Consider the following 57,671-nt stretch of genomic DNA (forward strand, 5'->3'; position numbering starts at 1 on the left):
CCTGCTCCAGGTCGACGGCGCCCCGAGCACGGGCGTCGAGATCCGGCCCATCTCGGGCGGTCTGCTCATGCAGCAGGTCGACCGCATCGACGCCGCGTCCGAGACCGGCGGCGACAGCCCCGCGTCGTGGACGCTCGCGACGGGCGAGGCCGCGGACGCCGAGACGCTCGCAGACCTCGAGTTCGCCTGGCGGGCCGTGCGCGCCGCGAAGTCGAACGCGATCCTGCTCGCCAAGGGCGGGGCTGCGGTCGGCATCGGGATGGGGCAGGTCAACCGCGTCGACTCGTGCCGCCTGTCGGTCGAGCGCGCCAACACGCTCGGCGCCGAGGGCGAGGAGCGTGCGCGCGGCTCGGTCGCCGCGTCCGACGCGTTCTTCCCCTTCGCGGACGGTCTGCAGGTCCTGCTCGACGCGGGCGTCAAGGCCGTCGTGCAGCCTGGTGGGTCGGTCCGTGACGACGAGGTCATCGCGGCGGCGCAGGCGGCCGGCGTCACCCTGTACCTGACGGGAACGCGCCACTTCGCGCACTGACCCGTCCGCAGGGCCGGTCCGTCCGTAGGGCGGGTCGGCGCCTGGCTGGGGCCGAGCATGCGGTTGCCGTCGCTCTACCATGCGGTTGTCGTCCGGATCCACGCGGATCCGGACGACAACCGCATGCTCGGCAGCGGGGCTGGGAGCGGGAATCAGCAGCGGGGGGCGGGGGCCTCAGACGACCGCGTCGCGCAGCCTGTGGCCGGGGTCCGTCGCGACCTCGACGTCCACGTGCAGCGCCACGTCACGGTTCATGAGCTTGCGCACCTGACCCACCTCGCGCGGCGCGTCGACCACGAGGATCGCGCGCACGGTCGCGAGCCGGTGCCCCTCGGCGTTCGTGCGGTGCGCCCCCGCCACGGTCTCGAGGTAGAGCGCGGTCCAGCCCTCGTGGCCCGTGGCGCCGCCGTTCGGGTCGCCGTGGTAGACGACCTCGTGGAACGGCGAGGGCGTGCCGAACAGTGCGATGTCGTGCCCGAGCTGCTGCGAGAACACGTACGGCGCGTGCTGGGGGACCGGTGCCAGCCCCAGCAGCTCGCGGACGGGCTGCGGCTCGGCGGGCATCTCGTCGATGCCGAGGATGGCCCGCACGGTCGGCTCGGGGTCGTGCAGGGCCGCCGACCAGTGCCCGCCGGGCACGGGCCCGAACACCGCGTTGTCGCGCGTGGCGCAGTCGCCCACGGCGTACAGCCGGCGGAGCGCCTTGAGGGGCAGGTGCCCCGAGGTGCCCGACGGCGCCGCGACGGTCGGGGGAGCCACGCGCCCTGCGCCGTTGACCCGGATCGAGCCGCGCGGGTCGAGCGGGAGCGTGCCCTTGAGCCACGCGGTCGCGGGCTTGGCGCCGACCGCGGCCAGGACCAGGTCGCCCTCGATGGTCCGCCCGTCCGCGAGCACCACGGACCGCGGGCCCACCTCGGTGACCTGGGCCCCGGTGAGCAGGCGAGCGCCGGCGTCGGCGTACCAGCGGACGAGGTGTCCACCGACCTCGGCGCCGAGCTGACGCTCGAGCGGGGTCTGCGCGGCCTCGAGCACCGTGACGTCGCACCCGGCCTTCGACGCGACCCCGGCGATCTCCGCGCCGATCCAGCCCGCGCCGATCGAGACCAGGCGCGTGCCGGGGGTGAGGCGTTCGCGCAGGTGAGCAGCGTCGTCGGCGGTGTGCAGGGTCAGGGCGGCCTCCCAGCCGGGCGGGCGCACGGGTTCGGAGCCCAGGGCGAGGACCGCGACGTCGGCCGTGACGCGTCGGCCGGAGCGGGTCGTGACCGTGACGGACTCGGTGCCGGGCTCGAGGTCGACCGCCGGGTCGTCGAGCAGCGCCTCGTCGGCCAGGACGCTGACGTCGACCCCGATCTCCTCGGTCAGCCAGGCCGGGCCCGGCCGGGTGAGGAGCTCCTTGGACAGCGGCGGGCGGTCGTAGGGCGGCACCCCCTCCGACCCGAGGATCGTCACGCGACCCGTGAACCCGTGCGCCCGCAGGGCCGCGACGGTCTGAGCGCCGGCGAGACCTGCGCCCACGACGACGACCGACCCGGCCGCAGGGCGCCGCGAGTGCGGCAGGACAGCAGTGGTGACTGGTGAGGGCACGATCCCTACGGTAGTCGGCGGTAGGCTCGGACTCGTGAACTGGTGGGAAGCGTGAGCGACGTCACCGCGCCCGGGCGCGGACCGCACAACGGCACCCCGACGCAGCATCGACCGCCGGCGGCACCCGCCTGGCACCGGCTCGGCGGCGCGTCGGAGACCGCGGGCGCCGCAGAGGGACAGGCAGCGCCCGGGGACCCGCTCGCACCTGTCGCCCCGCCCTCCGGGATCCCCCGGGTCTCCGGCGGCGACGGGGGTACCAAGCCTCTCGACCGGCCGTCGACGCTCGTCGTGCCCGCCCCCCAGAGCAACCTCGCGATGTGGCTCGTCCTCGCCGGGGTGCTGCTCGCGGTCGCGGTGACGCTGGTCGTCGGGGCGCGCGCGGGAGTGCTGGTCCTCGTGGGGATCCTCGTCGCCGGGGCGGGAGTCCGGGCCTTCCTGCCAGGTCCGGGACCCGTGGGGCTCACGGTCCGCACCCGCTGGACCGACGTCATCATGTACCTCTTCATGGCTGGCGCCATGGGCACGCTCGCCGTCACCGTCCCCAACGTCTGACGGCCGCTGCGCCCGGGACCGCCCGGGACGGCACGAGGCCCGGCCCGCAGCAGCGGACCGGGCCTCGTCGCGTCGGCAGAGCCGCGGTGTCAGGCCTTGGGGGCCGAGCCGCCGGTCGGCTCGTCGCCCGAGGAGTCGGTGCTCGTGCCCGTCTCCGGGGTCTCGGCGACCTCGACGGTCTCGGTCACCTCGACCGTCTCGACCGTCTCGACAGCGGCCGGAGCCGCTGCGGCGGGAGACGTCGCTCCCTCGGCGACCGCGGCAGCGGTCGCGGTGCCGGCGGTGCCTGCGGACTTCTCGGCCACGACCGCGGCCTCGTCGACCACGAAGACCTCGTCCTCGGCCAGGAGGTCGTCCTGGACGGGGGCGAAGGCGAACGCACGGTAGAACAGGGCGGCGATCGCCGCGCCCGCGAGCGGGGCGACGATGAAGAGCCAGAGCTGGCCCCAGGTCCACCCGCCGGCGAAGACGGCGGCGGCGAACGAGCGGGCGGGGTTGAGCCCTGCGTTCGTGAACGGCGCGACGACGATCAGCAGCACCGTGAGGGTCAGGCCGATCGCGACCGGCGCGAGCTTGGAGTTCGAGCGCTTGTCCGTGACGCCGAGGATCACGCCGACGAAGATGGCGGCCGCGACGATCTCGATGATGAGGGCGGACCAGACGCTGAACGAGAAGGCGCCGTTCGTCGCGGTCGCGAGCGGGGAGTGCTCTCCGAAGCCGTTGGCGGTCGCGGAGAGGAAGGCCTGCTGCGTCGCGTCGGCGATCAGGCCGCTCTGCTGGAGCACGGGGAGCGCGGAGGCGGGGATGGTCGCGAAGAGCACGGCGGAGGCGATGACGCCACCGACGAGCTGGGCGAGCCAGTAGGGGAGGACGTCGGCCCAGGCGGTGCGGCCGCCGATGGCCGCGCCGAGCGTCACGGCCGGGTTGAAGTGTCCGCCGGACACGTGCCCGACCGCGGCGATCCCTCCGAGCAGCGCGATGCCACCGGCGAGAGCGACGCCGATCGTGCCCGTGCCGAGGCCGCCGACGCTGTAGAGCGCTGCGCCGAGGATCGCGAGGACGAGGAAGAACGTGCCGAAGGCTTCGGCGCCGAGCCGGGCGAGCAGGCTCGGCCCGACCACGACGGTCGTCTCGTCGACGACGACTGCGTCAGGTGCTGAAGTGTCCTGGGACATGGTGTTCCTGTCTGGTGTCTGTGAGGGGTCCGGGAAGGCCGGACGTTCGGGATGAACATGCGAGGTCGGTGCAGAACCGGCATCTCGGAGGCATCCTGCCACCGATGTCTGGGAGTTCGCTGATCAGTTCGTGACCAGTCTCACTCCGCGAGCGCGACCGCGCCAGAGGGGCGGGCCGGGGCCCGGCGGTGGGCGGCGCCGTCGGGGCGGGCCGTGCTCTGCCGCGCGCACCGGACGGAAAGTATCTTGATGTCGAGAAGTCGAGTACCCTGGGCGGCGGTCAGCATCAACGGTTCGCGCGCGCGAGTTCCGGCACTCGCCGGTAGCCCCCGGGCGGCCGCAGGTTCCCCTCGCAGAGTTGGAGTTACCCCCGCATGGGCAAGATCAAGGTCGTCAATCCGGTCGTCGAGCTCGACGGTGACGAGATGACGCGCATCATCTGGCAGTTCATCAAGGACCGCCTCATCTACCCCTACCTCGACATCGACCTCAAGTACTACGACCTGTCGATCGAGAACCGCGACGCCACCGACGACCAGGTGACGATCGACGCGGCGAACGCCATCAAGCAGTACAACGTGGGCGTCAAGTGCGCGACCATCACCCCCGACGAGGCACGCGTCGAGGAGTTCGGCCTGAAGAAGATGTGGGTCTCCCCGAACGGGACCATCCGCAACATCCTCGGTGGCGTCGTCTTCCGCGAGCCCATCATCATCTCCAACATCCCGCGCCTGGTGCCGGGCTGGAACAAGCCGATCATCATCGGCCGTCACGCGCACGGCGACCAGTACAAGGCGACCAACTTCAAGGTCCCCGGCGCCGGCACCCTGACGCTCACCTACACGCCTGCCGACGGCTCCGAGGAGATCAAGCAGACCGTCGTCACCTACGGCGACGACGGTGGCGTGGCCATGGGCATGTACAACTTCAACGAGTCCATCAAGGACTTCGCGCGCGCCTCGTTCGCGTACGGCCTGCAGCGCAACTACCCGGTGTACCTGTCGACCAAGAACACGATCCTCAAGGCCTACGACGGCCAGTTCAAGGACCTGTTCCAGGAGGTCTTCGACGCCGAGTTCAAGGACCAGTTCGAGGCCGCAGGCCTCACCTACGAGCACCGCCTCATCGACGACATGGTCGCCTCGGCCATGAAGTGGGAGGGCGGCTACGTCTGGGCCTGCAAGAACTACGACGGCGACGTCCAGTCCGACACCGTCGCGCAGGGCTTCGGCTCGCTCGGCCTCATGACGTCGGTCCTCATGACCCCGGACGGCAAGACCGTCGAGGCCGAGGCCGCGCACGGCACCGTGACGCGTCACTACCGCCAGCACCAGCAGGGCAAGCCGACGTCGACCAACCCGATCGCGTCGATCTTCGCCTGGACCCGTGGCCTCATGCACCGCGGCAAGATCGACGGCACCCCCGAGGTCACGGCGTTCGCCGAGACGCTCGAGGACGTCGTCATCAAGACGGTCGAGTCCGGCAAGATGACCAAGGACCTCGCGCTCCTGGTCGGCCCGGAGCAGGAGTGGCTCACGACCGAGGACTTCCTCGCGGCGCTCGACGAGAACCTGGCCGCCCGCCTGGCCTGATCCTCGTCCCCGCACGCCCGACGGCGCCGCTCACCTCCTCCGGTGAGCGGCGCCGTCGGGCGTTCTCGGGGGTGGGGGACGGGGCCGCGCACGGCCCGACGCGGCCCCGCGCGTGCGGCGCGGGCACCGTCCGCGGGTGTGACGGACGCCCCACGGACGAGGTTCGCGAGTACCCCTGGGGAGCGCGGGGGCGTTGTGACAGAGTGTGGCCATGACAACTCCCGTGAACGTGACCGTGACCGGAGCCGCCGGTCAGATCGGTTACGCCCTGCTGTTCCGCATCGCCGCAGGTCAGCTCCTCGGACCGGACGTGCCCGTCCGCCTGCGACTGCTCGAGATCCCCCAGGGGGTGAAGGCGGCGGAAGGCACCGCGATGGAGCTCGACGACTGCGCCTTCCCGCTGCTGGCGGGCATCGACATCTTCGACGACCCGCGCGCCGGGTTCGAGGGGGCCAACGTCGGCCTGCTCGTCGGAGCGCGTCCCCGCGGCCCGGGCATGGAGCGCGGCGACCTCCTCGAGGCCAACGGTGGCATCTTCAAGCCGCAGGGCGAGGCGATCAACGCCGGCGCGGCCGACGACGTCCGCGTGCTCGTCGTCGGGAACCCGGCGAACACCAACGCGCTCATCGCCGCGTCGAACGCCCCTGACGTGCCGAAGGACCGCTTCACGGCCATGACGCGCCTCGACCACAACCGCGCGCTGACGCAGGTCGCCAAGCGTGCGGGCGTACCCGTGTCCGAGGTCCGCAAGGTCAGCATCTGGGGCAACCACTCGGCCACGCAGTACCCGGACATCTTCCACGCCGACGTCGCAGGGCGCCCGGGCGCCGAGCTCGCCGCCGACTCGGCCTGGCTCACGGGCGAGTTCATCCCGACCGTCGCCAAGCGCGGGGCCGCGATCATCGACGCGCGCGGCGCCTCGTCAGCCGCCTCGGCCGCGAACGCCGCGATCGACCACGTGTTCGACTGGGTCAACGGCACGCCCGAGGGCGACTGGACGAGCGCGGGCATCGTGTCCGACGGGTCGTACGGCGTCCCCGAGGGCCTCATGGCCTCGTTCCCCGTGGTCTCGCGCGGCGGGAGCTGGGAGATCGTCCAGGGCCTGGAGATTTCGGACTTCTCGCGCGAGCGCATCGACGCCTCCGTCGCCGAGCTCGTCGAGGAGCGCGACGCGGTGCGCGGGCTCGGCCTGATCTGACCTCGTCCCGGGAGCCGGACCCGAGGGTGGCCACGCAGCCCGTCGTGGTCGTCTGACCACCCTCGGCGTCGGAAAATCCCTGCGTGCGCGTCGGACCCCCGCCATAGGATCGACGCGCCATGACCGATGCACCCACCGGCACTCCGACCGGCCCAGACCATGTCGTCCCTTCCCCGTCCGTCACCTCGACGGACCCCGCGCGCCGCCTCGACTGGCGGCGCCTGCGCGGGCCCCAGGCCGTCGTCGCGCTCGTCGCGCTCACGATCGGTGCGATCGGTGCCGCGTACGGCACGGTCGTCGCGGGCTGGCTCGCCGCGGACCCGACGACGGCGACGCTCCAGCTCCTCGCCGCGTGCGTCGTGGGCGCAGCCCTGCTCGATACCGTCGGACAGGTGGTCTGGGCCGGGGTCGTCGACCGGGCCGAGGGGCGCCTGCGCGGAGACCTGCTCTCCGCGGCCCTGCACCAGCCGCTGGACACCCTCACCGAGCAGGCCGTGGGCGAGGTGCTGGACCGCGTCGACGACGACACCCATGCCGTCGGCACGCTCGTGCGTCGTCAGGCGTGGGGTGCAGGACGCACGCTCGTCGGCGTGGTCCCCATGTGGGTCGTGGCCGGGCTGACGTGGTGGCCCGCGTGGATCCTGTTCCCCGTGCTCGGCCTGGTCGCCGGGCTCATCGTGCGCCCCATGCTCGGGGAGATCGCTCGCCGGAAGGTGATCGAGGAGGCGGCGTGGACGGACCATGCGGCCGCGTTCGAGGAGGCCGTGGCCGCGCGCGACGACCTGCGCACGAGCCTGGGCCAGTCGTTCGCCGTGCGCAGGCTCGCCGAACGGTCGGCGCAGGTCCACCGACGCTTCGAGTCCGTTCTCTTGGTCGAGTCGAGCATGCTCCGGCGTGCCGGGCTCGTGCTCGCCTCGCTGCTCGCAGGTGTGGCGGTCTCGGGTGCGGCGCTCGCCGCGGACGGCCAGCTGGGCGTCGACCGTCTCGTCACGCTGTTCCTGGTCACGTCGATGTTCGTGGGGCAGACCGACAACCTCGTCCACCACCTGCCCGACATCCAGGAGGGGCTCGGGGCGCTCACGCGCATCCGGCAGATGCTCTCGGTCGCCCCCGAGCCGGTGGGTGGGCGCCCCGTCCCGGAGGGCCCGGTGGGCATCGAGCTCCGGGACGTCCACTTCTCCTACGCCGAGGGCACGTTCGCCCTCGACGGCGTGAGCCTGGACGTGCCGGCCGGCGCGACGATCGGGCTCGTCGGTCGGACGGGCTCGGGCAAGTCGACCCTCGCGTCGCTGCTGTCCCGGGCGGTCGAGCCGCCCCGCGACGCGGTGTTCGTGGGCGGCGTCGACGTGCGCGACCTCGACCTGCAGGCGCTGCGCGCCGCGGTGGGCGTCGTGACCCAGCGGACCGAGATCCTCGCGGGCACGCTCGCGGAGAACGTCGCGCTGTTCGCCGACGTCCCGCGCTCGTCGATCGAGGACGCGGTGCGCGAGCTGCGCCTCGACGACTGGGTGGCCGGGCTGCCCGACGGGCTCGACACGCTGCTCGGACCCGGCGGGACGTCCCTGTCGGCGGGGGAGGAGCAGCTCGTCGCGTTCGCCCGCCTCCTGGTGCGCGACGTCCAGGTCGTCGTCCTGGACGAGGCCACGGCGCGCATGGACCCGTTGACCGAGGCACGGGTCGTGGCCGCCTCGGAGCGGCTGCTCGCGGGCCGCACGGGCGTGCTCGTCGCGCACCGGCTCACGACGATCGAACGCGCCCGCCTGATCGCGGTGCTCGACCGGGGGAGCGTCGTCCAGCAGGGTGACCGGGCCGCGCTCGCGCGGCTCGCGGGTCCCTACCGTGACCTGCTCGAGGCGAGCGTCGCGCAGGACGGGCTCGCGTCGCCGGCACCGGTCGAGGGTGCAGGCAGTCTCGAGCGCGGGGCCCGCCCGGACCACGGGCTCGACGACGCCGGTTCGAGCGGTGAGCGTCAGGCTGCGGCTCCGGGGCAGGCGGACGAGGCCGTCGGCGGTCGGCGTCGACTGGGCGCACCCCCGGTCCTCGCCGACCCGGGCGACGGCCCCAGCCTCGCGCGCGGCGTGCTGCACGCGCTGTTCGTGCGCCCGGCGTGGGGCGTCGTGGGGGCCGGGCTGTTCCTCGTGGCGAGCCTCGTCTCGGCGCAGGGAGCGGTCACCGGGTTCCTCTGGGGGCGCGCCGTCCAGGGGCTCGACGAGGGCTTCCCGGCGGGGCTGCTCGTCCCGTTCGCGGTCCTCCTCGTGATCGCGCCGCTGTGCCTCGCGCGCGCCCTGTACGTCTACCCGCGCTGGTGGATCGAGGTCCTGCTGCGCGTGCGCATGTCGGTCATGACGGGCCAGACGCGCCAGCACCGGCTCACGGCGACGCCGCCGGGCGAGGTCGTGGCGCGAGCCATGGACGCCGACCGCTTCGTGCGCTACGCGGACCGCTGGGTCGACCTCGTCAACGGGCTCGTCATCGCGGGCGTCACGGCGCTGCTCAGCCGGTCGTGGCTCGCGGGGGCCGTGCTGCTCGCGGTCATGGTCGTGTCGGCCGCTGCGTCGGCGCTCGGCCGACCGATCGCGGGTCGGTCGGCCACGCGCTCCTCGGCCGCGCGTGCCCGGTTCGGGCGGTCGCTGGTCTCGGCGCTCGACTCGGCGCGTACCGTCAAGCTCGCGGCCCGGACCCCGCAGGTGCACGCGCACCTGCACGAGGTCGACGCGGGCCGGGTGCGGGCCGCGATCTTCGAGCACCGGGTGCAGGCCGCGCTCGACGGCGTGCCGCTCGTCATGATCCAGCTCGGCGTCGTCGCGGCGTGGGCGGGTCTCCTGACGGGTACGTGGGACCTCGCGACGGCGCTCCTGGTCGCGAACGCGGTCAACGGCTTCGGGTGGTTCGGCGTCGTGGCGGGGGCGGTCGTGACCGAGGCGCCCGGCACCCGGTCCTGGCAGCGGGCGACGAGCCGCCTCGCCGCGGGGGCGGACCTCATGGACGTGCCGCCCGGCGTCGACCTGCTCACCGGTGCGGCGCCTACGCCGGCGCCCAGCCCCCGGCAGGCGCTCGAGCTCCTGGAGCTGGCGGGCGTGAGCGCGCTGCACGACGACGGCACGATCGGTGTGCAGGGCGTCGACCTGACGATCGAGCGCGGCGAGCTCGTGCTGCTGCTCGGCCAGGTGGGTGCGGGCAAGTCGAGCCTCCTCGCGGCCCTCGCCGGGCTCATGGAGCACACGGGCCACATCCGGTGGAACGGGACCGACGTCGAGGACGCGCAGACGTTCCTGCGTCCGGGGCAGGTCGCGCACGTCGCGCAGGTCCCGCGCGTGCTGTCGGGAACGTTCGCCGACAACGTGCGGCTCGGTCACGAGCGTGAGGTCCAGGGACCTGTCGCGGCCGCGCGCATGGAGCGGGACGTGGTCGAGGCGGGCGGGCACGGGGCGCTCGTGGGGCATCGCGGTGTGCGGCTCTCGGGCGGTCAGGTGCAGCGGCTCGCGCTCGCCCGGGCGCTCGCGACCGACGCCGAGCTCCTCCTGGCCGACGACGTGTCGAGCGCCCTGGACGCCGCGACGGAGATCGAGCTGTGGTCGTCGCTGCGCGAGCGCGGGACCACCGTGATCGGTTCGACCTCGAAGCGCGCGGCTCTCGCGCGGGCAGACCGGGTCGTCGTCCTGCACGAGGGTGCGGTCGCGGAGGTCGGGCCGTGGCGCGACCTGGCGCCGAGGTGGGGGCATCTCGCGGGCTGACCCGCAGCGTCGATTCGTCCCGTTCCGAACCTCGAGGCCGGTCGGGCAGCTCAGCCGAGCTGTCCGACCGGCCTCGTTCGGCGTTCCCCGACAACAAACTCTTGCTGCAACTTTCTGCAAGGGCTACAGTCTGGGTCAGCCGGCGGCGGGGAGCGCCCGGCTCGGGAGACCACGCGGAGCGCAGAGGCTCGGTCGCCCGGCGGTGCGTTCGCACGTCCGACTCCCCGGTGACAAGGGAGTCCTCATGCCAGCACCTGCCCCCAGGCGGTCCTCCAGACCGCGCCGCACCACAGCCTCCCTCGCGGCCATTTCGGTCGCGCTGACCGGGCTGACCGGCTTCACGGCCGTCGCCAACGCGGCGACCGCCCCCGCGGCGACCGCGAACGATGCGGCCCGCACCTTCGCGCTCGTCGGCAGCCTCCAGGACGAGGCGGGCTGTGCGGCGGACTGGGACCCGGCCTGCGCCGCGACCGAGCTCGTGCCGACCGGCACCGACGGCGTCTTCTCGGCCGACTTCCAGGTGCCGGCGGGCACCTACGAGTACAAGGTCGCCGTGAACGACTCGTGGGACGAGGCGTACGGCCTGAACGGCGGTGCGGACAACATCCCGCTGGTCGTCGGTGGCCCCACGACCCTGCGCTTCACGTTCGACGACGTCGCCAAGCGCGTCTCGCTCGCGCCCGTCGGGCTCGGGGGAGCCTACGACGAGGCGACCGACGCGCCGATCGTGACCCCGCCCGTGCGCCAGCCGGGCTCGGACGAGCAGTTCTACTTCGTCATGACGGACCGCTTCGCGGACGGCGACCCGACCAACAACGAGGCCGGCATCGAGGGCGGTGCGCTGCGCTCGGGCTACGACCCCACGAACAAGGGCTTCTACCAGGGTGGCGACATCCAGGGCCTGCGCGACCAGCTCGACTACATCGAAGGACTCGGGACCACCGCGATCTGGCTCACGCCGTCGTTCAAGAACAACCCGGTCCAGGGCGAGGGCGAGAACGCCTCGGCGGGCTACCACGGCTACTGGGTCACGGACTTCACGCAGATCGACCCGCACCTGGGGACCAACGCCGAGCTCGAGGCGCTCATCGACGAGGCGCACGCCAAGGGCATCAAGGTCTACTTCGACATCATCACCAACCACACGGCCGACCTGATCGACAACGAGCAGAAGCAGTACTCGTACGTCGACCAGGCGACCGCACCGTACAAGGACGCAGCGGGCGACGTGTTCGACCCGGCCGACCACGCGGGCAAGGACACGTTCCCCGCGATGGACCCCACGACGTCGTTCCCCTACACGCCCGTGGTCGCCGACGACGCGAAGGACGCCAAGGTCCCCGCGTGGCTCAACGACACGACGCTCTACCACAACCGCGGCAACTCGACGTGGTCCGGCGAGTCGGTGACCTACGGCGACTTCGACGGCCTGGACGACCTCATGACCGAGAACCCGCGCGTCGTCGACGGGTTCGTCGACGTCTACCAGGGCTGGGTCGACCTCGGCATCGACGGCTTCCGCATCGACACGGTCAAGCACGTCAACTTCGAGTTCTGGGAGACCTGGACCACCGAGGTCCTCGACTACGCCCACTCGAAGGGCAAGGACGACTTCTTCATGTTCGGCGAGATCTACGACGCCGACGCCGCCAAGCTCTCGCCCTACGTGCGCAAGACGGACATGAGCTCAGTGCTCGACTTCGCGTTCCAGTCCTCGGCCGCGAGCTTCGCGAGCGGCAACAGCGCCAAGGGCCTGTCCCAGCTCTTCGCGAGCGACGACATGTACACGACGCCCGACTCGTCGGCCTCGGCGCTGCCCACCTTCCTCGGCAACCACGACATGGGCCGGATCGGGTACCTGCTGCAGACCACGGGCGACGCGCAGCGTCGCGACGAGCTCGCGCACGACCTCATGTACCTCACTCGCGGCCAGCCCGTCGTCTACTACGGCGACGAGCAGGGCTTCGCGGGCGTGGGCGACGGCAAGGACAAGAACGCTCGTCAGTCGCTGTTCGCGACCCAGGTCGGCGAGTACGCGGACCAGCCGCTCGTCACGGGCGAGACCGCCGGCAGCCAGGACCGCTACGACACCACGTCGCCGCTCTACACCCACATCGCGGAGCTCTCCGCGCTGCGTGCGGACAACCCGGCGCTCGCCACCGGGGCTCAGATCGAGCGCTACACGGACTCGGGTGCGGGTGTCTACGCCTTCTCGCGCGTGGACCGCACCGAGAAGGTCGAGCATCTCGTGGGGCTCAACAACTCGACCGCGGCCAAGACGGTCAGCTTCACGACGCTCACGCCGGGAGCGACGTACACGCCGCTCCTCGGGGGCGACCCCGTCACGGCAGGTGCCGACGGCACGGTCTCGCTCACGGTCCCGGCCCTGGGCTCGGTCGTCCTGAAGGCCGACCGCACGGTGGGCGTCGAGTCGACGGGCGACGTGTCGGTCACGGTCCCGGCCGCGGGAGCGGGACTCACCGGGATCGCCCCGGTCAGCGCGGACGTCGACGACGCCGCGTGGTCCGAGACCAGCTTCGCGTGGCGCGTCGTCGGGACGGACGAGTGGCAGGGCCTCGGCACGGCCGAGGACACCTCGCCGCGCGTCTTCCACGACGTGAGCGACCTGGCGAAGGGCACGCTCGTCGAGTACCGCGCCGTGACGGTCGATGCCGACGGCGACCGGGCCGCGTCCTCGACGTTCGCGAGCGTGGGGAACGCGGTGAGCGGTGACGAGGAGGTCGAGCCCCCGACGGACATCGACCTGGTCACCGTCCCCGGCAGCCACAACTCCGAGATGGGCTGCGCGGGCGACTGGGCTCCCGGCTGCGAGGCCGCGAAGCTCACGAAGCGCGCCGACGGCGTCTACGCGGGCACGTTCGACGTCCCGGCCGGGACGTACGAGTACAAGGTCGCGATCAACGGCTCGTGGGACCTCAACTACGGCGTGGGCGGCGCGAAGGACGGCTCCAACGCGACGTACACGACTGCGGGCGGCCCGGTGACGTTCTACTGGGACCCGGTCTCGCACGACTTCTCGAGCACGGCCCAGGGCCCGATCGTCACGGTCGCGGGCTCGTTCCAGGACCAGCTCGGCTGCTCGGCAGCCTGGTCTCCGGACTGCCTGGGGTCGTGGTTGCGCGACCCGGACGGTGACGGCGTCTACACGTTCACGACGTCGGCGCTCGCCACGGGCGCCTACGAGGGCAAGGTCACGCACGGCATGAGCTGGGCCGAGAACTACGGCGTCGGCGGCGTCAAGGACGGCCAGAACTACTCGTTCAGCGCGACCGAGGGCAAGGCCGTGACGTTCTCCTACGTGCTGGCGACGCACGTCCTGACGATCGAGGTGGCGGACCCGCCGCTGCCCGGCACGGGCCAGCAGGCGGCGCACTGGGTGAGCAAGGACCTGGTCGCGTGGCCGCGCGAGCTCCTCGCCGGGGCGGACCCGGCGATGCTGGGCTGGACGCTCTACACGGCGCCGACGGGCGGCCTGAGCGTTGCGGACGGCGCGGTCGTCGCCCCGGAGGGGTCGTCGACCCTGGGGCTGGCCTACGACCCGGCGGGCCTGCCCGACGACGTCGTAGCCGACTTCCCGGCCCTCGCCGACGCGGTGGCCCTGCGGGTCACGGGCACCGACGGCGAGCCGATCTCCGTGGACGCGGCGACCGCCGCGCTCACGGGTCAGCTCCTGGTCGCCCAGCGCGGCGGACCCGCGGCCGACGCACCGCTCACCGCGACGACCGGGGTGCAGCTTCCGGGCGTCCTGGACGACCTGTTCGCCGAGGGCGCCGCGGACCGCACGCTCGGCGCGAGCATCTACACCAACGGCAAGTGGGCCTCGTTCGCCCTGTGGGCTCCCACCGCCAAGAAGGTCACTCTCCTCGCGTGGCCCGGCACGGGCGACGCCGCGGACCTGACGACCGAGGACGCGCGGCGGTTCCCCGCCGAGCGTCAGTCGGACGGGACGTGGACGGTCGACGGGAAGGACGCCGACAAGAAGTTCGGCTGGGTCGGGGCCCGGTACCTCTACGAGGTCGAGGTCTTCGTCCCGTCGACCGGCAAGGTCGAGACGAACGTCGTGACCGACCCGTACTCGCTCGGGCTCACGCTCAACTCGACGCACTCGGTCGTGGTGGACCTCGACGCGAAGACCACGCAGCCCAAGGTCTGGAAGGACACCAAGGCTCCCGTCGTGGAGCGAGCCGTCGACCAGACGATCTACGAGCTGCACGTGCGGGACTTCTCGATCGCCGACACCACCGTGCCGGCCCCCAAGCGCGGCACGTACCTCGCGTTCGGCGAGAAGAAGTCGGCCGGCATGAAGCACCTCGCCGAGCTCGCCGACGCGGGCCTGACGACGGTGCACCTGCTGCCGACGTTCGACATCGCGACCATTGAGGAGGACCGGGCCGAGCAGTCGGTCACCGGTGACCTGAGCGGCTTCGCGCCCGACGGCACCGAGCAGCAGGCGGCCGTGTCCGCGATCCAGGGCACGGACGGCTTCAACTGGGGCTACGACCCGCTGCACTTCTCCACGCCCGAGGGCTCGTACGCCGTCGACGCGGAGGGGGCCGCGCGCGTCGCCGAGTTCCGCACCATGGTCGGGTCGCTGCACCAGACCGGGCTCCAGGTCGTGCTCGACCAGGTGTTCAACCACACCGCGGCCAGCGGCCAGGACGCCAAGAGCGTGCTGGACAAGGTCGTGCCCGGCTACTACCACCGCCAGAACACGACGACCGGCGCGGTCGAGACCAGCACGTGCTGCCAGAACCTCGCGACCGAGCACGCCATGACGGGCAAGCTCATGGTCGACTCGGTCGTCACGTGGGCCCGCGACTACAAGGTCGACGGCTTCCGCTTCGACCTCATGGGACACCACTCGAAGCAGAACATGCTCGACGTCCGGGCCGCGCTCGACGAGCTCACACCGAAGAAGGACGGCGTCGACGGCAAGGCCGTGTACCTGTACGGCGAGGGCTGGAACTTCGGCGAGGTCGCGGACAACGCGCTGTTCGAGCAGGCCACGCAGGGCCAGCTCAGTGGCACGGGTATCGGCACGTTCTCCGACCGTCTGCGCGACGCGGTCCACGGCGGGTCCCCCGTCGACGGGGCCTCGACGTTCACGCAGGGCTTCGGCACGGGCCTCGCGACCGACCCGAACGGGCAGCCCGCCCGGGCGGGGGAGCCGGGCACGGTGAACGACGGGTCTCCCGACGAGCTCGCAGCGCTGGGGCACGAGACGGACCTGGTCCGGCTGGGGCTCGCGGGCAACCTGCGCAGCTTCACGTTCACGACCTCGACGGGCGAGACCCGGCGCGGCGACGAGATCGACTACCGGGGCGCGCCCGCGGGCTACGCGGACTCGCCCGAGGAGATCATCAGCTACGTCGACGCGCACGACAACGAGACGCTGTTCGACCTGCTGACCCTCAAGCTGCCGGCGGACACGTCGATGGCCGACCGGGTGCGCATGAACAACGTCTCGCTCGCCACGACGGCCCTGTCGCAGACGCCCTCGCTGTGGCACGCGGGCACCGACCTGCTGCGCTCCAAGTCGCTCGACCGCAACAGCTACGACTCGGGCGACTGGTACAACGCGATCGACTGGACCGGGACGGACAACGGGTTCGGCAAGGGCCTGCCGCTCGAGGCCGACAACGGCGAGAAGTGGCCGCTCATGGCGCCGTTGCTGGCGAACCCGGCCCTCAAGCCGGTCGCGCAGGACATCGAGGCGGCGTCCGACAACGCGGCCGACCTGCTGCGGCTGCGTTCCTCGACGGACCTGTTCCGCCTGGGCAGCGCGGACCTGATCAACCAGAAGGTCACGTTCCCCGACGCGGGGACCGGCCAGACGCCCGGCGTGATCGTCATGAGCATCGACGACACGGTCGGGGCGGACGTGGACAAGGAGCTCGACGGCGCGCTCGTCGTCTTCAACGCCTCGCCCGACGCGGTCACGCAGACGGTCGACGGTCTGGCGGGGCGCCAGTACGCGCTCTCGCCGATCCAGGCCGACGGTCACGACGACGTCGTCAAGGCGACCACGTGGGACGCGGCGACCGGCACGGTCACCGTCCCGGCCCGCTCGGTCGCGGTGCTCGTCGAGCCGCGTGCCACGAAGGTCGAGCTGACCGCCTCGGCGCGCACCCAGTGCGTCGCGGGCCGGGTGACGGTCACGGTCAGCGCGGTCAACGCCGGGAAGGTCCCGGCGACGGTCAAGGTCGAGACGCCGATCGGTGCCAAGACCTTCACCGGGGTGCTGCCGGGCAAGTCCGCCCAGCAGACCTTCGCGACCCGCCAGGCGCAGGTCCCCGCCGCGACCGCCACGGTCACGGGCACGGCGACGATCGGCGGCACGGAGGTCCGGACGGGCTACGACGTGTCGTACGCCGCGCGTGAGTGTGGCTAGCGCCTCCGGGTGAACGAGCGAGAGCGGAGCTCGTGCGCGACGTGCCGGACACGTCGCGCACGGGCTCCGCTCTCGGTGCGTGCGGGGACTAGACCGCGTCGAGCCGGGCCCGCACCTCCGGGTCGAGGTCCAGGTCCGCCGCCCCGAGCAGCTCGTCGAGCTGCGCGACGCTGCTCGGACCGATCACCGGGACGACCGGCACCGGGCCGCCGAGCAGCCACGCGAGCGCGACCTGGTTGGGCGTCGCGCCGATCTGCCGCGCGACGTCGTGCAGCACGCGGCGCCGCTCGAGCGAGGTCGGGTGCCCGTAGCCCTCCCACAGCTCCTTGTCGTCGCGCACCATGGCGCCCTGCAGCAGCGGGGAGTAGGCCGTGACCGCGAGCGGGGGGCGCTCGTCGGTCCCCGTCGAGCGCGCGTAGTCGAGCAGCTCGGGCGAGGCCCAGTTGTGCCGGTCGGGGTCCGGCGTCGGGTAGAGGTAGCTGAGCTGCTCCTGGACCACCCCGTACGGCGCGACGCCCTGTCGCAGCGCCTCCTCGCGCGCCTCGACCACGCGCCACAGCGCGACGTTCGAGATGCCCGAGATCCCGACGGCGCCCTCGGCCTGGAGCTTGCCGAACGCCCCGACGGTCTCCGCGAGCGGGGTGTCGAGGTCGTCGACGTGCCCGTAGAGGACGTCGAGCCGGTCGACGCCCAGGTGCCGCAGGCTCTCGTACGCCTCCCAGGCCACCGTCTCGGCCGCGAGCCCCTGGAAGTTGGTCGGGGGAGTGTTGGACAGAGGCAGGGCGGGGTCCTTCTTGGCCGCGCCGAGCTTGGTCGCGATGCGGACGTGCCCTCGCGCCCCGCGGCTCGTGAGCCAGCGGTTGAGCAGGTCCTCGCTGTCGCGGCCCAGGCCGCCCGCCCAGTAGCTGTAGTTGTTGGCCGTGTCGAGGAACGTGCCTCCGGCCTCGACGTAGCGGTCGAGGATCGCGAACGACGTCTCCTCGTCCGTCAGCGTGCCCATGTTCATGGTGCCGAGGCACAGCGTGCTGACGTCGAACGACGTCCGGCCGTCGCCGAGGGTGCGGTAGCGCATGGTGGTCTCCTGCTCAGAGTGCTGCTGGTTGACGGTCTCCACGCTAGGAGTCGAGCGGCCTGGGTGTACGGTCCATTGACATGGCATCTGACCAGACCAATGTGCGGCGCGAACACGAGACGAGCGTGCCGCTCCGCTCGCCTCGTGCGTCCGGTCTGCCCAGCCCCGGCCCGACGACGGCGCTCGCCTGGGAGACCGTCCTCGACCTGGGCACGGGCCCCGGCCCGCTCCACCGGCGGCTCGAGGACTCGGTGCGCGAGGCCGTCCACCTCGGACGCGTCCCACCCGGGGCCGCCCTGCCCCCGAGCCGCGTGCTCGCCGACACCCTGGGCGTCTCGCGCTGGGTCGTGACCGAGGCCTACGGTCAGCTCGTCGCCGAAGGGGCGCTCGAGTCCCGGACAGGGTCGGGGACCAGGGTCCCGCTCACGGCCCGGACCGGCACCCGGGCGACCGGCCCCGAGGCCCGGGCGACGCCGTCGGGCACGGGAAGGCTGCCCACCACCCGGGCCCGACTCGACCTGGGGCCCGGCGTGCCCGACCTGCGGCACGTACCGCGCGCCGCCTGGGTCCGCGCGCTGCGCGAGGCCCTCGCCGAGGCGCCCGACGCTTACCTCGCGGCCCCCGACCCCACGGGCCATCCCGCGACGCGGGCGGCGCTCGCGGAATACCTCGCCCGCGCCCGGCACGTGCGCGCGGGCGGGGGCGACGTCGTCGTGACGCACGGCGCCGACGACGCCATGCGGCGCGTCGCGGCGGCGCTCCACGGGGCCGGGCACCGGGCCCTGCTCGTCGAGGACCCGAGCTGGTCGCGCCTGCGCGAGACCGCGGCCGCCGCGGGGCTCACGCCCGTGCCGGTCCCGGTCGACGCCGACGGGATCGACGTCGATGCGCTCCTCGCCGCGGCGGGCCGGACCGGCGCGCGCGCCGTGCTCGTGACCCCCGCCCACCAGTTCCCCACGGGCGCGGCCCTCTCGCCCGCGCGGCGCGAGGCGCTCGTGGGGTGGGCGCGCGACGTCGACGGGCTGGTCGTCGAGGACGACTACGACGCCGAGTTCCGCTACGACCGTCGGCCCGTGGCGGCGATGCAAGGGCTCGCGCCCGACCGCGTGGTGCTGCTGGGCTCGCTGAGCAAGACGCTCTCGCCCGCGTTCGGGCTCGGGTGGGCGGTGCTGCCGCCGGGGTGGCGGGACCCGGTGGTCGACCGGGGCGGGGCCGGTCCGTCGACGATCGACCAGCTCGCGCTCGCCCGGTTCGTGACGTCGGGGGCGTACGAGCGGCACCTGCGCGCTGCGCGGGGACGGTTCCGACGGCGCCGGCAGGTGCTCGTCGAGGCGCTCGGGAAGGCGCTGCCCGGGACGCTCGTCACGGGGATCGCCGCGGGCATGCACGCCGTGGTCGAGCTGCCGGACGGCGTCGTGGCCACGGACGTGGTGCGCGAGGCGGCGCTGCGCGAGGTCAACGTCGCGGCGATCGAGCGGTACCGGGCGACGGCCGGCGGTCGCGACGCCGGGAGAGACCGGCTCGTCGTCGGGTACGGCAACCTCGCGGACGCGCGCGTCGAGGAGGCCGTGGCGCGGCTCGCGGCGGCGGTGCGGGCCGCGGGGAGGTAGGGCCGCGCGGCGCTGGCGCTGGCGTGGGCGGGTCGCAGGGAGGCAGGCGATCGGTCCGTATGCTCGGGCCATGGTTCGCGCGGGGGAGAACACGTCAGAGGTCAGCAGGTCGGGGACGTCGGCGTTCGCCAGCGACGACGCCGAGGCGCGAGGACCGGCCGAGCGGCGTCGCACGGTCCTCGCCCTGGTCGTCAGCGTGGTCCTCGTCGGGGTCCTGATCGGTGTCGCGGCCGTCGTCATCGGCCTGGTCGTCCCGGATGCGCCCGACCGCACGGCCGACGTCGAGGCCACCGCGCGCCGGGACGCGTTCCTCGACACCTTGGTACCTCTGCCGGGAGTGGTGGACCTCGTCGAGCCTGCCAGCATGGTGCAGACCGGCTACGACGCACGCTCCGAGACGATCGACGTCACGGTCTCCGGCATACCCGCCGAGCTCGAGGAGGTGTTTGCCGCACTGTGCGAGCACGGGGGCCGAGAAGGGGACCACGGCGCCGACTACCTCTTCGCCGTCACGACCGACGCGGCGCCCATGACCCTGCAGTGCGAGGACCCTGCCCTGGCGGGCCGCCTGGCCGCGCTCGTCGACCTTGCCCGCGACGTACCGCCGGCGACGGTCGAGGGCGTCAGGATCGCCGTCTCAGGCGCTGACGTGTCGGTCTGGGTGCGACCCGCCCCGGAGGCGCTGCCCGAGGCCTGGCGATGGGTGTCCCCGTGGACCACGGGCGTCCTCGACCTGGGGCTCACCCCGGTCGAGGTCCGGTTGGCGCCGGAGCCGTGACTGCGTCGAGCGTGCAGCAGTGTCGCGCAGGTCAGCGGAAGACGATCGTCCGGTGCCCGTCGAGCAGCACGCGGTGCTCGGCGTGCCAGCGAACGGCCCGCGCGAGCGTGCGGCGCTCGACGTCCTCGCCCAGCGCGACCAGGTCCTCGACGGCGCGCGAGTGGTCGACGCGCTCGACGTCCTGCTCGATGATCGGTCCCTCGTCGAGGTCGCCCGTCACGTAGTGCGACGTCGCGCCGATGAGCTTGACGCCGCGGTCGTGCGCCTGCGCGTAGGGGCGGGCGCCCTTGAAGCTCGGCAGGAACGAGTGGTGGATGTTGATGACCTGGCCCGACAGGTCGCGGCACAGGTCGTCGGACAGGATCTGCATGTAGCGCGCGAGGACGACGAGCTCGACGTCGAGCTCGGCCACGAGCTCGCGCAGGCGGTCCTCGGCGGCGGCCTTGGTGTCGCGTGTGACGGGCACGTGGTGGAACGGCTTGCCGTAGAACGCGGCGATGTCCTCGAGGTCGCGGTGGTTGCCCACGACGCCCACGACCTCGATCGGCATGCCCTGCGAGCGCTCGCGGTAGAGCAGGTCGACGAGGCAGTGCGCGGCCTTGGAGACCATGACGAGCGTGCGCACGCGGCGCCCGACCACGTCGAGGTTCCACGTCATGTCGAACGCCTCGATCACGGGCGCGAGCGCGGTCTCGAGCTCGTCGCGCGACGCGGTCGACTCGACCTGGACGCGCATGAAGAACAGCCCGGACAGCGGGTCGCCGAACTGCTGCGACTCGGTGATGTTGCCACCGTGCTCGGCGAGCGTCCCCGTGACGGCGTGCACGATCCCCGGACCGTCCGGGCAGGACAGCGTGAGGACCCAGTGGGTCGGCGTGGACGCGTCGGGCGCGCCGGAGGCAGGAACGTTCGACAGAGAGGTGCTGGACACGGTCCCAGGGTAGCCGCGCCGTCGCGCGTCCACCGGCTCCGTCCGGGCCGCGCGCGGCCGACCGCCCAATAGGCAACAAAGTTGTCTTCCATTGTGCAGTGCGCAACGGAGGGTGCCATGACGTGGACCGCGCCGCGAACAGGTGCATAACCTCCCGGAACCGGCGCCACCGACGACGCCGGCCCCCGAGTCGATGACGGAGTCGATATGAAGAAGTCCCGCCTGGCGGCGTTCGGCGTCGCCGCCGTGCTGGCCCTGACGGCCTGCGCCCCCACCCAGTCCACGATCACCGAGGCCGAGAACGACGAGAGCACGGGCACGCTGCGCGTCTGGCTCTTCGCCGAGGTCAACCAGGACCCCAAGGCCGCGGTGGTCGACGAGGCCGTCGCGGAGTTCGAGGCCGAGCACGACGGCGTCGAGGTCGACGTCCAGTACATCCCCGTCGACACCCGCGCCGAGCGTTTCAACGCCGCGTTCAACGACCCTGCCTCGGCCCCCGACGTCGCCGAGTTCGGCAACACCGACATCGCGGCCTACGTCGCCGCGGGCGGTCTCGCGGACGTGACCAAGGAGGTCGCGGCCTGGGACGAGTCGGGCGACCTGACCCCCTCGATCGCCGCCACGACCGAGATCGACGGGGCGACCTACGGGGTCCCGTGGTTCATCGGCGTCCGCGCGCTCTACTACCGCACGGACGTCTTCTCCGAGCTGGGCCTGTCCGTGCCCGCGACGCTCGCCGAGATCGAGACCGCGGCGCGCGCGATCCGGGCCGCCAAGCCCGAGATGGTCGGTATCGCGGCGGGCGGCGCGTACCAGTACGCGGCCATGCCGTTCCTGTGGGCGGGCGGAGGAGCGCTCGCGACCCAGGGCTCCGACGGCGCGTACACCTCGGCGCTCACCACGCCCGAGTCCCGCGCGGGCGTCACGGCGTACACGAACCTCCTCGCCGACGACATCTGCCCCTCGGCCCTGTGCGCCGAGTGGACCGGCAGCGCGAGCGTCCAGCAGTTCGTCGCGGGCACGGCGGGAATGGTCGTGGGCGGCGACTTCAACCGCAAGGCCGTCGACGAGTCGGCCGTGGGCGCCACGTACGCGATCGTCCCGCTCCCGGGCGAGAAGGCCGGCGAGATCGCCCCGGCGTTCGCGGGCGGCAACAACCTCGGCGTCTTCAAGAGCAGCGAGCGCAAGTCCCTCGCGGTCGACTTCATGACGCTCCTGGGCGGGAAGAAGTACCAGGAGAAGATGTTCGACGCGATGGGCAACCTGCCCACGTTCACCGACGTCCAGGAGAAGGTCGCGGCGGCGACGCCCGCGATCGAGCCCTTCACCGAGACCCTCGCGGCGGGCACCGAGTTCGTCCCCTCGACCCCGGCGTGGACCCAGATCGACGCCCAGGGCGACATCAAGACCATGCTCCAGACCGTCGCGACGAAGCAGGCCACGGTCGAGCAGGCCACGCAGACCGCGGCCGCCGCGATGGACAAGGCGTTCTCCGAGGCCCCCTGATGACCTCGCTCACCGCACCGGGGGCGGGCAGCACGTCCGCCCGCCCCCCGCGTCCCGCGCGTCGCTCCCGGACCGGGACCTCCCGGCTCGAACCGTGGGTCTACCTGCTGCCGGCCGCCGCGATCCTCGTCGGCCTGCTCGGGTACCCGCTCTACCAGCTCGTCGTCACGTCGTTCTACGACTACCGCCAGGCCAACGTCACGGGTGGGGCGCCGCTCGAGTTCCTGGGTCTGGGCAACTACACCCAGCTCTTCGGGGACGCGAAGTTCTGGACGGTCCTGCTCAACACGACGGTCTTCGCGGCCGGCTGCGTCGTCGCGACCCTCGCGCTCGGCTCGGCGCTCGCGGTCCTCGCGACCCGGGTCAGCCGATGGGTGCGCTCGGTCCTGTTCCTCGCGGCGCTCGGCGCGTGGGCCACGCCCGCGATGACGGGCTCCGCGGTCTGGCTCTTCCTGTTCGACCCGACGCTCGGGCTCGTCAACAAGACGTTGGTCGACGTCGGCCTGTCGGGCTTCGCGGGGCACTCGTGGACGGCCGAGAAGTGGCCGGCGTTCGCGCTCGTGGGCGCCGAGGTCGTGTGGTGCTCGTTCCCGTTCGTGCTGGTCACGGTCTATGCGGGCATCCTCGCGATCCCGAGCGAGCTGCTCGAGGCCGCTCGCCTCGACGGTGCGTCGATGCCGCGCATCGCGCGCTCCATCATGGTCCCGATGCTGCGCCCGATCATCATCATCGTGACGATCCAGTCGATCATCTGGGACTTCAAGGTGTTCACGCAGATCTACGTCATGACGAACGGCGGCGGGATCGGCGGGCAGAACCTCGTCCTCAACGTGTACTCCTACCAGCAGGCGTTCGCGTCCAACCTGTACGGGCTCGGGTCGGCGATCGGCGTCGTCATGACGCTCCTGCTGCTCGGGGTCACGCTCGTCTACCTGCGCCTGCTGCGCCGATCAGGAGAGGTCCTGTGAGCACCAGCGTCACCGCCGGCATGCCCGACGCCGGAGCGTCCGTCGGGCGCGGCACCTCACCGTCCGCGGTGCGGGGCACGGGCTCCCCGGACGCCGGGGCGACCACCGCGCGGGGCGGGGCGGGCGCGGGCGGTGCGCGGCGCCGTCGGGCGTGGAAGAACCCCGGCTCGAACGCCGCGGCGCTCCTGGTCGCGCTCGTCGTCGCGTTCCCGCTCTACTGGATGGTCCTGTCGGCCCTGCGACCCAAGGCCGCGATCGACGCGGGCGACGCGTCGCTGTTCACGACGGACCTCACGCTCGACTCGTTCGTGCGGGTCCTGACGGTCAACGACTTCGGGCGGTTCTTCCTCAACTCGCTCGTCGTGGCCCTGGCCGTGGTGGTCCTCTCGACGATCTGCGCGTTCCTCGCGTCGGTCGCGCTCACGCGCTACCGGTTCCGCAGTCGCACGACGCTGCTCGTGATCGTGCTGATCGCGCAGATGGTGCCCATCGAGGCCCTGACGATCCCGCTGTTCTTCCTGTTCCGGAACATGGGGGCGTCCGTCCCCGCGCTCGGCCTCAACCAGCTCGGCTCGCTCGTGCTGGTGCACCTCGCGTTCTCGATCCCGTTCGCGATCTGGATGCTGCGCGGCTTCGTCGCGGCCGTCCCGGTCGAGCTCGAGGAGGCCGCGCGGATCGACGGGGCCAAGAGCTTCCGGTTCGTGCGCTCGATCCTGTTCCCGCTCGTGTTCCCGGGCGTGGTCGCAGTCAGCGTGTTCTCGTTCATCTCGACGTGGAACGACTTCCTGTTCGCCAAGACCTTCATCATCTCGGCGCAGGAGAACCAGACGCTGCCCCTCGCGATCCTCACGTTCTTCAAGGACGACCAGAACGACTGGGGCGCGATCATGGCGGGCTCGGTCATCATGACGGTGCCCGTGCTGGTCTTCTTCGTGCTCGTGCAGCGTCACCTGGTGTCCGGGCTGGCGGGGGCGGTGAAGGGCTAGGTGAGACGGTCACCATTCCACCCGCGGACGCGCACCGCGGGGTCGCCCGTTTCTGACACGATGGGACCATGACCGACACGCCGATGACCATGGACCTCGTCACGGACGAGCACGCGGGGGAGCTCCTCACGCTCCGCCGGGCAGCGTTCGTCACCGAGGCGCAGCTCTACGGGGACCCGAACATCCCGCCGCTCACGCAGACGCTCGCCGAGCTCAAGGCGGACCTGGCGACCCAGGGCGTCATCACGCTCGGGGCGTGGCAGGGGCCGCGCCTGGTCGGGTCGGTGCGCGTGGAGATCGAGGGCGGCAAGGCCACGCTCGGGCGGCTCGCGGTGGCCCCGGACCTCCAGGGCCGCGGCATCGGCACGCAGATGCTGTTCGCGGTCCTGCCGCACCTTCCTGAGGAGACCACGGAGATCTGGGTCTTCACGGGCAAGGACTCCAAGCAGAACCTGGAGCTGTACGCGCGCCACGGCTACGAGGAGCAGTACGACAAGGCCGCGGGCGACCTCACGTACACGTACCTGCGCCGCATCCTGGGCGAGGCCGAGGCGCGTAACGCGAGCGACGCCCAGGGCTGAGCCCGTCCGCCCGCGAGCGAGGCGCGTCCCCCGTGCGGGGGTGCGCCTCGCCCGCGTCTACGGCTCGTCCCACGCGTAGGCCCGGACGTGGTCGACGAGCATCCGCGCAGGTAGCGGGGTGCCCTCGTCGGGCGGGCCGGGCCAGTCGCCGCCGACCGCGAGGTTGAGCAGCAGGAAGAACGGGTCGTCGAAGACCCACGGGTCACCACCGGTGTCGGCGGGGGTCCTGCGCGAGTACTCGACGCCGTCGACGTACCAGGCGATCGCACCCGGGGTCCAGTCGACCGTGAAGGTGTGGAAGTCGTCGGCGAACCGCTCGCCGTCCGGGAGCGTGGTCGACGCGTGGATCGCGTCCGCGCCCGAGTACCCGGGGCCGTGCAGGCTGCCCCACACCGTGCCCGGCTCCGCGCCGACGTTCTCCATGACGTCGAGCTCGCCGCTCGCGGGCCACGGCTCGGTGGTGAAGATGTCCTGGCCCAGCATCCAGAACGCCGGCCAGGTGCCCTGCCCGCCCGGGATCTTGATGCGCGCCTCGAAGCGCCCGTACTGCTGGGCGAAGCGGTCCGCGGTGATGAGCCGTGCGGACGTGTACTCGCAGCGACCGTAGTGGCACCAGAGGTCGCCGGGGTTCTCCCGACGGGCCGTGATGACGAGGTGGCCCTCGCCGTCGGTCGAGGCGTTGCCCGGGCTGTCGGTGTAGTACTGCAGCTCGCCGTTGCCCCACCCGCTGCCGCCCGTCTCGAGACGCCAGCGCGAGGGGTCGGGCGGGGCGCCGGCCGCGCCGTCGAACTCGTCGGCCCAGGTCAGGGGCCCGGGCGGGGCCCCCATCCGGGGCGCCCCGGGCCCGGACGCAGGCGGCCCGACGGCGGCGGCCGCCAGGGTGGCGAGGCCCACCACGACGATCACGGCGGCGACGAGGACGCCCGGGCGAGGTGCGCGACGCGGTGCCTTGCGCGGGGTCGGTCGCATGTCACTCCTCGCAGGTCGAGACGTCCTCGGCGTAGCGCAGCCACGCCGGGAGGTCGGCGACGAACGCGTCGCGGACGTCGGCGGCGCCCGCTGCCCGCCAGTCGACGTCGTCGTCGATCTCGATCTCGTACTTGTCCCACTCGAACCAGTTGACCATCTTGAGCTGCGGGAACCGCTCGTGCGTCTCGGGCGAGAACACCTGCCGCCACCAGGCCCGCTTGATGTCGAGCTCGGCGGCCCCGCCGCGCGAGGGCGTGTAGATCGCGGCGGTCTCCGGCACCGCCACGGGGTGGCCGTGCTCGACGCCGTAGACCGTGTAGAAGTCCGGCACCGCGGCGTCGTCCCCGGCCGTGCCCACGTACGTGCCCGTGAGCATCGCGAGGAACTTGCCGTCCTCGGGGACCTCGTTGTTGCCCCACGGGCGCTGGTTGCCCCAGTGGTAGAGCGAGACCCCGACCCAGTCCACGGCGTCGTCCCCCGGAAAGTACGGCAGGTAGCTGTCGTCGGTCATGGTGAGCGTACCGTCGCCGTCGGTGTCGAGAGCCGCGTAGTCGGCCGACCCCGGCAGCGCCGCGAACTGGCCGCCCGTGAACGGGTACCCGCCGCCGTAGTTGGGCGCCCACATCATGGCCGTGCCCGGCGCCTCGGCATGGACCGCGGCCGCGACCCGACGGAACGTCTCGACGTACGCCGTCGGCTGCTGGCCCCACGCGTACCAGGAGCCGTTCATCTCGTGCGCGAACCGCAGCACGACCGCGACCCCCTGCTCGTTGACGTCCCGCAGGTCGTCGGCGAGCGTCGCGACCACCTCGTCCGACATGGCCGCGAGCCCCGCGTGCGGTTCGAGCGTCAGGAGCAGCACGCCCCCGTTGGCCTTCATCTGGGTGACCGCGCTGACCGTGTGCTCCCACGTCTCGCGGTCGTAGGGGACGTCGGAGAACTGGACCGCGACCGCCGGGGCGTGGTCGAGGTAGGTCCGGTGCTCCTCGAGGGTCTCCGACGCCCAGTCGAGGTTGACGCCGAGCAGCGTGCCGTCGTCGGGCACGATGCTCGCCGCGTCCGCGGTGCACGCCTGCGCCACAGGCACCTGCGGGGCGGCGGGCGGACCGGCCACGGCGAACCCCGCTCCCACCGCGCCGACCCCCAGCAGCATGACCACGAGCGGCGTCACGAGGCCGGGCCGGCGGCGACGGCCGCCCGGGAGGTAGAACGCCATCAGGAGGCCCGGGACGCGAGGAGACCGCGCGCCTCGTCGTGGCCGCCGTAGATGCGCGTGACCGTGTCGAGCCGCAGCGCCGTGAACGCGTGCTGCAGCGCGGCCGAGGCGCCGAAGATCCGCAGGTCCCCGCCGCGCGACCGGACCACGCGCAGCAGGTCGAGCAGGCCCGCCACGCCCGAGGGCGACACGCCGTCGACCCCCGAGACGTCGAGCAGGACGAGCACCGGACCGTCGGCCGCGGCCGACGACACGGGCTCACGCAGGGACAGGACGGCGGCGGCGTCGAGCCGCCCGCCGGTGGGGAGGTCGATGCTCGTGACGGGGTGGGTCAGGGTGAGGTCGGGTGCGCTGACGAAGGCGGCCATGGCGAGCTCCTGGGGACGTGGCGGACGGTGAGGTCGAGCGGGACTTCCGTCGGGTCGAACGTGGTCGGGAGTGCGTCGCCGTCGAGCACGTCGCCCACGGCCTGGGCCGCGAGCAGTGCGACGGACGGGGGGACCGGGTCCACGACGGTGTCGCCGGGCCCCGTGTACCGCGCAGCGCGCAGCGCGGCGGACAGGAGGGCCAGGTCGACAGCGACCCAGCCCAGGGTCAGGGTCGTGGCGGGCGCCGAGGCCTCGCCTGCGAGCATCCGGGTCACCCCGACCGCCGAGGCCACGAGCAGGACCACGGTCACGACGACCTGCGGCAGGACGTGCCGGTAGCCCGTGCCCGTGGCCTGCTTGGTCTTGGACGTGACCGAGAACGCGACGTGCCGGCCGAGGAACACCGCGGAGGCTCCCGAGAGCGTCGCAGCGATCCACGTGGGGAACAGTGCGAACGACATCTGCTGACCCCGCCACAGCCCCCGGCTGCCCTTGCCGGACACCTGGAAGAGGAGCTGGCAGGCCACGAAGAACGGCAGGAAGTGCAGGAAGAACAGCGCCGGGTCCGCATGCAGGGGGAAGACGCCGAGCGTCAGGAAGAGGACGGGCGCGGCGAGGTAGACCAGAGCGGCGAACCCGCTCAGGTAGCTCGTCATGGTGCCCAGGTACATGAGCCGCTGGGCCAGCGAGAGCCCGCGAACCAGGAGCGGGTTGTCCCGGAAGAAGACCTGCATCGACCCCGTGGCCCAGCGCAGGCGTTGCGACAGGGCCGTGCCGACGTCCTCGGGCGCGAGCCCGTGCACGAGCACCTCGTGGTGGTAGACGCTCGTCCACCCCATCGCGTGCAGGTGCATGGCCGTGGCCATGTCCTCGGTGATCGTGGTCGTGTCGAGCGGGTTGATCGTCAGGGCCTGGTCCGTGCGGGCCACGTCGACGCGCTCGAGCACCCCGTCGAGCTCGGCGAGCATCTCGCCCGCCACGTCCTCGGGCAGGGACGGGGTCTCTTGGATCTCCGGCGGCTCCACGGTCCCGGTCGCCGCGGTCGCCACAGGCGCGACAGGCGCCGCATGCGCGACAGGTGCGACAGGCGCGACAGGCGCCTGGACCAGGGCCGCGGTGAAGGCCGATCGCAGCTCCGAGGTGATCTCGGCGAGCACGTCGCCGCGCCGGAACTGCCCCTCGGCCCGGCGCACCGCGGCCAGGGCCTGCTCGGCGACGGGCATCGCCGAGGGCTCGCGCACCGCGAGCTGGCTCAGGAGGTCCTGGAGCCGCGACCGGCCTGCCCGGAGCGCGGCGCGCATCGCACCGCGCGCGTCCCGCGAGAACCGGGTCAGCCCCAGCGCCATGAGCGCCTCACGCCGCAGCACCGCGTTCGACCCGCAGAAGAAGGCCGCGCCCCAGCCGTCCTTGCCCTGCTGGATGGGACCGTAGAACAGCTCGGCCTGCGTACCCAGCGGGTCGCTCGGCGGCACGTTCCAGAAGTGCTGCGGCGTCTGGACGAACGCGACCTCCTCGTCCTCGAAGTAGCCCAGGACCCGGTCCAGGAAGCGCGGCTCCGGGACCTGGTCGGCGTCGAGGATCGCGACGAGGTCGCCGCTCGTGCGGAACAGCGCGTTGTTGACGTTGCCCGCCTTCGCGAAGCGGGGCCGCCCCTCCCACTCGGGACCGCGCGTGATGTAGCCGACACCCACGCGGGACGCCGCGACCTCGAGCTCGGGCCGGTTGCCGTCGTCGAGGACCCACGTCGCGTGCGGGTACGTCATGTCGCGCGCCGCGATCGCGGTCCGCAGGACCAGGTCCACGGGCTCGTTGTACGTCGTGACGAACACGTCGACGCTCAGGCCCTCGGGGGCCGGGGGAGCCGGGGGCCGGCGCCTCGCGTTCCACATGGTCAGCGAGTACAGGACGGTCTCGCCCAGGCTGTACGTCTCCGCCACGACCAGGGGGACCGCGATCCACCAGGCGTCCCACGCCACGGTCCCCGTCCAGCGCCACCCGATGTACACGAGCCCGAAGGCCACCGCGACCACGGCCAGGAGCCGCACCGCGGCCAGTCTGCTGCTACCCATGCGTTCTCCTCCGTCGGACGACGAGAGACGACAAGCGGGACCGGGACGTCGGGCGACGAGAAGGTCGGCGCGCGGCGGCTCGAGAGCGGCGGCGGCGATGACGTCGGGACGGGCAGCGACACCCCTGCGTGCCGGTCACGACGACGGGCGGTCCGGTCGAGCGGACCCCCGGTGGTGTCGTGCCTCGAATGTAGAGCGGGTGAAGTTCGCAGGGGAAGCGGTGCGCGGGCGGTCTGCGCCGTTCGTCCGGTCTGCGCCCGGATCTCCACAGGCCGGCAACCCGGCGGTAACGCCAGGGCGCGCCGGTCCCCGTCCCGTTCACCGCGACGACACGTCGGGGCGCTCGCGGACGGGCGCCTTCCCGCGCTGGTGCGGCCCGCTGGTGCGGCCCGCCGGGACCGTCGACGTGTCAGGCCTTCCCGCCGCGCGGAGGCAGGTCGGATCCTGCGTCAGGCCAGGCGGGCTGCCCGACGCGGAGCGGCGACAGCGCCCGTGATCGCCGCGATGATCTCCTCGTAGCTCGTGCCGGGCCCGGAGAACGAGCCGTTGTTGCGCCCGTGGCGCAGGACCTCGATCCGGTCCGCGACGGCGCGCACATCGGTCATGTTGTGGCTGATGAGGATGACCGCGTGCCCCAGGTCGCGCAGGCGCTCGATGTGCGTCAGGACCTCCGCCGTCTGTGACACGGACAACGAGGCGGTGGGCTCGTCGAGCACGACGATGCGCGGGTCGCCGAGCAGCGTGCGCGCGATCGCGACGCTCTGGCGCTGGCCGCCCGACAGGTCGGAGACGAGCGTGCGGACCGAGGGGATGCGCGACGTGAGGTCGCGCAGGATCCGGCGCGCGTTGTCCTCCATCGCGGCCTCGTCGAGCCGCGGTCCGTGGCGCAGCTCGCGCCCGAGGTAGAGGTTGGACACGACGTCGAGGTTGTCGCACAGCGCGAGGTCCTGGAAGACCGTCGCGATCCCGAGCGCGTGCGCGGCCGCCGGGTTGGGGATGGTGACGGGGACGCCGTCGGACTCGATGATGCCCGCGTCCGGGACGAGGACGCCCGCGATGACCTTGGCGAGCGTCGACTTGCCCGCGGCGTTGTCGCCGACGAGCGCGACGACCTCGCCGCGGTGCACCTCGAGGTCGATGCCCTCGAGCGCACGGACCGCGCCGAAGGACTTGTCGATGCCGTGCAACGACAGGGCGGGGAGGGCGGAGCTGCTCACGTTCTGTCACCTGTTCGTGCTCGGGCGCCCTGGGGCGCCGTCGTGCCCGCCACGTCGTCGTGGCGAGACGGTCGTGCGGTCGCGGTCATGGTCGGTCTCCCGAAGACGGGGGGCCGGAGTCTCCTGCGGCGACGAGGCCCACGGGGCCGGGTGCCCCCGGGGCGAGGCGGACGTCGCTCGTGACGTCGGTCGACTGGAGGGCGAGCGCGAGCGCGCCCATGACCTCGGCGCGCGCGCCGAGCTCGCCCAGCACGACCTCGACCGGGGCGATCGTGTTGGGCACGAGGTGGCGCCGGACCGCGTCGCGCAGGGGGCCGGCGAGGATCTCGCCGGTCTCCGCGAGCTCACCTCCGACGACGATGACCTGAGGGTTCATGGCGCTCGCGAGCGTCGCGACCGCGATGCCGATGCGGTCGCCCGCGTCGGCCACGACGCGTCGGCAGCCAGGGTCTCCGTCGACCGCGCGGGAGATGACGTCGCGCAGGGTCATGTCCCCGTGGCTCGTGCGCAGCAGGTCGAGCAGCGCGCCCGACCCCACGACGGTCTCGAGGCAGCCACGGTTGCCGCAGCGGCAGATGGGTCCGGCAGGGTCGACCTGGACGTGGCCGATCTCGCCGGCAGTCCCCGCGTACCCCCGGTGGACGTGCCCGCCGACGACGACGCCCGCCCCGGTCCCGTACGAGACCCGGACGAACACCGAGTCGCGATACGCGCGGGCGGCCCCGAGCTCGGCCTCGGCGAGCGCGGCGAGGTTCGCGTCGTTGTCGACGACGACGGGGCGCGCGAGGCGCTTGGACATGACCTGTCCGACGTGCAGGTCGTCCCAGCCGCGCATGATGCCGCGCACCGAGATCATCCCGGTCGAGATGTCGACCGGGGCGGGCAGGGCCATGCCGACCGTCAGGAGCTCGTCGGTCGAGGCGCCGATGCGTTCGAGGAGGTCCATGACGAGCAGGGCCGCGCGGTCCAGCCCCGTGTCGACGCGGTGGTCCACGGGCAGGGGCATCTGCTGCTCGGCGACGATCGTGCGGCCGAAGTCGCCGAGCGCGACCTTGAGGTGGCGGTGGCCGAACTGGATGCCCGCGACGAGGCCGAGCTGGCGCGCGAGCGTGACCTTGAGCGCGCGGCGTCCGGAGCGCGAGGTGGGTCGGGTGTCGACGACCCCTGCCTGGGTCAGCTCCTTGACGATGGTCGAGACCGTCGCCGTGGACAGCCCCGTGGCCTCGGCGAGCTCGACCTGGGTGAGGCCGCCGTAGCGCTTCACCGCATCCACGATGCGTGTTCGGTTCGCTTCTCGGAGTGAGGTCTGCGAGCCGGGTGTGGACCGGTCGTTGTTCACAGGCAGCAGCGTACACGCTGGTGAGGGCCGGAGAACCGAGGCGACACGGGCCTTTTCCGGGGGTGGAGCGGTGGTACCGCTTCCACTCTGAGTTTGAGTCTCGAACACAATTAGGTCACGAACTGGTTACTGCGCTTGACGCTCTAACTCAAGCCTGGCTAGTTTCGCTCCAGTGCCGACCGAGGCAACGCGGACCCCCTCCGCGGCTCGGAGGCGACGCGGGCCTCACAGCCGAGGCCCGCCCCCTGGTTCGACGACGAAAGGGAATGACGATGACGTCAATGCGCAAGGCGGTCGCGGCCGCTGCTGGGATGACGCTCCTGTTCGGTGCCCTCACGGCATGCAGCTCCGAGCGTGCGGGCAGCGAGTCGGGCGGCGGCGAGACCGGCGGTGGCGACACGCCCCTGATCGGCATCGCGATGCCGACCCGCAGCCTCGAGCGCTGGAACAACGACGGCGCACACCTCGAGGAGCTCCTCGGCGACGCCGGCTACGAGACCACGCTCCAGTACGCGGACAACAAGGTCGACCAGCAGATCACCCAGCTCCAGAACATGATCAACCAGGGCGCCGACGTCCTGGTCATCGCCTCGATCGACGGCACGGCCCTCGGCCCGGTCCTCGACGCGGCCGCCAAGGAGGAGATCCCGGTCATCGCGTACGACCGCCTCATCAACGACTCGGAGCACGTCGACTACTACGCGACGTTCGACAACGAGAAGGTCGGCACGCTCCAGGGCGAGTTCATCGCCGAGCAGCTCGGCCTCGAGGGCGGCGCCGGACCGTTCAACCTCGAGCCCTTCGCCGGGTCGCCCGACGACAACAACGCCCGCTTCTTCTTCAAGGGCGCCTGGGACGTCCTGACCCCCTACGTCGAGTCGGGCCAGCTCGTCGTGCCCTCGGGCAAGGCGCCCGCCACGGTCGACGACTGGACCACGATCGGCATCCAGGGCTGGGAGTCCGCCAAGGCCCAGTCCGAGATGGAGAACCGCCTCAACTCGTTCTACACGGACAAGAAGGTGAACGTCGTCCTCTCGCCCAACGACTCGCTCGCGCTCGGCATCGAGCAGGCGCTCGAGGGCAGCGGCTACTCCGCCGGAGAGGGCTGGCCGCTCGTCACGGGCCAGGACGCCGACGAGGCCAACGTGAAGAACATGCTCGCCGGCAAGCAGGCCATGACGGTCTGGAAGGACACCCGCACGCTCGGCGACCAGGTCGCCAAGATGGTCCAGCAGATCGTCGACGGCGAGGAGGTCGAGGTCAACGACACCGAGACCTACGACAACGGCGTGAAGGTCGTGCCCTCGTTCCTCCTCGACCCGCAGGTCGTGACCGCCGACACCGTCCAGACGACGCTCGTCGACTCCGGCTTCTACACGGCCGACAAGCTCGGCCTCTGACCGGACGCACCGTGCCCGGCCCCGGGGCAGCAGCCCCCGGGCCGGGCACGGTCCGCGCAGCACGACGGGCGAGACGGTCGCCCGACCCGCGGCACCGCCGCGGCGACGGGCCACCACGGAACGGACGAGTGAGGAGCTGACCCATGGCCAGCGAGAGCAACATCCTCGAGATGCGGGGGATCACCAAGGAGTTCCCCGGCGTCAAGGCCCTGCAGGACGTCACGCTGGACGTGCGCCGGGGCGAGGTCCACGCGATCTGCGGGGAGAACGGGGCCGGGAAGTCGACCCTGATGAAGGTGCTGTCGGGCGTCTACCCGCACGGCACCTACGACGGCACGATCGTCATGGACGGCGAGACGTGCGAGTTCAGGACCATCCGCGACAGCGAGGCGCGCGGGATCGTCATCATCCACCAGGAGCTGGCGCTCGTCCCGCACCTGTCGATCGCGGAGAACATCTTCCTCGGCAACGAGAAGGCCTCCGCGGGGATCGTCGACTGGCACCGCACCACGAGCGAGGCCGCGGCCCTGCTCGAGCGCGTCGGCCTGTCCGAGAACCCCGCGACCAAGTCGATGGACATCGGCGTCGGCAAGCAGCAGCTCGTCGAGATCGCCAAGGCGCTGTCCAAGCGCGTGGACCTGCTCATCCTCGACGAGCCCACCGCGGCGCTCAACGACGAGGACAGCGCCCACCTGCTCAAGCTCATCGACGAGTTCCGCAGCCACGGGATCACCTGCATCATCATCAGCCACAAGCTCAACGAGATCGCCGCGATCGCCGACCGTGTGACGATCATCCGCGACGGCGCGACGATCGAGACGCTCGACCTGCACGGCGCCGAGCCCGTGACCGAGGACCGCATCATCCGCAGCATGGTCGGGCGCTCGCTCGACAGCCGCTTCCCGGACCACGAGCCGACCATCGGCGAGGAGGTGCTGCGCATCGAGGACTGGACCGTGCACCACCCGATCGACACCGAGCGCGTCGTGGTCGACCACGCGAACCTGTCCGTGCGCGCCGGAGAGATCGTCGGCATGGCCGGGCTCATGGGTGCAGGTCGCACCGAGCTCGCGATGAGCGTGTTCGGACACTCCTACGGGGCGAAGATCTCCGGGACCGTCTACAAGAACGGCACGCCCATCAGGACGCGCAGCGTCTCCGAGGCCATCGGGCACGGGCTCGCGTACGCGACCGAGGACCGCAAGCGGTACGGCCTCAACCTCATCCAGACCATCCGGGAGAACATCTCGGCCTCCGCGCTCGGCAAGGTGTCCCGCTGGGGCGTCGTCGACTCGCAGGCCGAGACCCAGGTCGCCGAGCGCTACCGCACGGACTTCCGGATCAAGGCGCCCACCGTCGAGGCGATCGCCGGCAAGCTCTCGGGCGGGAACCAGCAGAAGGTCGTCCTGTCGAAGTGGGTCTACTCCGACCCGGACGTCCTCATCCTCGACGAGCCCACGCGCGGCATCGACGTGGGCGCGAAGTACGAGATCTACGCGATCATCAACGCCCTCGCCGACGCGGGCAAGGCCGTCGTCGTCATCTCGTCCGAGCTCCCCGAGCTCATCGGCCTGTGCGACCGCGTCTACGCGATGAGCCAGGGCCGGATCACCGGAGAGGTGGCGCGAGCCGACGCCACCCAAGAAGCACTGATGCACTACATGACCATGGACAAGGGAGTCGACGTCCGATGAACGCCGTCAGGGAATACCTCGGCCGCAACGTCCGCCAGTACGGCATCGTCGCGGCACTGCTCGTGATCGTCCTGCTCTTCCAGGTCCTCACCGACGGGCGCCTGCTCTACCCGAACAACGTCGCGAGCCTCATCCAGCAGAACGCCTACGTGATGATCCTCGCGATCGGCATGGTCATGGTGATCGTCGCCGGGCACATCGACCTGTCGGTCGGTTCGGTCGTCGCTTTCGTCGGCGGGCTGTGCGCCATCATGATGAGCCAGTGGGAGCTGCCGTGGCTGCTCGCCGTGGTCCTGTCCCTCGGGGTCGGGGCGCTCGTCGGGATGTGGCAGGGCTTCTGGGTCGCCTACGTCGGGATACCGGCGTTCATCGTGACGCTCGCGGGCATGCTCATCTTCCGCGGCCTCGCGATCGTCCTGGTCGGCACCACCGTCGCGGGCCTGCCCAGCGGGTTCATCGCGATCAGCAACGGCTCGGTGCCCAACTGGTTCGGGTTCGTCGGCAACCTCGACGTCGTGACCCTCGTGATCGGCGGGATCGGCATCGTGGCGTTCGCCGTGGCGCAGTGGCGCTCGCGGATGTCGCTGCGTCGCCACGAGCTCGCGGTCGAGCCGCTGCCCGCGTTCGTCGTCAAGATCGTCCTGGCCGCGGTGCTGATCGGGGTCGTGACGTACTGGCTGTCGCTCAGCTCGGGCGGTACGCCGATCGTGCTGCTCATCGTGGGCATCCTCATCATCGCGTACTCGTTCGTCCTGAACCGCAGCGTGTTCGGCCGCCACGTCTACGCGATCGGCGGCAACCGCCACGCGGCCGTGCTGTCGGGCGTCAACTCGCGCCGCGTCGACTTCGGCATCTTCGTCAACATGGGCGTGCTGGCCGCGGTCGCGGCCGTCATCACGACCTCGCGCGCCGGTGCCGGCGTGGCCGCGGCGGGCATGAACTACGAGCTCGACGCCATCGCCGCGTGCTTCATCGGCGGCACCGCGGTCGCGGGCGGCGTGGGGCGCGTGTCCGGGGCCATGATCGGTGCGCTCATCATGGGCGTGCTGAACATGGGTCTGTCGATCATGGCCGTCGACGCCGCCTGGCAGCAGGCGATCAAGGGCCTCGTCCTGCTCCTCGCGGTCGCGTTCGACCTGCTGAGCAAGAGGCGCGCCGCGCTCTCCTGAGCCGGCGATCAGGAGGTGACGCGGGGGAGGGCGCACACCCTCTCCCGAGGTCACGGACCAGCGGGGTGCGTGCGGCGGGGACCGCGCGCACCCCGCTGCGTCGTCCCCAGGCCCGACGGCGCCGCTCGCTCACCCTTCCGCCGAGGGCGACGTGCCCGCTCGCCGAGGGTGCCGTGCCCGTTCGCCGAGGGCGACGTGCCCGCCCGACGTGCGCTCCGCCGTCGGGCAGGAGGAACCGGCAGGGCGTGACGGTCGCCACTGCCGCGGCGTGCGGACGTGGGCTAGGATCGTGCTCGTCGCGACTGGCGCACCCGCGCCCCGCACGCCGCCCCCAGGGGAGGCCGCGGGACGGACGGGAATGGTGGATCACCACCGGGGAGCGGCATGCTGTGTAGACGACGGGTCGTTCGCCTGGGCCCCGGGTCGCCCCCTGTGGGGAGCGTGCCCGGACGGGGTATGCCCTCCCGCGAGACCGTCATCCGCAGACACACCCAAGGAGACGCATGAGCGCTCAGCCGAACGTCCTGAACCAGTCCCTGCTCGAGGTGGACCCGGAGATCGCCGCGGTCCTCGACGGGGAGCTCGCGCGCCAGCGCGACACCCTCGAGATGATCGCCTCGGAGAACTTCGTGCCGCGCGCCGTCCTGCAGGCGCAGGGCTCGGTCCTCACGAACAAGTACGCCGAGGGCTACCCGGGCCGCCGCTACTACGGTGGCTGCGAGCAGGTCGACGTCGCCGAGAACCTCGCGATCGCCCGCGCCAAGTCGCTGTTCGGTGCCGAGCACGCCAACGTCCAGCCGCACTCCGGCGCGACCGCGAACGCGGCCGTCCTGCACGCCCTCATCAACAAGGGCGACAAGATCCTCGGCCTCGAGCTGGCGCACGGCGGCCACCTCACGCACGGCATGAAGATCAACTTCTCGGGCAAGCTGTACGACGTGTCCGCGTACGGCGTGGACCCGCAGTCGTACCGCATCGAGATGGACGAGGTCCGCAAGACGGCCCTCGAGACCCGCCCCGACGTGATCATCGCCGGCTGGTCCGCGTACCCGCGCCACATCGACTTCGCGGCGTTCCGTGAGATCGCGGACGAGGTCGGCGCGAAGCTCTGGGTCGACATGGCGCACTTCGCCGGCCTCGTCGCCGCGGGTCTGCACCCGTCCCCGGTGCCGTACGCCGACGTCGTGTCCTCGACGGTCCACAAGACCATCGGCGGCCCCCGCTCGGGCTTCATCCTCTCCAAGGAGGAGTACGCCAAGAAGATCGACTCCGCGGTGTTCCCGGGTCAGCAGGGTGGCCCGCTCATGCACGTCGTGGCTGCGAAGGCCGTGTCGTTCAAGATCGCCGCCTCGGACGACTTCAAGGACCGTCAGGAGCGCACGCTGCGCGGCGCGAGCATCATCGCGGACCGCCTGGCGCAGCCCGACGTCGCCGAGAAGGGGGTCTCGGTCCTCACCGGTGGCACCGACGTGCACCTGGTCCTCGTGGACCTGCGCCACTCGGAGCTCGACGGCCAGCAGGCCGAGGACCTCCTGCACGCCGTGGGCATCACCGTGAACCGCAACGCCGTGCCGTTCGACCCGCGTCCCCCGCGCGTCACGTCGGGCCTGCGCATCGGCACGCCCGCGCTCGCGACCCGTGGCTTCGGGGACGCCGAGTTCACGGAGGTCGCCGAGATCATCGCTGCGACCCTCAAGGCCGGTGCCGGCGCGGACGTCGAGGGCCTGAGCGCTCGCGTGCGCAAGCTGACGGCCGACTTCCCGCTGTACCCGGGACTGTCGCAGTAAGTCACGCACGACCCGCTGAGTGCGGAGTACTTGTCGCCGATCCGGCCGATCCGCGACAACTGCTCCGCACTCAGCGGTCTGTTCGTCCCCGCCAGACCCCGAGGAGCCCCATGACCGCGCAGATCCTGGACGGCAAGGCCACCGCCGCCGCCATCAAGGCCGAGCTCAAGACCCGTCTCGTGACCCTCGCCGAGCACGGCGTCGTGCCGGGCCTCGGCACCCTCCTGGTCGGCGACGACCCGGGCTCGCAGTGGTACGTCGCGGGCAAGCACCGCGACTGCGCCGAGATCGGTCTCTCCTCGATCCGCGAGGACCTGCCCGCCGAGGCCACGCAGGAGGAGATCGAGGCCGCGGTCCGCCGCCTCAACGAGGACCCCGCGTGCACCGGGTACATCGTGCAGCTCCCGCTCCCGAAGGGCATCGACACCAACCGCGTGCTCGAGCTCATCGATCCCGACAAGGACGCCGACGGCCTGCACCCGACCAACCTCGGGCGCCTCGTGCTGCGCGTCAACGAGGACGTCACGTCGCCGCTGCCGTGCACGCCGCGCGGCATCATCGAGCTCATCGAGCGCCACGGCGTCTCGCTCGCGGGCAAGGAGGTCGTGGTCGTGGGGCGCGGGGTGACCGTCGGCCGCTCGATCGGCCTGCTCCTCACGCGCCGCGCGGTCAACGCGACCGTCACGCTCACGCACACGGGCACCCAGGACCTGGCCTCGCTCGTCCGGCGGGCCGACGTCGTCGTGGCCGCCGCGGGCGTCAAGGGCATCATCACGCGCGACATGGTCAAGCCGGGCGCCGTCGTGATCGACGTGGGCGTCTCGCGCGAGGTCGACGAGGAGACGGGCAAGAGCCGCGTCGTCGGTGACGCCGACCCGGCCGTGGCCGAGGTCGCGGGCTGGATCTCGCCCAACCCGGGTGGTGTCGGGCCGATGACGCGCGCGATGCTCCTCGCGAACGTCGTGGACTCGGCCGAGCGCGCGGCGGGCATCGCCAGCGTCTGACCCGTTCCCGGGACGGGCGTGACCTGCGGGTCGCGCCCGTCCCGTCGTTTCCTGACGTCCTGTCGTGCGCCGGCCCTGCGCAGGTCTAGTGTTCCGCCATGACCCCCGCGTCCCGGGCTAGGGGGGACGACGGCATCGCGGCCCTCGTCCCTGCGCCTCTCGCCGTCCCTCCGTCCGTCCGGCGCGCCCGCCGCAGCGCCACGGCCGCGTACGCGGCGCAGGGCTTCGGGTTCGCCGTGATGCTGACCAACATCCCGACGTACGAGCGCTACCTCGGCATCGGCCCCGACGTCATCACGCTCGTGATCCTCGGCGTCTGCGTGTGCGCGGCGACGGGCAGCGCGCTGTCGGGGTGGCTCGCGGCCCGGTTCGGGTCGGCGCGCGTCGTGACGGGCGGGCTCCTCGTCGCGGCGGCGGGGATCCTCGCGGTCGGGCTGAGCGCAGGGGCAGGGCTGCTCGCGACCTTCTTCCTCGCGTTCGCGGTGTACGGGCTCGCGCTCGGGTCGGTCGACGCGTCGACGTCCATGCAGGGCATCGACGTGCAGCGCGCCTACGGGCGCAGCCTCATCGCGGCGTTCTTCGCGGCCAACGCGGCGGGCGGGGTCGTCGGTTCGCTCGCGGTCTCGGGGGCTGCGGCCCTAGGGCTCGCGCTGCCCGTGTCGCTCGCTCTCGTGGCGGGGGTGGTCGCGGTGGCGGTGCTCGTGCTGCGGGCGGGGCTGCTCTCGCGGACCGCGGCGGTCGCGGTCGCGGGGTCCTCCGGGGGGCCTGCGGCGGGGAGCGGGAGCCAGGTGCCCGACGGCGTCGCTCCCGTCGCCAGGTCGGCCGGCGGGTCCGCGGTGACCGGCCACGGCGAGGCGGGGGTCGGCGCTGCCGCTGCGGCCGGCGCTCGTGGCGCGACCGGCATGGTGGGCGCCGGGACCGTGATCGTGCTGGGCATCGCGATGCTGGCCTTCCCCGTCGCGGACTCCGCGGTCTCGAGCTGGGGCGCGACGTTCCTGCAGGGCGTGCTCGGGGCGAGCGCCGTCGTCGGGCCGCTGGGCTTCGGCGCCTACCAGGCGACCCTCATCTGCTCGCGGCTCCTGGGAGACCGGGCGGTCGAACGCTGGGGGCGCGTGCGGGTCGTGGCGCTCGGAGGCGCCGTGGGCGTCGTGGGGCTCGGGCTCGTCGCGGTCTCGCCCGTGTGGCCGCTCGCGGTGCTGGGGTTCGCCGCGACCGGGCTGGGGCTCGGGGTCGTGGCGCCCATGGCGTTCTCAGCCGCGGGCGACCGGGCGGCGGAGGCCGTCGCGGGGGCCGGTGCTGGGGCCGCTGTGACGGTCGGTGCCGCGGGGACGAGCACGGACCTCCCGACGGTCGAGGACGCGACCGACCGCGCGGTGGCCAGGCTCAACGTCTTCACGTACGTCGGCGCGGTGCTCGGCGGCGCGATGACCGGGGTCTTCGCGACGACCGACGCGCTGCGCGCAGGGTTCGGGGTGCTGGCCGTGCTGGCGCTCGCGACGGTGCTGCTCGCGGGGAGGTTCCGCGAGGCGTCGCTGCCGGAGGACCTGTCAGAACCGGCCTGATGCGGGGGTTTCGCTCGCTCTGACACGTGCCGTGCGGCCACGGGCCGTCCATGGCGGGCCGTGACCAGCGTCTCGCCGCGCGGTTTTCGCTCGTGTGGGTGGCGTGGGGTTTGATGTCGAGGTGCTCACGATCGCTACAGCCAATGTCAACGGGATCCGCGCCGCCTACCGCCGGGGGATGGACGCCTGGGTCGCGTCGCGCACCCCGGACGTCATGCTCCTGCAGGAGGTCCGCGCGCCTGACGAGATCCTGAACGAGCTCGTGGGCGAGGACTGGCACATCGCGCACCAGGCGTGCGACATCAAGGGCCGGGCCGGTGTCGCGGTCGCGTCGCGCCTGCCCGTGACGGCAGTGCGCGTCGGGCTGGGCAAGGGCGAGCCGGAGCCTCCGGTCGACACGGGCCGCTGGGTCGAGGCCGACCTCGAGCTGCCGTCGGGCGAGAGGCTCACGGTCGTCTCGACGTACATCCACTCGGGCACCGCGGGCACGCCCAAGATGGACGAGAAGTACGCCTACCTCGAGAAGGTCACCGAGCGCCTGCGCGAGCTCTCTGCCGCGGGCGGTCTCGCGGTCGTCGCGGGCGACGTGAACATCGCGCACAAGAACGTCGACATCAAGAACTGGAAGGGCAACCAGAAGTCGGCCGGCTTCCTCCCCGAGGAGCGTGCCTACCTGGACACCTGGTTCGACGAGCTCGGCTGGGTCGACCTCGGTCGCAAGCACGGCGGCGAGGGCCCCGGGCCGTTCACCTGGTGGTCGTGGCGCGGGCAGGCGTTCGTCAACGACTCAGGGTGGCGCATCGACTACCAGCTCGCGACGCCCGCGCTCGCCGAGCGCGCGGTCAAGGTCGAGGTCGACCGCGCCGACGACTACGAGAGCCGCTGGAGCGACCATGCCGCGCTGGTCGCGACGTACGACCTCTGACGGGACGCTCCCGCCCCGGCGTCAGTCGCGGGCCGGGACGGGCAGCTCGCTCATGCGGGACAACGGTGACAGCAGCACGGGCAGTGCCCCGAGCGACATGACGAGCGCCCCGACCCACAGGGCGGGCGCCACGCCCCACACGGTCCCGATCCACCCGCCGAGCAGGCCGCCGATCGGGAGGGGGCCCCACACGAGGAACCGGGCCGAGGCGTTCATGCGCCCCAGCAGCGCGGGCGGGCAGAGTCGCTGGCGGAAGCTCACCTGCGCGACGTTGTAGACGACGACCGCGAGGTTGAACACGAAGCCCCCGACGACGAGCACGACCGCAACGAGGGCGTCGGCGGCGCCCGTGGCCGCCACCCAGGCTGCCGCGGGCGTGATCGCGTACGAGACCCCGGTGAACACCGCTGAGGCGGGGATGACCCGCGCCGGGCCGACCCACCGTGCCGCCCGGTCGGCGAGGACCGCACCGAGCAGCCCGCCGGCCGCGCTCGCCGACAGCACGACGCCGTAGGTCGCCGTCCCGACGTCGAGCGTGCGCAGCGCGAAGATCACCACGACCGCGTTGCCGATCGCGCCGCCCAGGTTGCCGAGCGACGTGCACGCGAGGATGCGGCGGAGCAGGGGCTCGCTCGCGACGAAGCGGAGCCCTTCGGCGATCTCGGTGCGCAGGGGGCGTCGTGCCGCCGGGTCGGGGAGGTCCTCGTGGTGGCGGATCCGCGAGACCGCGAGCGCGCTCGCGAGGTAGGTGCAGACGGTCGCGACCATGACGAGCGGCGCGGACAGCACGCGCAGCGCGACGCCGCCGATCGCGGGCCCGGCGATCATCGCGACGGACTGGGTCGCCTGGAGCTTGGAGTTTCCTTCGACGACGTGGTCGAGCCCGACGAGGCCGGGTACGTAGCTCTGGTGCGCGACGTCGAAGAAGAGGCTGAACGTGCTGATGACGACGGCCGCGCCGATGAGCAGTCCCATGCTCGCGTGGCCGGTCAGGGCGGCGACGACCACGACCGAGAGGATCGCGGCACGCGCGAGGTCGGCGGTGACGAGGACCCGGCGCTTGCGCATCCGGTCGACCCAGGCACCCGCGGGCAGGCTGAGCAGGAGGAAGGCCGCGGTCTCGGCGGCGTTGAGGGCGCCCATCTGCCATTCGCTCGCGTGCAGGTGGGTCACGGCGAAGATCGGCAGGACGAACCCCGTGAGCTGGGCGCCGAGCTGGCCCAGCGCGTCCCCGCCCCACAGGTGCCGGAAGTCGCGATGGTGGACCAGGCTGCGCGGGGCAGCGGTGGTGCTCGGCGCGGGCTCGTCGGGCGTCATGCGGTCAGCCTGGTGCAAGTGATTGAGAAATGTCAATCAGTTAGCCTGTGGGGGTGACCCCGGATCGTGCTACTCACCCCACGCCGCCAGTGTCCGAGCCCGTGGCCGGCGCGGCGGCGCCAGTTCCGGTGGCCGGCGCTGCCGCGCGCGGTGCGCACGCGCCGACTGCCGACCTGCCGACTGCCGGCGACTCGGTCGCCGAGCGGGACGCCGACGCGCGCGCTCTGGCGTCGACGGTGCGCGTGCGGATCCTGCGCATCTGCCTCGACGAACCGCGGACCAACAAGGAGATCGCCCAGGTGCTCGGCAAGAACCCGGCGACGACGCTCCATCACGTCCGGACGCTCGTCGCGCGGGGGTTTCTCGCGGCGCAGCCCGAGCGCACGGGGGCGCGCGGGGCTCGGGAGGTGCCGTACCTCGCGACGGGCAGGTCGTGGACGGCGGACCTGGGGCCGGGTGGTCACCGGGTGCTGCTCGACGCGTTCCTGGAGGAGCTGGCCGTGGCTGATCCTGCGACCGTCGACATGGGCAGGCTCGGCCTGCGGCTCGACGCCGCGGGGCGCGAGGAGCTGTCGCAGCGCTTGAACGAGGTCCTCGAGGACTTCCGGCAGCGTGAGCCGGTGGCCGACGGCGAGCCGTGGTCGGTGTTCGTCGCGATCCACCACGACACGAGCCGCGAACCGCGCCCGAGTGCATGATCTCGCTGCGACTCGCCGGGCGTGTCGCAGCAGAGTCATGCACTCGACGCGGCGGAGCCGGATCGTCCGGTCTCAATCTGCCTGACAACTTGCAACTTTTGGTTGACAGAAGACAAAAGCCTCCTTAGGGTCCGAGAGTCAACGCTGACTCGTCTTCAAGGAGGAAGATCTCCAGTGCGAATCCCCTCACGTCATCGAAGAGGCCTCTCAGGCCTGCTCGGAGCCTCGCTGCTCGTCCCGCTCGCCTTCGCCGGAGCGCTCCCGTCCGCCCAGGCGGCCGACACCGAGATGGAGCCGGGCGTCACGCTCCGAACCTTCCAGCTCGCCCAGGACCCCGGGTCCGTGTGCACCCTCAAGTCGGGAACCACGCCCAACGTCGACAAGCTCATGCCGACGATCGACTGGAGCACGCCCGAGCAGTTCGGCGCGTCCGACCGCTTCATCACGCACGCGCTCGCGACGCTCACGGTTCCCGCGGAGGGCGAGTACACGTTCCGCGTGACGAACGACGACGGCGCGCTCGTCTACGTCGACGACCAGCTCCTCCTCGAGAACGACGGACCCAACGACTCGACCTCGGTCGAGGGGGCGATCACCCTGACCGCAGGGGCGCACGACCTGCGGGTCGAGTACTACGAGGGCACCGACAAGCAGCGCCTGACGCTCGCGTGGAAGACCCCGGGGTCCTCGACGTTCCAGGTCGTCCCGACGTCGGCCCTGAGCACCGAGGCGAACGTCGTGCGGGTCACCGCGCCCGGCAACAAGTACTGCGAGGGGGCCACGGACACCTCGGGCGACGGGCTGCGCCTGGACACGGTCAACCCGAACTACGAGCTGATCGACCTGCGTCCCGCGGGCTTCGAGCCCAAGGTCTCGGGCCTCGCGTTCACGCCGGACGAGAAGCTCGCCGTCGTGACCACGGGCGACGTGAGCTCCGGCGGCTGGCGGCCCGACCCGACGACCGGTGAGGTGTACCTCCTCGACGGCGTGATCGACGCGACCGGACCCGAGGACGTCACGGTCACCAAGGTCGCGGACAAGCTGCTCAACCCGATGGGCATCGAAGTCATCGAGGACTCGATCTTCGTCTCCGAGCGGTACCAGCTCACGCAGCTCACCGACCCGGACGGCGACGGCTTCTACGACACGCACACGAAGATCGCCGGCTGGCCCGACGGGGGGAACTTCCACGAGTTCGCGTTCGGCCTGATCCACGACGAGAACTACTTCTACGTCAACCTCTCCGTCGCGATCGACAACGGCGGCGCGACGACCACCCCGCAGCCCGCCGCCAACCGTGGCACGTCGATCAAGATCGACCGCGCGACGGGCGAGGTCAGCTACGTCGCGGGCGGCCTGCGCACCCCGAACGGCATCGGCTTCGGCCCCGAGGGCGAGATCTTCGGGACGGACAACCAGGGCGCGTGGCTGCCCGCGAACAAGCTCGTGCACATCGAGCAGGACAAGTTCTTCAACCACTTCACCACCCCGGCCGGGCCGTTCGACGCGAACCCCGTGTCCCAGCCCGCGCTGTGGCTCCCGCAGAACGAGATCGCCAACTCCCCAGGCAATCCGATCCTCGTGCAGGACGGCGAGTTCGCTGGGCAGATGCTGCTCGGCGACGTCACCTACGGCGGTCTCCAGCGCGCGTTCCTCGAGAAGGTCGACGGCGAGTTCCAAGGGGCGGTCTTCCGCCACACCGCGGGCCTCGAGGTGGGCGCCAACCGCGTCATCACGGGCCCCGACGGCGCGCTGTACGTCGGCGGGACGGGCGAGGGCGGCAACTGGGGCGAGTCCGGCAAGCTGCGGTTCGGCCTGCAGAAGCTCGCGACGGTGAACGAGGACTCGTTCGACATGGTGGAGATGCGCGTCGTCGAGGGCGGGTTCGAGATCGAGTACACCGACCCGGTGTCCGACGCCGTCGTCGCGAAGCTGGCCGACGCCTACAAGCTCACGCAGTGGCGCTACGTGCCGACCCAGCAGTACGGCGGACCCAAGGTCGACGAGCAGCCGCTGTTCGTCACGGACGCCACCGTGTCCGAGGACCGCACCACCGTCACCCTCACGGTCGACGGGCTCAAGCCCGGGCACGTCGTGCACCTGCGCTCCCCGCGCCCGTTCGCCTCGGACGAGGGCGCCGAGCTCCTGAGCACCGAGGCCTGGTACACGCTCAACTCGCTGCCCGGCTACGTCGCCCCGGCGGACCGCGGCTGGTACGAGGCCGAGGAGGCGCAGCCGCTCGGTGGCTCGAGCCTCGGCTCGGACCACAGCAACTACTCCGGCACGGGCTTCGCCGCCGGTATGCAGAACGTCGGCTCCGGCCGCACGTTCGCCGTGACGGTTCCCGAGGCGGGCACCTACCCGCTCAACCTGCGCTACGCGAACGGCATCCACCCGTACACCGAGCTGCGCTCCAAGGACGTGTCGCTCTACGTCAACGGCCAGAAGGTCGGCCCGTGGACGCTGCCCACGACCGGCGACTGGAAGGTCTGGGACACGATCACGCGTGACGTCGCTCTCACGGCGGGGCACAACACGATCACCCTCAAGTACGACCAGGGTGACCAGGGCAACGTGAACCTCGACGTGCTGTCGATCGGGCAGAACCCCGACATCTGCTCCCCGGCCGACGTCGAGGACGGCTACCGCGGCATCTTCGACGGCACCCTCGCGAGCCTGGCCGACTGGAAGCTCGCGGGCTCCGGGACCTTCGGCCGCCAGGACGACTGCTCGATCCGCACCAACGGCGGCATGGGTCTGCTCTGGTACACGGCCCAGGAGCTCGAGGAGTACTCGCTCAAGCTCGACTGGAAGCTCGTCAAGGACGACAACGGCGGCGTGTTCGTCGGCTTCCCGAACCCCGGCAACGACCCCTGGGTCGCGGTCAACCAGGGGTACGAGATCCAGATCGACGCGAGCGACGCGGCCGACCGCACCACGGGCGCGATCTACACGTTCCAGGGTGCTGACGCGGCGGCCGTGAGCGCGGCCCTCAAGCCCGTCGGGCAGTGGAACGCGTACGACATCCGTGTCGAGGGCGACCGCATCCGGATCTACCTCAACGACGTGCTCGTCAACGACTTCACGAGCACCGACCCGGCGCGCGACCTGTCGAGCGGGTTCATCGGCATCCAGAACCACGGCGCCGGTGAGACGGTCTCCTACCGCAACATCCGCGTCAAGGACCTGGGTGCCGAGCCCGAGCCCGAGCTCGCGGTGTCGGTGACGGTCCAGCCCAAGTGCGTGGCCGGCAAGGTCACGCTCACCGTGCGTGCCGTCAACGACGACACGGTGCCGGTCGACGTCGTGCTCAGCACGCCGTTCGGCAAGAAGACCATGGTCGGCGTCCTGCCGGGCAAGTCCGCCCAGCAGACGTTCGCGACGCGTTCGACCTCGATCGAGGCCGGGGCGGCGACCGTGACGGCGAGCGCAGGGGACAAGGAGGTCGTGGTCGAGACGGCCTACGACGCGTCGAGCTGTGGCTGACGTGACAGCTCCTCGCTGAGTGCGTGGTTCGGCTGCGACACGCCCGGTGTGTCGCAGCCGAACCACGCACCCACCACGACAGGCGCAGCCTCGTTTGCTGCTGCGGCGCAGCGTCTGTCACCATCTGCCGGGGCGTCGACGACGACGTCCCACCGTGTCGTCGGGAGGTAGTCGACCCATGCTCGCGCACCTGGGACGGGTCATGGCCCGGCATCGCATCGCCGTCCTCGCCCTGTGGGGAGTGCTCGCCCTGCTGGGCGCGGTGATCGGCGGCGGGGTCTTCGACCGCACGACGACGGTCGACAGCCTGCCGCCCGGCGCGCCGTCGGCCCGGGCGCAGGCCCTGCTCGACGAGCTCGACCCGCAGGGCGAGACGCTCACGGCGGTCGTCGGCGGGGTCGACTTCTTCACGCCCTCGCTCGTCGAGAGCGGGAGCCGCGTGATGCACGAGGTCCGGGAGATGCCGGGGGTCCTGGAGGTCTCGGACGCCTTCACGTCCGGTGGGCTGATCTCGGACGACGGCCTCGGTTCGCTCGTCGTGGTCGAGCTCGACCCCGACCTCACGGACGAGCAGGCGCTCGAGGTCGGGGACCGTGTAACGGCTGCTCTCCAGACCATCGACGCCCCTGAGGTCGTCGTGGGCGGGGAGCTCATGGCCGAGCGGACGTTCGCCGACATCGCGACGGCCGACGCCGTGGTGGGGGAGTCGGTCGCCCTGGTGGTGCTGTGCGTCGTGCTGGTGCTCGTGCTGGGCGGCCTGCGGGCCGGGCTGGCACCGATCGTCGCCGCGCTCGCGTCGATCGCGGCCTCCCTCCTCGCGCTGAGCGCGCTCGCCGGCGCGGTGCCCGTGAGCGAGTTCGCGGTCAACGTCGTGACGCTCCTGGGCCTCGGCCTGGCGGTGGACTACAGCCTCCTGGTGATCGTGCGGTTCCGGGAGGAGCGTGAGGCGGCGCCCGGGGCCCCGCTCGAGGAGCTGCTGGCCCGGACCGTGTCGACCGCGGGCAGGGCGGTCCTCGTCTCGGGGCTCGCGGTCGCGTCGGCGCTCGGTGGGCTGCTCGTCCTGGCGGACCCCCTGCTCGCGAGCATGGCGCTGGGCGGCCTGCTCGTGGTCGCGCTCACGACGTTCGCCGGGCTCACGCTCGTGCCCGCCCTGGTCGCGGTGCTGCGCGCGTCGATCCCGGCCGCGCGGACCCGGACCTGGGCCCGCCGCCGCACGGGGCGCGGCTCCGGTCTGCTCGCCCGGTCCGCGGCGTTCGCGCAGCGCCGCCCCGTGGCCGTGACGCTCGGGTCGACTGCGGTCCTCCTGCTCCTGAGCGCGCCGCTGGCGTCGCTCGCGCTGGGCGCCTCGGACGCCCGCTCGCTCCCGCCGGGGACGCCGGAGCGGGTTGCCCAGGAGAGGATCGAGCAGGACTTCGAGATCCTGGGCGTCCAGCCGGTCGAGCTCGTGCTGGGGGCGCCCGTCGAGGATCCCGGCGTCCAGTCGTTCCTCGACGCGGTCTACGCGCTGCCCGGTGTCGAGGACGTCGAGCACCTCACCGACTTCCCGCCCGACGTGACGGTCGCCGAGGTGACCCCGGTGGGCACCGCGACGGACGAGACGGCGCAGGCCGTGGTCCGGGACGTGCGGGCGCTCGACGTCCCGTTCTCGGTGCAGGTAGCGGGCCCCGCGGCCGAGCTGGTCGACGCGACGCAGCAGTCGCGCGACCGGCTGCCCTGGGCGTTCGCCGTGGTCGTGCTGCCCGCGATGCTCCTGCTGGGCTGGCTCACCCGCTCGGTCGTGGTCCCGCTCAAGGCGTTGGTCCTGAACCTGCTCGCCCTGACCGCGTCGTTGGGGGTCCTGGTCGCGGTCTTCCAGTGGGGCTGGGGTGCGCGGTTCCTGGGCTTCGAGCCCACGGGCACGATCGACGCCACGAGTCCGGCGCTGCTGTTCGTCTTCCTGTTCGGCCTGTCGATGGACTACGAGGTGTTCCTCCTCGCGCGCATCGCGGAGGAGTGGCGCCGTCGGACGGGGGACGACCGCCGCGCGAACGACCGCGCGGTCCTCGCGGGCATCGTGGCGTCCGGTCCCGTCATCACGGTCGCGGCCGTGTCGATCGGGATCGTGTTCGCGGGCTTCGCGCTGGGTGACCTCGTGGCCATGAAGGAGATCGGGGTGGGCATGGCGGTCGCTGTCCTGCTCGACGTCACGATCGTCCGCGGCCTGCTCCTCCCGGCCTCGATGTCGCTCCTGGGGCGCTGGAACTGGTGGTTCCCGGGTGCGCGGACGCGCCACGGCGTCGGGCCGGACGGGGTGCGCGGCGAGGAGCCCTCGCCGCGCACCCTCGTGGGCAGCGGGACGTCAGCAGGCGCCGGCCGGGGCTGACGGTACGGCCAGCAGGAACCCGGGCGCGCCGAGCCCTGCTCGGGCGAAGGCTGCGGCGACGGCTTCCGCGACGGCGTCGGCGCGGTCGGCCGGGACCAGCGCGATCGCGGACCCGCCGAACCCGCCGCCCGTCATGCGTGCCCCCAGGGCGCCGGCGTCCCGTGCGGCCTCGACCGCGAGGTCGAGCTCGGTCGCGGAGACCTCGTAGTCGTCGCGCAGGGACGCGTGGGACGCGTCCATGAGCGGCCCGACGTCGGAGGCTCGCCCCGCGCGCAGCAGCGACACCAGGTCCTGGGTCCGGGCGATCTCGGTCACCACGTGCCGGACGCGGCGGCGCGAGACGTCGTCGGGCAGGCGGTCGAGTGCCTCGCCGAGGGCCTCGGCGAACGCCGCCTCGCCTCTCGGGGTTCCCGCCGCGGCAGCGATGACCGAGTCCGCGAGCTCGCGCAGGTTCGCGAGCCCCAGGGTCGCAGCGGCCGCCTCGCACGTCGCCCGTCGCTGCGCGTACTGGCCGTCGACCAGGGCGTGCTCGGCCCGGGTGTCGATCACGAGCAGCGCGAGCCCCTCGGCCGCGAGGTCGAACGGGATCTGCTCGACGGCGCGGGCAGGGTCGAGCCCCGGCCGGCAGTCGAGGAGCAGCGCATGGCCGGGGGCGCAGCGCAGCGAGGCCGACTGGTCCATGCCGCCCGTCGGGGCGCCCGCGACCTCGTTCTCGGCGCGGATCGCGGCGGCCGCGAGCGTCGCGCGACCGGCGTCGGTGGCCGCGAGACCCAGGCCGGCGACGTCGTCGATCCCGACCGCGACCGAGCACTCGAGCGCGGCCGAGGACGACAGGCCCGCGCCGTAGGGCACGCACGAGTCGACCACGGCGTCGAAGCCGCGGATGGTCTCGGCCGAACCGCCGGTCGCCTCGAGGTGCTGCCCGAGCGCCCAGGCGACCCCGGCCACGTACGCGGCCCAGCCGGTCACGGCTCCGGGCGCGACGTCCTCGAGCCGCCCGGTCCACGCGGCGCCGGGCTCCTGGGCCGAGGCGAGGCGCACGACCGAGTCGGTCCGGGGGCGCAGCGCGACGTACGTGCGGTGGGGGAGCGCGATGGGCAGGCACAGCCCGGCGTTGTAGTCGGTGTGCTCGCCGATGATGTTGACGCGCCCCGGTGCGGCGTAGACGCGGACCTCGGGGGCAACGTCCGCCTCGTCCCCGCCTTCCGTGCCGTCCGTGGGGTACGCGGCCGCGAAGGCCTGCCGGACGCGGTCCGCACCGACGTCGTCGGACCAGGACTCGACCCACTGCGCCGCCGGGGCCGGGGCGAGCGCCTGCAGGCGCGCCGCGATCCGCTCGGGGGTGGTGTCGCTGACCCAGGCGCCCATGCCCGACTCCGAGCCCGCGAGGTACTTGAGCTTGCCCGGTGCGCGCAGCACCGAGAAGACCTGCAGGTGCAGGCGCGAGAGCTCGCGCCCCTCGCGCACCGGGGCCTGGTGCCAGGCCGCGATGTAGGGCAGGGGGACGGGCGCGCCACCCGGCCCCTCGAAGAACAGGTCGAGGCGGCGCAGGAGCTCGAGGTAGGCGACCGCGAGGTCGTCGCGCTCGGCGTCGGTGAGCGCGGGCAGGTCGGGCACGTCCCGGCGCGGCGCGACGTGCACCTCGACGGGCCAGCGGGCCGCGAAGGGCACGTAGGCGACCCAGTGCTCGGTCTGCAGGACGATGCGACGGCCGTCGGCGAGCTCGGCGTCCAGGACGTCGCGCAGCAGGTTGCCGCCCGTGCGTTCGTGGTGCGCGCGGGCCTGGGCGAGCATCGAGCGGGTCTTGGGCGTGAGGTACGGGTAGCCGTAGATCTGCCCGTGGGGGTGGTGGAGCGTGACGCCGATCTCCTGGCCGCGGTTCTCGAAGCAGAAGACCTGCTCGACGCCAGGCTCGCGCCCGAGGGCCTCGGTGCGGTCGGCCCACGCGTCGATGATGGTGCGCACTCGCTGCGGGGGCAGCGCGCCGAACGACGAGGAGTGGTCGCTCGAGAAGACGATGACCTCGCAACGGCCCGACGCCGGAGCGCGGGTCTCGAGGGTCCCCTCGCCCTCGAGCGCTCCGTCGACGTCGGAGACGCCCGGCACGAGCTGGAGCGACGGGAAGCGGTTCTCGAAGACCACGACGTCGTAGTCGGTGTCCGGGACCTCGCCGTCCGAGTAGGCCGCGCCGGGGCGGGCCGGGCACAGCGGGCACGAGTCCGCAGCTGGCAGGAACGTGCGGTTCATGCGGTGCGCGGCCATCGGGATCCAGTCGCCCGAGAGCGGGTCGAGGCGCATCTCGGGGCCCGTGTAGGGGTGCTCGTGCCCGTCGGGGCCGGTCACGGCGGCGAACCGGTCGCCCAGCGGGCGGGGGTCGTCGAGCCGACGCGTGAGCTCGCCCGCGACGTACGCGGGCGAGTCGTCGAAGTAGACGAGCTCGCGGCCGTCGGCCAGGCGGGTCGGGGTGCGGCGCAGGTGCTGGTTCATCGGGAGGTACGACCGTCCTGGGGTGCGGGGGTGGGTGGGTACGGGCCAGGCAGGGCCGGCGGAGTCGGCCCGTCGCGCGTGACGACCACGAGGTGCTCGACGACGTCGCGCACGGCTGCCTGGTCGCCGGCGGGGAGGGCTTCGTCGGTCACGAGGACGTCGACCTGGTCGAGCCGCGCGAAGACGCTCAGGCCCGTGGTGGTCCACTTGGAGTGGTCGGCCAGGACGACCGTCTGCCCGGCGATCGCGACGAGCGCTCGGTTGGTCGCGGCCTCGTCCAGGTTGGGGGTCGTCAGCCCGGCCTCGACGCTCACGCCGTGCGCGCCCAGGAACGTCTGGTCCACGCGCAGGCTCGTGAGCGCGGCCTCGGTGAGGGGGCCGACCAGTGCGTCCGACGGCGTCCGGGAGCCACCGGTCAGGACGGTCTCGAGCCGCGGGTCGCCCGCGCGGTGCAGGGCCTCGGCGACCGGGAGCGAGTTCGTGACGACGGTCAGCGGGCGCAGCCGCGGGTCCGCCGCGATCTCGACCGCGAGCAGGTGCGTCGTCGTGCCCGCGGACAGGGCGATCGAGGACCCGGGGGAGACGAGACGCGTGGCGGCGCGGGCGATCGCGCGCTTCTCGTCGAGAGCAAGGGTGCTCTTGGCCTCGAACCCGGGCTCGTGGGACGTGGCCTGAGGCGAGACCGCGCCGCCGTGGACCTTGCGGAGCAGGCCCTGCTCGGCGAGCTCGAGCAGGTCTCGGCGGACCGTCATGTCGGAGACCCCGAGCTCCTGGGTCAGGTCGGCGATCCGGACGGCACCGTGGTCGCGGAGCCCCGCGAGGATGCGTTCGTGGCGCTGGGAGGCGAGCATGCAGCCATGGTGACACATTCGAACAGAAACAAACAATGTTGAACATGGTGGGGCTGGTCGCGGCGAACGTCCCGGTCGGCACGGTGGACGGCGCCGCCGCCCGACGACGACGGCCGACCACCCGGGCGGGTGGTCGGCCGTCGAGGGGTGCGTCCCGGGTCAGATGCCCCCGCGCAGCGCGGCGAGGAGCGCGAGGACCAGGGCCCTCGCGGGCGCTGGCCGGGCGCGCCCGGGCCCGGACGGCCGGGTGGATGACGGTAGGTTCATGCGGTGCCCCCCTAGGACATGCGTGTCGACACTGCGCGCGGCCTCGACCGCGGTGGTTCGTCGGGCTCTGGGAGGGCGTGCGCTGCTGTGCGGCACGCCCTCCCACGAGCGTCGGGTCAGTAGCGGATGGCGTCGATCACCTTGACCCGGACCGCGACGAGCGCGGGGATCAGACCGGCGAGAGCGCCCACGCTGACTGCCGCGACCATGCCGGTCACGGCGGCGGAGACCGGGAAGCCCGGCTGGTCCTGGACGGGCGAGCCCATCATGGTGTCGAGCGGTACGTTGTGCAGGATCACGATCGCGAGCGAGACCCCGACGACCCCGGCCACGACGGTCGCGACGACGCTCTCCATGAGCACCGAGAAGAAGACCCGACCGGAGGACGCCCCGAAGCTGCGGCGGATGCCGATCTCGCGGATCCGGTAGCGCACGGTGACGAGCGCGATGTTGACGAGGCCGAGGCCGCCCAGCAGGAGCGCGACCGCGCTCACGCCCAGGATGACCCACTTGGTGGCCCCGTCGATCATGTTCATCTCCGGGCTGTCCATGCGGGACACGTCGACCTGCGCCCCGGCGATGGCACCGGACAGGTCACGGCGGACCGCGTCGGTGAGCGCGTCGACGGTGTCGGTCGGGACCCAGAGCTCGAGCATCGGTGGCCCCGCGTTCATGAGCGACTCGGGGGTGCTCCACCGCAGCTTGGACTCGACGAGCATGTACGCGCTCGGCGACTCGCCCGGCCAGGTGTTGGCGTAGGAGCCGATGATCGTCGCCTCGACCGGGTTCTCTCCGCCGATCGTGATCGTCGGGTGATCCTCGATACGCTGGCCGAGCGCGTCGAGGAACGCCTGGTTGACGACGAGCGCGGGGGAGAGGTTGTCGGCGTCGCTCTCGGTGAACCACCGGCCGCCGTCCACCACGAAGCGGTGCATGGTGGCCCAGTCGGCGCTGACCGCGTTCGTCTGCGTCGGCATGGTCCCGCCGGGGAACCGGAAGGTCGTCTCGGACCACATGACCATGGACGAGTACTCGACCTCGTAGCGGGCTGCGATGTCCTCGTAGGCGGCGACGTACTCCTCGACGCCCGGGATCTCCTGACCCGTCGGGTACGCCGAGACGCTGAGGGTCGCCGGGCGGCCGCTCCAGCGTTCGTTGGCCTCGGCCGACACCTGGCGCAGCATGTCGCCCGCCGCCGTGATGGTCGTGATCGCGCAGACCGCGACCGCGACCCCGATGAGCGCGAGCAGCACCCGGAGCTTGTGGACCCGCAGCTCGTCCCACGCCTCGGCCAGGGCACCGAAGAAGCCGGTCACGAGGCCACCACCGAGTCGTCGAAGAGCCCGTCGACGCCGGTGCGGGGACGGGGCGTCCCGGCCGGCTCGGCGCCTGCCGCCGGGGCGGGCGCGACCGAGCCCAGCGTGACGGCGACGTGCTCCGCCTGGTGGTCCTCGCCGTCGGGCACGTGCTCCATGCCGGAGCCCAGGCCGTCGAGGGAGCCCGCGCTGCGTGCACCGATCGCGATGGGCGTGAGGATCCCCTCGGCGAGCCGGAAGTGGCGCTTGGCGCGCGAGGCGACCGCGAGGTCGTGCGTGATGGCGATCAGGGCGGACCCGTTCTCCTGGGCGATCGTGTCGAGAAGGTCCATGACCTCGCCGCCCGTGTCGACGTCGAGAGCGCCCGTGGGCTCGTCGGCGAGGATCACGCGCGGACCACGGACCAGCGCACGGGCGATCGCGACGCGCTGCTGCTCGCCGCCCGAGAGCTTCTCCGGCATGGTGTCGAGGCGGTCGCCGAGGCCGACGCGCTCGAGCATCTCCGCCGCGAGGCGCTTGCGGGCCCAGAACTGCTTGCCCTGGGCGTAGAGCAGCGGAGCGGCGACGTTCTCGAGGGCCGTGCGTGCCTGGAGCAGGTTGAACTGCTGGAACACGAAGCCGAAGTCCGCGCCGCGCCGGCGCGCGCGCACCCGCCCCGAGAGGCGGCCGATGGGCACGCCGTCGAGCAGGAAGTCGCCCGCCGTGGGAGTGTCGAGCAGCCCCAGGATGTTGAGCAGCGTGGACTTGCCGGTCCCCGACCGGCCGACGATCGAGACGTGCTCGCCCGCGTCGACCGTGAGGTCGATCCCGCGCAGGATCTCCAGGATCCGGTCGTCGGGGAGGCGGACCGACCGGGTCACGCCGTGCAGCTCGAGCAGGCTCATCCGGCCGAGCCTCCGTACATCATGTCCTCGTCGACCGGGGCGACGTCCTGGCCAGGAACGAACTGGAGCACGAGGTCGCCCTCGGCGACGCCCTCGACGATCTGCACCTGGGTGCCGTCGGTGATCCCGAGCTTCACGGCCGTCTCGACGGGCTCGCCGCCCTCCTCGCCCGCGAGCCAGACGTTGCCCGTCTCGACCGATCCCTGGACCGCGGTGATGGGGACGAGCAGCGCCTCCTCGGCCGAGCCGGCGGTGACCTCGAGCTTGGCCGCGAGGCCGGCGAAGACCGTGACGCCCGCAGGGACGGCACACGTGATCGACGCGGAAGGCGTCGCACCGGGCTCGGCGCCCGTCGGGTCCGGGTTCTCCGCAGGCGCCGCTGCGGCCGTGCCCATGCGCAGTCCGGTGCACGTGAAGGGTGCCGGCCCGCCGGTGACCGTCACGGTCGCCTCGGTGGGGATGGTCAGGAGGCGGAACTGCTGCTCCGGGAGCATCGAGGCGGACACCGACAGCGTGCCGGGGGAGACCGTCGCGAACGTGTCGCCGACCGCGACCTCCTGGTCCTTGATCGCGGTGAAGGTCGCGACCGTCCCGGCCGTCGTGGCCTTCATGGTGCTCTTGGTGACCTTGGGCTTGCGCTCGGTCACCGTCTCCTCGCCCGTCTCCTTGTTCGTCGTGACGAGCGGCTCCTGCGGCGTCTCGAGGGTGACCTCCAGCAGCGGGGCGCCGACCGCGACGACGTCGCCGACCTTGGCGTGCACCGCCGTGACCTTGCCGAGCTGGGTGACCTTCTCCGTGCTCGCCGGGTCCGCGACGACCTGGCCCGTGAGGGTCACGGTGTTGGTGATGGGTCCCTTGGCCACGGCCACCTGCGGCAACGTGACGACGGCCGAGGGGGTCTCGGTGTCGCCCTCGGCCTGCGGCGCGGACTTGAAGGCGATCACGACGAGGGTGACGGCGATCACCGCCCAGATCACGATGCGAAGGGCTGGGAAGATGATCCGGCGGGTGACGCCCACGGCAGGTCTCCAGGTGAATCCGATGAGCAGGAGGCTCAAGGTCTTGGCATGCTCCGGGAAGCCTAGGGGGGCCGATTCGGCCCGCGTATCCACCTCAGGTATGAGATGTCTGCGGAGAAGATCACGATCAGGTGTGGTTCCTGCCGTGATGCGTTGTCGATGCCCCCCTGGGCGACCGGCGCTGGTCACGCTTCTGACGAACGATGTGGGCACCCTACACCGGGACAGGTGTGCCAGGTCACACGGTCGGCTCGGACGGCGCCGACGTCCGAGCGCGTCGTCGGGTACGGGCGCGAGGCACGACGAAGGCCCGCCCCGGGGGAGGCGGGCCTTCGCGACGTTCGGGCGGTGAAAGGGGGGTCAGACGGGAGAGAGACCCAGCCGTCGACCCGCGAGGCCGCGGCTGCGGGCGGCCAGGTTGCGCGCGACGCCGCGCAGGGCGACGGCCGCAGGGGAGTCGGGGTCCGAGAGCGTCACGGGGGTGCCGTCGTCCCCGGCCTCGCGCAGCGACATGTCCAGGGGGACCTGCCCGAGCAGCTCGACCGGTCCGCCCGTCGCGGCCGTGAGGTTCGCCGCGACCTTCGCCCCGCCGCCGGCCCCGAACAGCTCGAGCCGTGACCCGTCCGGCTGCTCGAGCCACGACATGTTCTCGACGACGCCCACGACCCCCTGCTGGGTCTGTGTCGCGATCGATCCCGCACGCTCCGCGACCTCGGCGGCCGCGACCTGCGGGGTCGTCACGACGAGGATCTCGCTGGTCGGCAGGAGCTGCGCGACCGAGATCGCGATGTCGCCCGTGCCGGGCGGCAGGTCGAGGAGCAGGACGTCGAGGTCGCCCCAGTACACGTCCGCGAGGAACTGCTGGAGCGCCCGGTGGAGCATGGGGCCGCGCCAGATCACGGGCTGTCCCTGTGGCACGAACATGCCGATCGAGACGACCTTGACCCCGTGGGCGACGGGCGGCAGGAGCATGTTGTCGACGCGTGTGGGCTGGCGGTCCACACCGAGCATGCGGGGGATCGAGAAGCCGTAGATGTCGGCGTCGACGACCCCCACG

39 protein-coding genes, 1 pseudogene and 1 riboswitch (2 of these 41 cut by a window edge) are annotated in these 57,671 nt (G+C 72.3%); of the genes and pseudogenes, 22 read left to right on the forward strand and 18 right to left on the reverse strand.

Annotated elements, in window-relative coordinates:
* A protein-coding gene (gene purH, locus ACZDYF_RS03760) for a bifunctional phosphoribosylaminoimidazolecarboxamide formyltransferase/IMP cyclohydrolase (protein ID WP_475053537.1) crosses the window boundary here: on the forward strand, nucleotides 1-529 show its 3' end. The gene continues 1,142 nt to the left of window position 1, outside the view; the window shows 529 of its 1,671 coding nt (coding positions 1,143-1,671); its start codon lies beyond the left edge, outside the window; its stop codon occupies nucleotides 527-529.
* 174 nt (nucleotides 530-703) lie between these two features.
* Here purH and ACZDYF_RS03765 read toward each other — a convergent pair whose 3' ends face one another.
* Nucleotides 704-2,113 (reverse strand): NAD(P)/FAD-dependent oxidoreductase, encoded by a 1,410-nt coding sequence (locus ACZDYF_RS03765; RefSeq protein ID WP_475053540.1) that lies wholly within the window; start codon nucleotides 2,111-2,113, stop codon nucleotides 704-706.
* A 51-nt stretch (nucleotides 2,114-2,164) separates the two neighbouring features.
* Between ACZDYF_RS03765 and ACZDYF_RS03770 the strand changes: the two genes are divergently transcribed.
* The gene (locus ACZDYF_RS03770) at nucleotides 2,165-2,665 is read left to right on the forward strand and encodes a DUF3017 domain-containing protein (protein ID WP_475053543.1); all 501 of its coding nucleotides are present in this window, start codon (nucleotides 2,165-2,167) and stop codon (nucleotides 2,663-2,665) included.
* A gap of 89 nt (nucleotides 2,666-2,754) precedes the next feature.
* Here the strand turns inward: ACZDYF_RS03770 and ACZDYF_RS03775 are convergent, their stop codons facing one another.
* Nucleotides 2,755-3,840 (reverse strand): aquaporin, encoded by a 1,086-nt coding sequence (locus ACZDYF_RS03775; RefSeq protein WP_475053546.1) that lies wholly within the window; start codon nucleotides 3,838-3,840, stop codon nucleotides 2,755-2,757.
* Nucleotides 3,841-4,214: 374 nt separating this feature from the next.
* On the opposite strand from ACZDYF_RS03775, the gene ACZDYF_RS03780 reads away from it, so the two are divergent.
* The 4 genes from ACZDYF_RS03780 (at nucleotide 4,215) to pulA (ending at nucleotide 16,776) form a co-directional block, all read left to right on the forward strand.
* Nucleotides 4,215-5,432, forward strand: coding sequence for an NADP-dependent isocitrate dehydrogenase (locus tag ACZDYF_RS03780; protein ID WP_191789421.1), 1,218 nt, complete (start codon nucleotides 4,215-4,217; stop codon nucleotides 5,430-5,432).
* Between the two features lie 211 nt (nucleotides 5,433-5,643).
* Nucleotides 5,644-6,630, forward strand: coding sequence for a malate dehydrogenase (locus ACZDYF_RS03785; protein ID WP_475053552.1), 987 nt, complete (start codon nucleotides 5,644-5,646; stop codon nucleotides 6,628-6,630).
* Between the two features lie 119 nt (nucleotides 6,631-6,749).
* Nucleotides 6,750-10,364: an ATP-binding cassette domain-containing protein gene (locus ACZDYF_RS03790; RefSeq protein ID WP_475053554.1), complete on the forward strand. Its 3,615-nt coding sequence runs from the start codon at nucleotides 6,750-6,752 to the stop codon at nucleotides 10,362-10,364.
* 244 nt (nucleotides 10,365-10,608) lie between these two features.
* Nucleotides 10,609-16,776: a pullulanase-type alpha-1,6-glucosidase gene (gene pulA, locus ACZDYF_RS03795; RefSeq protein ID WP_475053558.1), complete on the forward strand. Its 6,168-nt coding sequence runs from the start codon at nucleotides 10,609-10,611 to the stop codon at nucleotides 16,774-16,776.
* Nucleotides 16,777-16,864: 88 nt separating this feature from the next.
* Here the strand turns inward: pulA and ACZDYF_RS03800 are convergent, their stop codons facing one another.
* Nucleotides 16,865-17,890, reverse strand: a complete 1,026-nt coding sequence (locus tag ACZDYF_RS03800; RefSeq protein WP_475053562.1) for an aldo/keto reductase — start codon at nucleotides 17,888-17,890, stop codon at nucleotides 16,865-16,867.
* A gap of 38 nt (nucleotides 17,891-17,928) precedes the next feature.
* Here ACZDYF_RS03800 and pdxR point away from each other — a divergent pair, with 38 nt between their 5' ends.
* Nucleotides 17,929-19,458, forward strand: a complete 1,530-nt coding sequence (gene pdxR / locus ACZDYF_RS03805) for a MocR-like pyridoxine biosynthesis transcription factor PdxR (protein ID WP_475053567.1) — start codon at nucleotides 17,929-17,931, stop codon at nucleotides 19,456-19,458.
* A 70-nt stretch (nucleotides 19,459-19,528) separates the two neighbouring features.
* A complete protein-coding gene (locus ACZDYF_RS03810; RefSeq protein WP_475053572.1) occupies nucleotides 19,529-20,236 on the forward strand; it encodes a hypothetical protein in 708 nt (235 codons plus the stop codon).
* Between the two features lie 31 nt (nucleotides 20,237-20,267).
* Here the strand turns inward: ACZDYF_RS03810 and purU are convergent, their stop codons facing one another.
* On the reverse strand, nucleotides 20,268-21,167 hold the full coding sequence (gene purU / locus ACZDYF_RS03815) for a formyltetrahydrofolate deformylase (RefSeq protein WP_307824005.1): 900 nt from the start codon (nucleotides 21,165-21,167) through the stop codon (nucleotides 20,268-20,270).
* Between the two features lie 207 nt (nucleotides 21,168-21,374).
* Here purU and ACZDYF_RS03820 point away from each other — a divergent pair, with 207 nt between their 5' ends.
* From ACZDYF_RS03820 to ACZDYF_RS03835, 4 genes are all read left to right on the forward strand, one after another.
* Nucleotides 21,375-22,673: an extracellular solute-binding protein gene (locus ACZDYF_RS03820; protein WP_475053581.1), complete on the forward strand. Its 1,299-nt coding sequence runs from the start codon at nucleotides 21,375-21,377 to the stop codon at nucleotides 22,671-22,673.
* A complete protein-coding gene (locus ACZDYF_RS03825; RefSeq protein ID WP_475053585.1) occupies nucleotides 22,673-23,641 on the forward strand; it encodes a carbohydrate ABC transporter permease in 969 nt (322 codons plus the stop codon). Before ACZDYF_RS03820 ends, ACZDYF_RS03825 begins: the two co-directional genes overlap by 1 nt.
* Complete coding sequence (locus ACZDYF_RS03830; RefSeq protein WP_475053589.1) at nucleotides 23,638-24,627, forward strand: carbohydrate ABC transporter permease; 990 nt, start codon at nucleotides 23,638-23,640, stop codon at nucleotides 24,625-24,627. Before ACZDYF_RS03825 ends, ACZDYF_RS03830 begins: the two co-directional genes overlap by 4 nt.
* A 68-nt stretch (nucleotides 24,628-24,695) precedes the next feature.
* On the forward strand, nucleotides 24,696-25,208 hold the full coding sequence (locus tag ACZDYF_RS03835) for a GNAT family N-acetyltransferase (RefSeq protein WP_475053594.1): 513 nt from the start codon (nucleotides 24,696-24,698) through the stop codon (nucleotides 25,206-25,208).
* Between the two features lie 57 nt (nucleotides 25,209-25,265).
* Here the strand turns inward: ACZDYF_RS03835 and ACZDYF_RS03840 are convergent, their stop codons facing one another.
* The 6 genes from ACZDYF_RS03840 to ACZDYF_RS03865 form a co-directional block, all read right to left on the reverse strand.
* Nucleotides 25,266-26,177 carry a glycoside hydrolase family 16 protein gene (locus tag ACZDYF_RS03840; RefSeq protein WP_475053599.1) on the reverse strand — a complete coding sequence of 304 codons (912 nt, stop codon included), beginning with the start codon at nucleotides 26,175-26,177 and terminating at the stop codon, nucleotides 25,266-25,268.
* Nucleotide 26,178: 1 nt separating this feature from the next.
* Entirely contained in the window at nucleotides 26,179-27,393 is a 1,215-nt protein-coding gene (locus tag ACZDYF_RS03845) for a glycoside hydrolase family 26 protein (RefSeq protein WP_475053602.1), read from the reverse strand.
* Nucleotides 27,393-27,761 carry an STAS domain-containing protein gene (locus ACZDYF_RS03850; RefSeq protein ID WP_475053605.1) on the reverse strand — a complete coding sequence of 123 codons (369 nt, stop codon included), beginning with the start codon at nucleotides 27,759-27,761 and terminating at the stop codon, nucleotides 27,393-27,395. The genes ACZDYF_RS03845 and ACZDYF_RS03850 overlap by 1 nt, the downstream gene beginning before the upstream one ends.
* Nucleotides 27,725-29,830: a glycosyltransferase family 2 protein gene (locus ACZDYF_RS03855; RefSeq protein ID WP_475053612.1), complete on the reverse strand. Its 2,106-nt coding sequence runs from the start codon at nucleotides 29,828-29,830 to the stop codon at nucleotides 27,725-27,727. The genes ACZDYF_RS03850 and ACZDYF_RS03855 overlap by 37 nt, the downstream gene beginning before the upstream one ends.
* 449 nt (nucleotides 29,831-30,279) lie before the next feature.
* Complete coding sequence (locus tag ACZDYF_RS03860) at nucleotides 30,280-31,047, reverse strand: ATP-binding cassette domain-containing protein (protein WP_138825348.1); 768 nt, start codon at nucleotides 31,045-31,047, stop codon at nucleotides 30,280-30,282.
* Nucleotides 31,048-31,132: 85 nt separating this feature from the next.
* Nucleotides 31,133-32,386, reverse strand: a complete 1,254-nt coding sequence (locus tag ACZDYF_RS03865; protein ID WP_475053620.1) for an ROK family transcriptional regulator — start codon at nucleotides 32,384-32,386, stop codon at nucleotides 31,133-31,135.
* 272 nt (nucleotides 32,387-32,658) lie between these two features.
* On the opposite strand from ACZDYF_RS03865, the gene chvE reads away from it, so the two are divergent.
* The 7 genes from chvE (at nucleotide 32,659) to ACZDYF_RS03900 (ending at nucleotide 41,927) form a co-directional block, all read left to right on the forward strand.
* Complete coding sequence (gene chvE / locus ACZDYF_RS03870; protein ID WP_225226712.1) at nucleotides 32,659-33,786, forward strand: multiple monosaccharide ABC transporter substrate-binding protein; 1,128 nt, start codon at nucleotides 32,659-32,661, stop codon at nucleotides 33,784-33,786.
* A gap of 143 nt (nucleotides 33,787-33,929) precedes the next feature.
* A complete protein-coding gene (gene mmsA / locus ACZDYF_RS03875; protein ID WP_475053626.1) occupies nucleotides 33,930-35,480 on the forward strand; it encodes a multiple monosaccharide ABC transporter ATP-binding protein in 1,551 nt (516 codons plus the stop codon).
* On the forward strand, nucleotides 35,477-36,649 hold the full coding sequence (gene mmsB / locus ACZDYF_RS03880) for a multiple monosaccharide ABC transporter permease (RefSeq protein ID WP_191789407.1): 1,173 nt from the start codon (nucleotides 35,477-35,479) through the stop codon (nucleotides 36,647-36,649). The genes mmsA and mmsB overlap by 4 nt, the downstream gene beginning before the upstream one ends.
* Before the next feature lie 333 nt (nucleotides 36,650-36,982).
* A riboswitch (ZMP/ZTP riboswitch) is annotated at nucleotides 36,983-37,073 on the forward strand.
* Nucleotides 37,074-37,152: 79 nt separating this feature from the next.
* A complete protein-coding gene (glyA, locus tag ACZDYF_RS03885; RefSeq protein ID WP_191789406.1) occupies nucleotides 37,153-38,436 on the forward strand; it encodes a serine hydroxymethyltransferase in 1,284 nt (427 codons plus the stop codon).
* A 110-nt stretch (nucleotides 38,437-38,546) separates the two neighbouring features.
* Nucleotides 38,547-39,440 carry a bifunctional methylenetetrahydrofolate dehydrogenase/methenyltetrahydrofolate cyclohydrolase gene (locus tag ACZDYF_RS03890; RefSeq protein WP_475053637.1) on the forward strand — a complete coding sequence of 298 codons (894 nt, stop codon included), beginning with the start codon at nucleotides 38,547-38,549 and terminating at the stop codon, nucleotides 39,438-39,440.
* A 98-nt stretch (nucleotides 39,441-39,538) separates the two neighbouring features.
* Nucleotides 39,539-41,002, forward strand: a complete 1,464-nt coding sequence (locus ACZDYF_RS03895) for an MFS transporter (protein WP_475053642.1) — start codon at nucleotides 39,539-39,541, stop codon at nucleotides 41,000-41,002.
* Nucleotides 41,003-41,123: 121 nt separating this feature from the next.
* Nucleotides 41,124-41,927 carry an exodeoxyribonuclease III gene (locus ACZDYF_RS03900; protein ID WP_364076434.1) on the forward strand — a complete coding sequence of 268 codons (804 nt, stop codon included), beginning with the start codon at nucleotides 41,124-41,126 and terminating at the stop codon, nucleotides 41,925-41,927.
* A gap of 21 nt (nucleotides 41,928-41,948) precedes the next feature.
* On the opposite strand, the gene ACZDYF_RS03905 is transcribed toward ACZDYF_RS03900, so the two are convergent.
* Nucleotides 41,949-43,244, reverse strand: a complete 1,296-nt coding sequence (locus tag ACZDYF_RS03905) for an MFS transporter (protein WP_475053648.1) — start codon at nucleotides 43,242-43,244, stop codon at nucleotides 41,949-41,951.
* Between the two features lie 89 nt (nucleotides 43,245-43,333).
* Here ACZDYF_RS03905 and ACZDYF_RS03910 point away from each other — a divergent pair, with 89 nt between their 5' ends.
* From ACZDYF_RS03910 to ACZDYF_RS03920, 3 genes are all read left to right on the forward strand, one after another.
* Nucleotides 43,334-43,942, forward strand: a complete 609-nt coding sequence (locus ACZDYF_RS03910; RefSeq protein WP_475053653.1) for an ArsR family transcriptional regulator — start codon at nucleotides 43,334-43,336, stop codon at nucleotides 43,940-43,942.
* Nucleotides 43,943-44,116: 174 nt separating this feature from the next.
* Nucleotides 44,117-47,428, forward strand: coding sequence for a 3-keto-alpha-glucoside-1,2-lyase-like domain-containing protein (locus tag ACZDYF_RS03915; RefSeq protein WP_475053655.1), 3,312 nt, complete (start codon nucleotides 44,117-44,119; stop codon nucleotides 47,426-47,428).
* Nucleotides 47,429-47,606: 178 nt separating this feature from the next.
* Complete coding sequence (locus ACZDYF_RS03920) at nucleotides 47,607-49,790, forward strand: MMPL family transporter (protein WP_475053658.1); 2,184 nt, start codon at nucleotides 47,607-47,609, stop codon at nucleotides 49,788-49,790.
* On the opposite strand, the gene galK is transcribed toward ACZDYF_RS03920, so the two are convergent.
* The 7 genes and pseudogenes from galK to ACZDYF_RS03955 form a co-directional block, all read right to left on the reverse strand.
* Nucleotides 49,767-51,122 (reverse strand): galactokinase, encoded by a 1,356-nt coding sequence (gene galK / locus ACZDYF_RS03925; RefSeq protein WP_475054597.1) that lies wholly within the window; start codon nucleotides 51,120-51,122, stop codon nucleotides 49,767-49,769. The genes ACZDYF_RS03920 and galK overlap by 24 nt on opposite strands.
* Nucleotides 51,096-52,277, reverse strand: a pseudogene (gene galT, locus ACZDYF_RS03930) (galactose-1-phosphate uridylyltransferase); the annotation flags it as partial. The pseudogene galT and the gene galK, both read right to left, overlap by 27 nt.
* A complete protein-coding gene (locus tag ACZDYF_RS03935; protein ID WP_475053660.1) occupies nucleotides 52,274-53,128 on the reverse strand; it encodes a DeoR/GlpR family DNA-binding transcription regulator in 855 nt (284 codons plus the stop codon). The gene ACZDYF_RS03935 and the pseudogene galT, both read right to left, overlap by 4 nt.
* A 383-nt stretch (nucleotides 53,129-53,511) precedes the next feature.
* Nucleotides 53,512-54,711 (reverse strand): ABC transporter permease, encoded by a 1,200-nt coding sequence (locus ACZDYF_RS03940; protein ID WP_364076457.1) that lies wholly within the window; start codon nucleotides 54,709-54,711, stop codon nucleotides 53,512-53,514.
* On the reverse strand, nucleotides 54,708-55,595 hold the full coding sequence (locus ACZDYF_RS03945; RefSeq protein WP_475053663.1) for an ABC transporter ATP-binding protein: 888 nt from the start codon (nucleotides 55,593-55,595) through the stop codon (nucleotides 54,708-54,710). The genes ACZDYF_RS03940 and ACZDYF_RS03945 overlap by 4 nt, the downstream gene beginning before the upstream one ends.
* A complete protein-coding gene (locus ACZDYF_RS03950) occupies nucleotides 55,592-56,653 on the reverse strand; it encodes an efflux RND transporter periplasmic adaptor subunit (RefSeq protein ID WP_475053665.1) in 1,062 nt (353 codons plus the stop codon). The genes ACZDYF_RS03945 and ACZDYF_RS03950 overlap by 4 nt, the downstream gene beginning before the upstream one ends.
* Before the next feature lie 321 nt (nucleotides 56,654-56,974).
* Nucleotides 56,975-57,671: the 3' portion of an Mrp/NBP35 family ATP-binding protein gene (locus ACZDYF_RS03955; RefSeq protein ID WP_475053668.1), read on the reverse strand. 497 nt of this gene lie beyond the right edge of the window; only the last 697 of its 1,194 coding nucleotides appear in the window; the start codon falls outside the window, past its right edge; the stop codon is at nucleotides 56,975-56,977.

Source organism: Oerskovia sp. PE-21s, from assembly GCF_056158145.1.

Bases quoted from the DNA above. Each gene is read 5' to 3' on its own strand.
- ACZDYF_RS03775 (WP_475053546.1), bottom strand. From the start codon at position 3,840: ATGTCCCAGGACACTTCAGCACCTGACGCAGTCGTCGTCGACGAGACG.
- ACZDYF_RS03780 (WP_191789421.1), top strand. From the start codon at position 4,215: ATGGGCAAGATCAAGGTCGTCAATCCGGTCGTCGAGCTCGACGGTGAC.
- ACZDYF_RS03785 (WP_475053552.1), top strand. From the start codon at position 5,644: ATGACAACTCCCGTGAACGTGACCGTGACCGGAGCCGCCGGTCAGATC.
- ACZDYF_RS03790 (WP_475053554.1), top strand. From the start codon at position 6,750: ATGACCGATGCACCCACCGGCACTCCGACCGGCCCAGACCATGTCGTC.
- pulA (WP_475053558.1), top strand. From the start codon at position 10,609: ATGCCAGCACCTGCCCCCAGGCGGTCCTCCAGACCGCGCCGCACCACA.
- pdxR (WP_475053567.1), top strand. From the start codon at position 17,929: ATGGCATCTGACCAGACCAATGTGCGGCGCGAACACGAGACGAGCGTG.
- ACZDYF_RS03810 (WP_475053572.1), top strand. From the start codon at position 19,529: ATGGTTCGCGCGGGGGAGAACACGTCAGAGGTCAGCAGGTCGGGGACG.
- ACZDYF_RS03820 (WP_475053581.1), top strand. From the start codon at position 21,375: ATGAAGAAGTCCCGCCTGGCGGCGTTCGGCGTCGCCGCCGTGCTGGCC.
- ACZDYF_RS03825 (WP_475053585.1), top strand. From the start codon at position 22,673: ATGACCTCGCTCACCGCACCGGGGGCGGGCAGCACGTCCGCCCGCCCC.
- ACZDYF_RS03835 (WP_475053594.1), top strand. From the start codon at position 24,696: ATGACCGACACGCCGATGACCATGGACCTCGTCACGGACGAGCACGCG.
- ACZDYF_RS03840 (WP_475053599.1), bottom strand. From the start codon at position 26,177: ATGCGACCGACCCCGCGCAAGGCACCGCGTCGCGCACCTCGCCCGGGC.
- ACZDYF_RS03845 (WP_475053602.1), bottom strand. From the start codon at position 27,393: ATGGCGTTCTACCTCCCGGGCGGCCGTCGCCGCCGGCCCGGCCTCGTG.
- ACZDYF_RS03850 (WP_475053605.1), bottom strand. From the start codon at position 27,761: ATGGCCGCCTTCGTCAGCGCACCCGACCTCACCCTGACCCACCCCGTC.
- ACZDYF_RS03855 (WP_475053612.1), bottom strand. From the start codon at position 29,830: ATGGGTAGCAGCAGACTGGCCGCGGTGCGGCTCCTGGCCGTGGTCGCG.
- chvE (WP_225226712.1), top strand. From the start codon at position 32,659: ATGACGTCAATGCGCAAGGCGGTCGCGGCCGCTGCTGGGATGACGCTC.
- mmsA (WP_475053626.1), top strand. From the start codon at position 33,930: ATGGCCAGCGAGAGCAACATCCTCGAGATGCGGGGGATCACCAAGGAG.
- mmsB (WP_191789407.1), top strand. From the start codon at position 35,477: ATGAACGCCGTCAGGGAATACCTCGGCCGCAACGTCCGCCAGTACGGC.
- glyA (WP_191789406.1), top strand. From the start codon at position 37,153: ATGAGCGCTCAGCCGAACGTCCTGAACCAGTCCCTGCTCGAGGTGGAC.
- ACZDYF_RS03890 (WP_475053637.1), top strand. From the start codon at position 38,547: ATGACCGCGCAGATCCTGGACGGCAAGGCCACCGCCGCCGCCATCAAG.
- ACZDYF_RS03895 (WP_475053642.1), top strand. From the start codon at position 39,539: ATGACCCCCGCGTCCCGGGCTAGGGGGGACGACGGCATCGCGGCCCTC.
- ACZDYF_RS03905 (WP_475053648.1), bottom strand. From the start codon at position 43,244: ATGACGCCCGACGAGCCCGCGCCGAGCACCACCGCTGCCCCGCGCAGC.
- ACZDYF_RS03920 (WP_475053658.1), top strand. From the start codon at position 47,607: ATGCTCGCGCACCTGGGACGGGTCATGGCCCGGCATCGCATCGCCGTC.
- ACZDYF_RS03935 (WP_475053660.1), bottom strand. From the start codon at position 53,128: ATGCTCGCCTCCCAGCGCCACGAACGCATCCTCGCGGGGCTCCGCGAC.
- ACZDYF_RS03945 (WP_475053663.1), bottom strand. From the start codon at position 55,595: ATGAGCCTGCTCGAGCTGCACGGCGTGACCCGGTCGGTCCGCCTCCCC.